The 52,405-nt window shown below is 64.2% G+C and carries 66 protein-coding genes (1 of these 66 cut by a window edge); 30 read left to right on the top strand and 36 right to left on the bottom strand.

The annotated features are described in order from the left end of the window. Window positions 1–188, bottom strand: the 5' end (the start) of a protein-coding gene (locus tag EO136_RS15545) for a LacI family DNA-binding transcriptional regulator (protein ID WP_127145308.1). Its footprint begins 826 nt before the window's first position; the window shows 188 of its 1,014 coding nt (coding positions 1–188); its start codon is at window positions 186–188; the stop codon falls past the left edge of the window. 179 nt (window positions 189–367) lie between these two features. On the opposite strand from EO136_RS15545, the gene EO136_RS15540 reads away from it, so the two are divergent. The 5 genes from EO136_RS15540 (at window position 368) to EO136_RS15520 (ending at window position 5,534) form a co-directional block, all read left to right on the top strand. Then, window positions 368–1,909, top strand: a complete 1,542-nt coding sequence (locus EO136_RS15540) for a sugar ABC transporter ATP-binding protein (protein ID WP_127145307.1) — start codon at window positions 368–370, stop codon at window positions 1,907–1,909. Continuing rightward, window positions 1,890–2,927, top strand: a complete 1,038-nt coding sequence (locus EO136_RS15535; protein WP_127145306.1) for an ABC transporter permease — start codon at window positions 1,890–1,892, stop codon at window positions 2,925–2,927. The genes EO136_RS15540 and EO136_RS15535 overlap by 20 nt, the downstream gene beginning before the upstream one ends. 84 nt (window positions 2,928–3,011) lie before the next feature. Then, a complete protein-coding gene (locus EO136_RS15530; protein ID WP_127145305.1) occupies window positions 3,012–3,956 on the top strand; it encodes a substrate-binding domain-containing protein in 945 nt (314 codons plus the stop codon). Window positions 3,957–4,177: 221 nt separating this feature from the next. After that, window positions 4,178–4,642, top strand: coding sequence for an Rrf2 family transcriptional regulator (locus EO136_RS15525; protein WP_127145304.1), 465 nt, complete (start codon window positions 4,178–4,180; stop codon window positions 4,640–4,642). Continuing rightward, window positions 4,632–5,534: an NAD(P)/FAD-dependent oxidoreductase gene (locus EO136_RS15520; protein WP_127145303.1), complete on the top strand. Its 903-nt coding sequence runs from the start codon at window positions 4,632–4,634 to the stop codon at window positions 5,532–5,534. Before EO136_RS15525 ends, EO136_RS15520 begins: the two co-directional genes overlap by 11 nt. A 140-nt stretch (window positions 5,535–5,674) precedes the next feature. Here EO136_RS15520 and EO136_RS15515 read toward each other — a convergent pair whose 3' ends face one another. The 5 genes from EO136_RS15515 to EO136_RS15500 all read right to left on the bottom strand — a co-directional run bounded on the left by EO136_RS15515 (window position 5,675) and on the right by EO136_RS15500 (window position 9,770). Next, window positions 5,675–6,274 carry a hypothetical protein gene (locus EO136_RS15515; protein WP_127145302.1) on the bottom strand — a complete coding sequence of 200 codons (600 nt, stop codon included), beginning with the start codon at window positions 6,272–6,274 and terminating at the stop codon, window positions 5,675–5,677. Further along, window positions 6,271–7,797, bottom strand: a complete 1,527-nt coding sequence (locus tag EO136_RS15510) for an alpha,alpha-trehalose-phosphate synthase (UDP-forming) (protein WP_127145301.1) — start codon at window positions 7,795–7,797, stop codon at window positions 6,271–6,273. Before EO136_RS15510 ends, EO136_RS15515 begins: the two co-directional genes overlap by 4 nt. Further along, entirely contained in the window at window positions 7,794–8,588 is a 795-nt protein-coding gene (otsB, locus tag EO136_RS15505; protein ID WP_164730637.1) for a trehalose-phosphatase, read from the bottom strand. The genes EO136_RS15510 and otsB overlap by 4 nt, the downstream gene beginning before the upstream one ends. 184 nt (window positions 8,589–8,772) lie before the next feature. After that, a complete protein-coding gene (locus tag EO136_RS18635; protein WP_164730636.1) occupies window positions 8,773–8,949 on the bottom strand; it encodes a hypothetical protein in 177 nt (58 codons plus the stop codon). Window positions 8,950–9,320: 371 nt separating this feature from the next. Then, window positions 9,321–9,770: a PleD family two-component system response regulator gene (locus EO136_RS15500; RefSeq protein WP_127145299.1), complete on the bottom strand. Its 450-nt coding sequence runs from the start codon at window positions 9,768–9,770 to the stop codon at window positions 9,321–9,323. A gap of 262 nt (window positions 9,771–10,032) precedes the next feature. On the opposite strand from EO136_RS15500, the gene EO136_RS15495 reads away from it, so the two are divergent. Next, window positions 10,033–11,868 carry a tetratricopeptide repeat protein gene (locus EO136_RS15495; RefSeq protein WP_127145298.1) on the top strand — a complete coding sequence of 612 codons (1,836 nt, stop codon included), beginning with the start codon at window positions 10,033–10,035 and terminating at the stop codon, window positions 11,866–11,868. A 67-nt stretch (window positions 11,869–11,935) separates the two neighbouring features. After that, entirely contained in the window at window positions 11,936–12,214 is a 279-nt protein-coding gene (locus EO136_RS15490) for a hypothetical protein (protein ID WP_127145297.1), read from the top strand. 6 nt (window positions 12,215–12,220) lie between these two features. On the opposite strand, the gene EO136_RS15485 is transcribed toward EO136_RS15490, so the two are convergent. The 4 genes from EO136_RS15485 to EO136_RS15470 are packed head-to-tail and all read right to left on the bottom strand — an operon-like array spanning window position 12,221 to window position 16,088. Then, a complete protein-coding gene (locus tag EO136_RS15485) occupies window positions 12,221–12,550 on the bottom strand; it encodes a DMT family transporter (RefSeq protein ID WP_281280385.1) in 330 nt (109 codons plus the stop codon). After that, window positions 12,547–13,842: a UDP-N-acetylmuramoyl-L-alanine--D-glutamate ligase gene (murD, locus tag EO136_RS15480; protein WP_164730635.1), complete on the bottom strand. Its 1,296-nt coding sequence runs from the start codon at window positions 13,840–13,842 to the stop codon at window positions 12,547–12,549. The genes EO136_RS15485 and murD overlap by 4 nt, the downstream gene beginning before the upstream one ends. Next, window positions 13,832–15,166 (bottom strand): MurL-like N-terminal domain-containing, encoded by a 1,335-nt coding sequence (locus EO136_RS15475; protein ID WP_127145295.1) that lies wholly within the window; start codon window positions 15,164–15,166, stop codon window positions 13,832–13,834. The genes murD and EO136_RS15475 overlap by 11 nt, the downstream gene beginning before the upstream one ends. Window positions 15,167–15,197: 31 nt before the next feature. Then, window positions 15,198–16,088, bottom strand: a complete 891-nt coding sequence (locus EO136_RS15470) for a metallophosphoesterase family protein (protein ID WP_127145294.1) — start codon at window positions 16,086–16,088, stop codon at window positions 15,198–15,200. 89 nt (window positions 16,089–16,177) lie between these two features. On the opposite strand from EO136_RS15470, the gene EO136_RS15465 reads away from it, so the two are divergent. Continuing rightward, complete coding sequence (locus tag EO136_RS15465; RefSeq protein WP_246018406.1) at window positions 16,178–16,639, top strand: NUDIX domain-containing protein; 462 nt, start codon at window positions 16,178–16,180, stop codon at window positions 16,637–16,639. Here EO136_RS15465 and EO136_RS15460 read toward each other — a convergent pair. Further along, window positions 16,628–17,593, bottom strand: a complete 966-nt coding sequence (locus tag EO136_RS15460) for a glutathione S-transferase family protein (RefSeq protein ID WP_127145293.1) — start codon at window positions 17,591–17,593, stop codon at window positions 16,628–16,630. The two genes, EO136_RS15465 and EO136_RS15460, sit on opposite strands and share 12 nt — an antisense overlap. 284 nt (window positions 17,594–17,877) lie before the next feature. On the opposite strand from EO136_RS15460, the gene EO136_RS15455 reads away from it, so the two are divergent. The 3 genes from EO136_RS15455 to EO136_RS15445 all read left to right on the top strand — a co-directional run bounded on the left by EO136_RS15455 (window position 17,878) and on the right by EO136_RS15445 (window position 20,344). Beyond that, window positions 17,878–18,420, top strand: coding sequence for a GNAT family N-acetyltransferase (locus tag EO136_RS15455; RefSeq protein ID WP_127145292.1), 543 nt, complete (start codon window positions 17,878–17,880; stop codon window positions 18,418–18,420). A gap of 71 nt (window positions 18,421–18,491) precedes the next feature. Continuing rightward, complete coding sequence (locus EO136_RS15450; RefSeq protein WP_127145291.1) at window positions 18,492–19,130, top strand: NUDIX hydrolase; 639 nt, start codon at window positions 18,492–18,494, stop codon at window positions 19,128–19,130. Continuing rightward, window positions 19,127–20,344: a CCA tRNA nucleotidyltransferase gene (locus EO136_RS15445; RefSeq protein ID WP_127145290.1), complete on the top strand. Its 1,218-nt coding sequence runs from the start codon at window positions 19,127–19,129 to the stop codon at window positions 20,342–20,344. Before EO136_RS15450 ends, EO136_RS15445 begins: the two co-directional genes overlap by 4 nt. 2 nt (window positions 20,345–20,346) lie before the next feature. Here the strand turns inward: EO136_RS15445 and EO136_RS15440 are convergent, their stop codons facing one another. The 3 genes from EO136_RS15440 to EO136_RS15430 form a co-directional block, all read right to left on the bottom strand. Then, window positions 20,347–20,538, bottom strand: a complete 192-nt coding sequence (locus EO136_RS15440; protein WP_127145289.1) for a DUF1059 domain-containing protein — start codon at window positions 20,536–20,538, stop codon at window positions 20,347–20,349. A 94-nt stretch (window positions 20,539–20,632) separates the two neighbouring features. Beyond that, a complete protein-coding gene (hemF, locus tag EO136_RS15435) occupies window positions 20,633–21,520 on the bottom strand; it encodes an oxygen-dependent coproporphyrinogen oxidase (RefSeq protein WP_127145288.1) in 888 nt (295 codons plus the stop codon). Continuing rightward, entirely contained in the window at window positions 21,517–21,993 is a 477-nt protein-coding gene (locus tag EO136_RS15430; RefSeq protein ID WP_281280384.1) for a tRNA (cytidine(34)-2'-O)-methyltransferase, read from the bottom strand. Before EO136_RS15430 ends, hemF begins: the two co-directional genes overlap by 4 nt. A 223-nt stretch (window positions 21,994–22,216) precedes the next feature. Here EO136_RS15430 and petA point away from each other — a divergent pair, with 223 nt between their 5' ends. The 5 genes from petA to EO136_RS15405 all read left to right on the top strand — a co-directional run bounded on the left by petA (window position 22,217) and on the right by EO136_RS15405 (window position 25,823). Then, window positions 22,217–22,741, top strand: a complete 525-nt coding sequence (petA, locus tag EO136_RS15425; protein ID WP_127145286.1) for a ubiquinol-cytochrome c reductase iron-sulfur subunit — start codon at window positions 22,217–22,219, stop codon at window positions 22,739–22,741. Window positions 22,742–22,755: 14 nt separating this feature from the next. Next, window positions 22,756–24,024, top strand: coding sequence for a cytochrome b (locus EO136_RS15420; protein ID WP_127145285.1), 1,269 nt, complete (start codon window positions 22,756–22,758; stop codon window positions 24,022–24,024). Window positions 24,025–24,044: 20 nt separating this feature from the next. Beyond that, window positions 24,045–24,869, top strand: a complete 825-nt coding sequence (locus EO136_RS15415; RefSeq protein ID WP_127145284.1) for a cytochrome c1 — start codon at window positions 24,045–24,047, stop codon at window positions 24,867–24,869. Between the two features lie 127 nt (window positions 24,870–24,996). Further along, a complete protein-coding gene (locus tag EO136_RS15410) occupies window positions 24,997–25,200 on the top strand; it encodes a hypothetical protein (RefSeq protein ID WP_127145283.1) in 204 nt (67 codons plus the stop codon). 83 nt (window positions 25,201–25,283) lie between these two features. After that, window positions 25,284–25,823: an adenine phosphoribosyltransferase gene (locus EO136_RS15405; protein ID WP_127145282.1), complete on the top strand. Its 540-nt coding sequence runs from the start codon at window positions 25,284–25,286 to the stop codon at window positions 25,821–25,823. Between the two features lie 114 nt (window positions 25,824–25,937). On the opposite strand, the gene EO136_RS15400 is transcribed toward EO136_RS15405, so the two are convergent. The 4 genes from EO136_RS15400 to EO136_RS15385 all read right to left on the bottom strand — a co-directional run bounded on the left by EO136_RS15400 (window position 25,938) and on the right by EO136_RS15385 (window position 28,124). Next, window positions 25,938–26,321 (bottom strand): DUF423 domain-containing protein, encoded by a 384-nt coding sequence (locus EO136_RS15400; RefSeq protein ID WP_127145281.1) that lies wholly within the window; start codon window positions 26,319–26,321, stop codon window positions 25,938–25,940. Then, window positions 26,300–26,854, bottom strand: coding sequence for a MaoC/PaaZ C-terminal domain-containing protein (locus EO136_RS15395; RefSeq protein ID WP_127145280.1), 555 nt, complete (start codon window positions 26,852–26,854; stop codon window positions 26,300–26,302). The genes EO136_RS15400 and EO136_RS15395 overlap by 22 nt, the downstream gene beginning before the upstream one ends. Then, window positions 26,851–27,348 carry a MaoC family dehydratase gene (locus tag EO136_RS15390; RefSeq protein ID WP_127145279.1) on the bottom strand — a complete coding sequence of 166 codons (498 nt, stop codon included), beginning with the start codon at window positions 27,346–27,348 and terminating at the stop codon, window positions 26,851–26,853. The genes EO136_RS15395 and EO136_RS15390 overlap by 4 nt, the downstream gene beginning before the upstream one ends. A 122-nt stretch (window positions 27,349–27,470) precedes the next feature. Continuing rightward, window positions 27,471–28,124, bottom strand: a complete 654-nt coding sequence (locus tag EO136_RS15385; protein ID WP_127145278.1) for a hypothetical protein — start codon at window positions 28,122–28,124, stop codon at window positions 27,471–27,473. 259 nt (window positions 28,125–28,383) lie between these two features. On the opposite strand from EO136_RS15385, the gene EO136_RS15380 reads away from it, so the two are divergent. Continuing rightward, window positions 28,384–29,874, top strand: coding sequence for an MDR family MFS transporter (locus EO136_RS15380; RefSeq protein ID WP_127145277.1), 1,491 nt, complete (start codon window positions 28,384–28,386; stop codon window positions 29,872–29,874). Window positions 29,875–29,989: 115 nt separating this feature from the next. Here the strand turns inward: EO136_RS15380 and ychF are convergent, their stop codons facing one another. From ychF to EO136_RS15350, 6 genes are all read right to left on the bottom strand, one after another. Next, window positions 29,990–31,087 carry a redox-regulated ATPase YchF gene (gene ychF / locus EO136_RS15375; RefSeq protein WP_127145391.1) on the bottom strand — a complete coding sequence of 366 codons (1,098 nt, stop codon included), beginning with the start codon at window positions 31,085–31,087 and terminating at the stop codon, window positions 29,990–29,992. Between the two features lie 92 nt (window positions 31,088–31,179). Beyond that, entirely contained in the window at window positions 31,180–31,911 is a 732-nt protein-coding gene (gene pth / locus EO136_RS15370) for an aminoacyl-tRNA hydrolase (protein ID WP_127145390.1), read from the bottom strand. Window positions 31,912–31,985: 74 nt separating this feature from the next. Further along, on the bottom strand, window positions 31,986–32,606 hold the full coding sequence (locus EO136_RS15365; RefSeq protein ID WP_127145276.1) for a 50S ribosomal protein L25/general stress protein Ctc: 621 nt from the start codon (window positions 32,604–32,606) through the stop codon (window positions 31,986–31,988). A gap of 151 nt (window positions 32,607–32,757) precedes the next feature. After that, complete coding sequence (locus tag EO136_RS15360) at window positions 32,758–33,006, bottom strand: hypothetical protein (protein ID WP_127145275.1); 249 nt, start codon at window positions 33,004–33,006, stop codon at window positions 32,758–32,760. Between the two features lie 137 nt (window positions 33,007–33,143). Further along, entirely contained in the window at window positions 33,144–33,431 is a 288-nt protein-coding gene (locus EO136_RS15355) for a hypothetical protein (protein ID WP_127145274.1), read from the bottom strand. Window positions 33,432–33,583: 152 nt separating this feature from the next. Next, a complete protein-coding gene (locus tag EO136_RS15350) occupies window positions 33,584–34,516 on the bottom strand; it encodes a ribose-phosphate pyrophosphokinase (RefSeq protein WP_127145273.1) in 933 nt (310 codons plus the stop codon). 234 nt (window positions 34,517–34,750) lie between these two features. Between EO136_RS15350 and EO136_RS15345 the strand changes: the two genes are divergently transcribed. Continuing rightward, complete coding sequence (locus EO136_RS15345; RefSeq protein ID WP_127145272.1) at window positions 34,751–35,239, top strand: SH3 domain-containing protein; 489 nt, start codon at window positions 34,751–34,753, stop codon at window positions 35,237–35,239. A 64-nt stretch (window positions 35,240–35,303) separates the two neighbouring features. On the opposite strand, the gene EO136_RS15340 is transcribed toward EO136_RS15345, so the two are convergent. Further along, entirely contained in the window at window positions 35,304–35,747 is a 444-nt protein-coding gene (locus EO136_RS15340; RefSeq protein ID WP_127145271.1) for a hypothetical protein, read from the bottom strand. A gap of 139 nt (window positions 35,748–35,886) precedes the next feature. On the opposite strand from EO136_RS15340, the gene EO136_RS15335 reads away from it, so the two are divergent. Next, entirely contained in the window at window positions 35,887–36,279 is a 393-nt protein-coding gene (locus tag EO136_RS15335; RefSeq protein WP_127145270.1) for a DUF2177 family protein, read from the top strand. A 19-nt stretch (window positions 36,280–36,298) separates the two neighbouring features. On the opposite strand, the gene EO136_RS15330 is transcribed toward EO136_RS15335, so the two are convergent. Next, the gene (locus tag EO136_RS15330; protein ID WP_127145269.1) at window positions 36,299–36,940 is read right to left on the bottom strand and encodes a hypothetical protein; all 642 of its coding nucleotides are present in this window, start codon (window positions 36,938–36,940) and stop codon (window positions 36,299–36,301) included. Window positions 36,941–37,118: 178 nt separating this feature from the next. Between EO136_RS15330 and EO136_RS15325 the strand changes: the two genes are divergently transcribed. The 6 genes from EO136_RS15325 to EO136_RS15300 all read left to right on the top strand — a co-directional run bounded on the left by EO136_RS15325 (window position 37,119) and on the right by EO136_RS15300 (window position 41,358). Continuing rightward, complete coding sequence (locus EO136_RS15325) at window positions 37,119–37,334, top strand: hypothetical protein (RefSeq protein ID WP_127145268.1); 216 nt, start codon at window positions 37,119–37,121, stop codon at window positions 37,332–37,334. 98 nt (window positions 37,335–37,432) lie between these two features. Further along, complete coding sequence (locus EO136_RS15320) at window positions 37,433–38,191, top strand: SDR family oxidoreductase (RefSeq protein WP_127145267.1); 759 nt, start codon at window positions 37,433–37,435, stop codon at window positions 38,189–38,191. Beyond that, on the top strand, window positions 38,152–40,065 hold the full coding sequence (gene uvrC / locus EO136_RS15315; protein WP_127145266.1) for an excinuclease ABC subunit UvrC: 1,914 nt from the start codon (window positions 38,152–38,154) through the stop codon (window positions 40,063–40,065). Before EO136_RS15320 ends, uvrC begins: the two co-directional genes overlap by 40 nt. Before the next feature lie 10 nt (window positions 40,066–40,075). Beyond that, the gene (gene pgsA, locus EO136_RS15310) at window positions 40,076–40,660 is read left to right on the top strand and encodes a CDP-diacylglycerol--glycerol-3-phosphate 3-phosphatidyltransferase (RefSeq protein ID WP_206513352.1); all 585 of its coding nucleotides are present in this window, start codon (window positions 40,076–40,078) and stop codon (window positions 40,658–40,660) included. Beyond that, window positions 40,657–40,908, top strand: a complete 252-nt coding sequence (gene moaD, locus EO136_RS15305) for a molybdopterin converting factor subunit 1 (RefSeq protein ID WP_127145265.1) — start codon at window positions 40,657–40,659, stop codon at window positions 40,906–40,908. The genes pgsA and moaD overlap by 4 nt, the downstream gene beginning before the upstream one ends. A 3-nt stretch (window positions 40,909–40,911) precedes the next feature. Next, the gene (locus EO136_RS15300) at window positions 40,912–41,358 is read left to right on the top strand and encodes a molybdenum cofactor biosynthesis protein MoaE (protein ID WP_127145264.1); all 447 of its coding nucleotides are present in this window, start codon (window positions 40,912–40,914) and stop codon (window positions 41,356–41,358) included. 57 nt (window positions 41,359–41,415) lie between these two features. Here EO136_RS15300 and EO136_RS15295 read toward each other — a convergent pair whose 3' ends face one another. Further along, complete coding sequence (locus tag EO136_RS15295; protein WP_127145263.1) at window positions 41,416–42,306, bottom strand: branched-chain amino acid aminotransferase; 891 nt, start codon at window positions 42,304–42,306, stop codon at window positions 41,416–41,418. 139 nt (window positions 42,307–42,445) lie between these two features. Here EO136_RS15295 and EO136_RS15290 point away from each other — a divergent pair, with 139 nt between their 5' ends. Further along, window positions 42,446–42,967, top strand: coding sequence for a MarR family winged helix-turn-helix transcriptional regulator (locus tag EO136_RS15290; RefSeq protein WP_164730633.1), 522 nt, complete (start codon window positions 42,446–42,448; stop codon window positions 42,965–42,967). 10 nt (window positions 42,968–42,977) lie between these two features. Beyond that, window positions 42,978–43,820: an undecaprenyl-diphosphate phosphatase gene (locus tag EO136_RS15285; protein ID WP_127145262.1), complete on the top strand. Its 843-nt coding sequence runs from the start codon at window positions 42,978–42,980 to the stop codon at window positions 43,818–43,820. Window positions 43,821–43,827: 7 nt separating this feature from the next. Here EO136_RS15285 and EO136_RS15280 read toward each other — a convergent pair whose 3' ends face one another. From EO136_RS15280 to EO136_RS15260, 5 genes are all read right to left on the bottom strand, one after another. After that, window positions 43,828–44,169: a tRNA-binding protein gene (locus tag EO136_RS15280; protein ID WP_127145261.1), complete on the bottom strand. Its 342-nt coding sequence runs from the start codon at window positions 44,167–44,169 to the stop codon at window positions 43,828–43,830. Further along, entirely contained in the window at window positions 44,166–44,981 is an 816-nt protein-coding gene (gene proC, locus EO136_RS15275) for a pyrroline-5-carboxylate reductase (RefSeq protein ID WP_127145260.1), read from the bottom strand. Before proC ends, EO136_RS15280 begins: the two co-directional genes overlap by 4 nt. After that, a complete protein-coding gene (locus tag EO136_RS15270) occupies window positions 44,978–45,478 on the bottom strand; it encodes a type III secretion system chaperone family protein (RefSeq protein WP_127145259.1) in 501 nt (166 codons plus the stop codon). Before EO136_RS15270 ends, proC begins: the two co-directional genes overlap by 4 nt. A 254-nt stretch (window positions 45,479–45,732) precedes the next feature. Continuing rightward, window positions 45,733–46,461 (bottom strand): metallophosphoesterase family protein, encoded by a 729-nt coding sequence (locus EO136_RS15265; protein WP_127145258.1) that lies wholly within the window; start codon window positions 46,459–46,461, stop codon window positions 45,733–45,735. Between the two features lie 8 nt (window positions 46,462–46,469). Beyond that, on the bottom strand, window positions 46,470–46,727 hold the full coding sequence (locus EO136_RS15260) for an accessory factor UbiK family protein (RefSeq protein ID WP_127145257.1): 258 nt from the start codon (window positions 46,725–46,727) through the stop codon (window positions 46,470–46,472). A 72-nt stretch (window positions 46,728–46,799) separates the two neighbouring features. Between EO136_RS15260 and lgt the strand changes: the two genes are divergently transcribed. The 3 genes from lgt to pgeF are packed head-to-tail and all read left to right on the top strand — an operon-like array spanning window position 46,800 to window position 49,518. Beyond that, window positions 46,800–47,663: a prolipoprotein diacylglyceryl transferase gene (gene lgt, locus EO136_RS15255; RefSeq protein ID WP_127145256.1), complete on the top strand. Its 864-nt coding sequence runs from the start codon at window positions 46,800–46,802 to the stop codon at window positions 47,661–47,663. Then, entirely contained in the window at window positions 47,656–48,732 is a 1,077-nt protein-coding gene (locus EO136_RS15250; RefSeq protein ID WP_206513351.1) for a class I SAM-dependent methyltransferase, read from the top strand. The genes lgt and EO136_RS15250 overlap by 8 nt, the downstream gene beginning before the upstream one ends. Before the next feature lie 15 nt (window positions 48,733–48,747). Then, a complete protein-coding gene (pgeF, locus tag EO136_RS15245) occupies window positions 48,748–49,518 on the top strand; it encodes a peptidoglycan editing factor PgeF (protein WP_127145255.1) in 771 nt (256 codons plus the stop codon). Window positions 49,519–49,832: 314 nt separating this feature from the next. Here pgeF and EO136_RS15240 read toward each other — a convergent pair whose 3' ends face one another. The 4 genes from EO136_RS15240 to EO136_RS15225 all read right to left on the bottom strand — a co-directional run bounded on the left by EO136_RS15240 (window position 49,833) and on the right by EO136_RS15225 (window position 52,327). Next, window positions 49,833–50,348 (bottom strand): pyridoxamine 5'-phosphate oxidase family protein, encoded by a 516-nt coding sequence (locus tag EO136_RS15240; protein ID WP_127145254.1) that lies wholly within the window; start codon window positions 50,346–50,348, stop codon window positions 49,833–49,835. A gap of 136 nt (window positions 50,349–50,484) precedes the next feature. Beyond that, complete coding sequence (locus EO136_RS15235; protein ID WP_127145253.1) at window positions 50,485–51,153, bottom strand: uracil-DNA glycosylase; 669 nt, start codon at window positions 51,151–51,153, stop codon at window positions 50,485–50,487. Continuing rightward, window positions 51,147–51,518, bottom strand: coding sequence for an Nmad2 family putative nucleotide modification protein (locus tag EO136_RS15230; protein WP_127145252.1), 372 nt, complete (start codon window positions 51,516–51,518; stop codon window positions 51,147–51,149). Before EO136_RS15230 ends, EO136_RS15235 begins: the two co-directional genes overlap by 7 nt. After that, window positions 51,515–52,327 (bottom strand): IS5 family transposase, encoded by an 813-nt coding sequence (locus EO136_RS15225; RefSeq protein WP_127142346.1) that lies wholly within the window; start codon window positions 52,325–52,327, stop codon window positions 51,515–51,517. Before EO136_RS15225 ends, EO136_RS15230 begins: the two co-directional genes overlap by 4 nt. Window positions 52,328–52,405 lie beyond the last annotated feature (78 nt).

Here is a 52,405-nt window from a genome sequence, read left to right as displayed (position 1 = left end):
TTGGATTTGCGGGTGCGCAGATTGCGCGCCATGGCATTGGTCGTATAGCCAGTCTGGGCCACGGCCGCGATGACCTTGCGCCTCGTGGTGTCGGCCACCTTGCCGGGCTCGTTCAAAGCACGGCTGACGGTCGCGATCGATACCCCCGCGAGGGACGCGACGTCTTCTATTGTCGCTGGCTTGGCCAAGCCCGGCGGTCCTCCCAGAATGCCGAATCCGGGTCGTGCTCGGCGCCGGAATGCGTAGCGAGATTTATACACATTGGCGCCGATGTAAACCTTTACATGATTTATGAAAAGGTTTACACCAGCATCAAATGGGGGATGCGCGAGGCGAAATTGCCGGCGCTCTAGAGGGAGGATGCGCGATGGCTTCGGCCGAGACGCGCGCGGATGCGCACATTCTTGCGGCCAGTCGCATCTCCAAGAGTTTCGGGGAGGTGCCGGTGCTGTTCAGCGTGGATTTCGATATCCGCGCCGGCGAAGCGCATGCACTGATCGGGGAGAACGGCGCGGGCAAGTCCACGCTGGTCAAGATTCTCTCAGGGCTCGAGCGTCCCAGCTCCGGGACGGTCATGCTCAATGGCCAGCCCACGTTTCTGCCGCCCAATGGCGAGGCCGAGAATATCGGCATCGTGGTCATCCATCAGGAGTTGAACCTCGCCGAGCACCTGACGGTGAGCGAGAGCATATTCCTGGGTCGCGAATGGACGCGGTTCGGGTTCCTGCGCCGCAATGACATGGAGGTCGAGGCGCAGCGCATTCTCGACAGCCTGCACGTCAAGATCGATCCTGCCGCGCGCATCAATACGCTTTCGGTGGCCGACAAGCAGATGGTGGAAATCGCCAAGGCCATCAGCCGCGAAGCGCGCGTTCTGATCATGGACGAGCCTACAGCCGTGCTGACCCCGGCGGAAACCGAGTATTTCTTCGAGCAGGTCGCAAGGCTCAAGGCCCAGGGCGTGGCCATCGTCTTCATCTCGCACAAGCTCGACGAGGTCATGGCGCTGTCGGACCGCATCACGGTGCTGCGCGACGGCCAGCACATCGCGACCGTGGACAAGGCCGATGTAAGCGCCGACGTGCTCGCCGAGATGATGGTGGGGCGCGAGCTTTCCAACCTTTATCCGCCCAAGCACGAGCCCGACGTGGACGCCGATCTGGTGCTCGAGGTCGAGGGCCTCGAGGGCCCCGGTATTCGCGATGTGAGCTTTTCGCTCAGGCGCGGCGAAATCGTGGGATTCGCCGGGCTGATCGGATCGGGACGGACGGCCGTCATGGAAGCGATCGTGGGGCTCGAGCAGCGCCGGTCCGGCACGGTGCGCCTTAAGGGCGAACCGGTCAGTTTCACCTCGATCGGGCAGGCGGTGAAATCGGGCATGGTCTACATGACCAAGGACCGCAAGGGGCGGGGGCTGCTTCTCAATGTGGGCTTGCAGCCAAACCTCACCCTTTTGACGCTCTACCGCCACATGCGGCATGGCTTTCTGGTGGAATCGAGCGAAGTGGAGGCCATGGATCGGGCCACGCGCCGCTTCGACATCCGGGCTCGCGACGCCTCGGTGAAGGTGGGGCAGCTATCGGGCGGCAACCAGCAGAAGCTGATGCTGGGCAAGGCGATGGAATCGGAACCCGAGATCATCATCATCGACGAGCCCACGCGCGGCATCGACGTGGGCACCAAGCAACAAATCTATCACATCATCGCCGCGCTCGCCAAAGAGGGCAAGTCGATCATCGTGGTCTCCTCGGAGATGCAGGAGGTGATCGGGCTTTCCCATCGGGTGGTCGTGATGCGCGAAGGGCGCAAGACGGGCACGCTCGAGGGCGCGGACATCAACGAGGCCGAGATCATGCGCTATGCCGCCGGTCTCAAGGGAGAGAGCAGACATGACCGAGCAAGCGCATGAGGGCGTGCGGCCAGCACGCCGCCGCTTTGCGATCGATTTTCACACCATGGGCCCGCTGCTGGCGCTGATCGCGCTGTGCATCTTCGGGTTCCTGCTCAATCCCGCCTTCGTCTCGGAAGGCAATGTAACCAATCTGCTGACGCGGTCCGCCTTCATCGGCATCATTGCCGTGGGCGCGACCTTCGTGATCACGGCGGGGGGCATCGATCTCTCGGTGGGCTCGATGGCGGCGGTGATCTCGGGGCTGATGATCATTGCGATGAATGCAAGCCTCGAGACCTTCGGGATCGGGGTGCAGACGGTGGTGATCGGGTGCGCGGCCTCGCTGCTGCTCGGGCTGCTCGCGGGCCTGCTCAACGGGGTGATGATCACCAAGGGGCGGATCGAGGCCTTCATCGTGACCTTGGGCACGATGGGCATCTATCGCTCGCTGGTGACCTATTTCGCCAATGGGGGCACGCTCTCGCTCGATTTCGAGGTGCGCGGCGTCTATCGGCCGATCTATTACGACTCCGTGCTGGGCGTGCCCGTGCCGGTGCTGGTCTTTGCGGTCATCTCGGTCATTGGCTGGGTGCTGCTCAACCGCACTGCATTCGGACGCTATTGCATGGCGATCGGATCCAACGAGGTCGTGGCGCGCTACTCGGCGATCAAGGTCGACCGGGTCCGGACGCTGACCTACGTGATCCAGGGGATCTGCGTTTCGGTGGCGACCATCATCTACGTGCCGCGGCTGGGGTCGGCTTCATCCTCGACGGGCGTGCTCTGGGAACTCGAGGCGATCGCCGCGGTGATCATCGGGGGCACCATGCTCAAGGGCGGCTACGGCCGGATCGGGGGCACCGTGGTGGGCGCGATCATGCTCACCACCATCGGAAACATCCTCAACCTCACCGACGTGATTTCCAACTATCTCAACGGTGCGGTTCAGGGCGTCATCATCATTGCGGCCGTGTGGCTGCAACGGGGAAATCTGGCCGGCCTGTCCCTGTTCAGGGGCCGGAAGACCGGAGCGTAACACCAGCGGGCGGAAGACCCGGACGCTGGAGGAGGAGCGGCCCGACCAAAGGGCTCGCACACAGACCAGGAGGACTTAACTCACATGCGATTTTCAACCAAACTGGCGGCCCTCGCAGCGGGTACGGCGCTTGCGCTGACCGGCGCTGCCCAGGCCCAGACGATCGGTGTTTCGATCCCGGCCGCGACCCATGGCTGGGCCGGTGGCCTGAACTGGCACGCCGAGCAGGCTCAGCAGCGCCTGCAGGAGCAGTATCCGGACCTCAACATCGTTCTCGTGACGGCAGACGGCCCGGCTCAGCAGGCCAACGATCTCGAGGATCTGGTTTCGATCCACGACATCGACGCTCTGGTCGTGCTGCCGTTCGAATCCGAGCCGCTGACCGATCCGGTCCGTCAGGTCAAGGATTCCGGCGTGTTCGTCACGGTCGTTGACCGCGGTCTCTCCCAGGAGGGCATCGAGGACGTCTATGTGGCGGGCAACAACCCCGAACTGGGCCGCGTCTCGGGCGAATACTTCCTGACCCGTCTGGGTGACGGCGATAACATCGTGATCCTGCGCGGCATTCCGACCGTGATCGACGACGAACGCTTCAATGCCTTCATCGACACCATCGAGGGATCGGGCATCAACGTGCTCGACGACGCGCACGCCAACTGGAACCGCGACGACGGGTTCGAGGTCATGCAGGACTTCCTGTCGCGCTTTCCCGATATCGACGGCGTGTGGGCCCAGGACGACGACATCGCCATCGGCGTGATGGAAGCCGTCCGGCAGGCTGGCCGCGAGGACGAGATGTTCATCGTGGGCGGCGCGGGCATGAAGGAAGTCATCGCCATGATCATGGAAGGCTCCGAGCTCATCCCGGTCAACGTGCTCTATCCGCCCGCGATGATCGCGACGGCCATGGACGTGACGGTTGCACACTTCATGTCCAACGGCCCGGTGACCGGCGAGTACATTCTGGGCGCGCCGCTCATCACACAGGACAACGCAGAGCAGTACTACTTCCCCGACTCTCCGTTCTGATCGGACTGGCCGCCGGTACTCCCTTCCGGCTGGCGGCCACTTTTGATCGGTACGCGTGAAGCGGGGCTGCCGCAGGACGGCCGCGAGGAACGGCCGCCCCGGCGCGGGATCAACTCCTCCCCGTGCTCTGTGAACTCGAGGCGACCCTGCGGGGTCGCCTTTTTTCGTGCCCACGCGATGAGATGTTGACAGCGGAGCCATCTTGTAACTAAACAAGTTACATGAAAATGGACAGCAGACTTTCAGGCGTGCTCCACGTGCTCCTGCACATGGCCGAGCACGAGGGCCCGGCGACCTCCGAGACGCTGGCGCGGGCGATGAGCACCAATCCGGCCGTGATCCGACGGCTGATGGCGGGGTTGCGCGAAGAGGGCTATGTGCGCTCGGCCAAGGGCCATGGCGGGGGCTGGGAGATGGCTCGGCCGCTCGAAGAGATCACGCTCGCCGATGTCTATCGCGCGCTGGGCAGCCCGACCCTGATCGCCATGGGCAACAGGAGCGAGCAGCCCCAATGCCTCGTCGAGCAGGCGGTCAATGCCGCGCTCGACGAGACGATGAGCGCGGCGGAAGCCCTGGTTCTCGATCGCTTTTCCGAGGTCACGCTGGCTTCGCTCAGCCGGGATTTCCACGCCCGGATGCTGGCGCGTGGCAGCCTCTCCATAAAGGATACGCACAATGGATCATGACGTCGTCATCATCGGGGGCAGCTTTGCCGGGCTGGCCGCTGCCACCTATCTCGCCCGGGCCCGCAAGCGGGTCTGCGTCATCGACGGGGGCGCGCCACGCAACCGCTTCGCCACCCATGCGCACGGGTTTCTGGGCAGCGACGGTGTGGCCCCCGACGCCATTCTCGAGCGCGGGCGGACCCAGCTCAGAGCCTATCCCGGGGTTGCCGAGATTACGGGACATGCGCAGGGTGCCGGGCCCATCAAGGGCGGCTTTTCGGTTTCGCTGGGGACGGGGGAGACGATCAGCGCGCGGGCGCTGGTCCTTGCCTTCGGGATCAGCGATCACCTTCCCGAAATTGACGGTCTGGCGGCGCGCTGGGGCCAATCGGTGATCCATTGCCCTTATTGTCACGGGTTCGAATTTGCCGATGGACGGCTGGGCGTGCTCGCGAGTTCGCCCATGTCTTTCCATCAGGCCAAGCTGATTCCCGAATGGGGACCGACGACCCTGTTTCTTAATGGGCAGCCCGCGCCGGAGGGGGAAGTCTTTTCCGATCTCGAGGCGCGTGGCGTGGTGATTGAGCCCGGACGTGTGGTCGGACTAGAAGGGGAGGGAACGGCGCTGGATGCGGTGCTGCTCGACGACGGGCGGCGGATCGGGCTCGATGCTCTCTATGTCGGGCCACGCTACAGTCTCAACAGCGATATCGCCAACCAGCTTGGCTGTGCGCTTGAGGACGGTCCGCTGGGACCGATCCTCGTCACCGACCAGTTCCGGCAGACGTCCGTGCCGGGTGTCTTTGCTGCCGGAGACATCACGCGTGGCGCCCACAGCGTGACCTGGGCCTGTGCGGACGGGGTCAACGCCGGCACTGCGGCGCACCGGATGATGGTGTTTGGCCCGTGGTAATCTGCTCCAAGCCTGGAGCATATCCTGATCTGAATGAATCAGATCACGATATCCAAGACTTGGATTGGTAGCGCTTCCGAACCGGAAAAGCGTTCCCGTCCCAGATCGCGGGCTGGGACAGGCATTTTCATAGATACGCTCTAGCGGGGGCCGACCAGTTCGCTGATCGCCTCGTCGACAAAGGGCGAATCCGAGCCGCAGGCAAAGGCCGCAGCGCGCTCATCGGCCAGTTCCCGTGCGCGGATGTTGGCATCGGGACCGGTGGCGCCATCGATATAGCCGATGGCACAGGCCCCGCCCTCGTCGGGTTGTCCGACGCGGGAGACCACGAGGATCTGATTGGCGCGCGGGTCGCCATCGACATCGGAGAGATACCAGCGGTGAATGACGGCGAAGGGCCGGACGACGTCCCCCCGGGTTTCGATTCGCCACTCGATGGTGTCATGCGCGTAGTTGAACGGACCGAACGTGGCCATGCCTGAATCGGTGGCAAAGCCGTAGGTCGCCGATTCCCGGCCATCGGTATAGCGCAGGACGACAGGATAGCCGCCAAAGCCCGGGCAGACGAGGTCCGCCCAGTCCCCCTCGCCTTCCTGGGACGCTGCGATCGTCATGCAGTCGGCCTGGAAATCCAGGGTCGTATACTGGCTGTCGACCTGCGCGGAGGCGGGAAGGGCGCCGGCCAGCACCATGGCGATGGCGCAGCCGATGGCTGTCAGAGGGTTTTGCATCCTGATCATGAGAACACCGATTTGAGCCATGGAAAGAGCGTACCGCGATGCTTTCGGGGCGTCACGGTGATGGCGCGATTGGCGGGGTCGCCCGCCGGTGGGGTGGACAGGGGCCGCGCATCGGCATCGGAGACGTCGGCATCGCCTGTATCGTCGCGATCGGGCGTGTCTCCAAGCCCCATGAGCCGATCCAGATAGGAGCTGGCCCAGTTGTCGACGCTGTGCAGGCGCGCCGAATCCATGAGTTTGCGCCAGCGCTCCTTGCGCTCTTCGATGGGCATGGCGAGGGCCTGACGCATGGCTTCGGCGGTCTCGTCGGTGTCGAAGGGATTGATCAGCAGCGCATCGTGGAAGATCTCGGCCGCGCCGGCAAAGCGGGACAGGACGAGCACGCCGGGGTCCTCGGGATTCTGGGAGGCGACGTATTCGTGGGCCACCAGATTCATGCCGTCGCGCAGGGGCGTGACCAGCCCCACCCGGGCCAGCCGGTAAAGGCCCGCCAGCGAGGCCTGGGCGTAAGCGCGTTTAACATAGGTCAGCGGCAGCCAGTCGGGCTCGGCGAACCGTCCGATCACACGACCGACCGCGGAATCCAGTTCATCGGAAATCTGCTGGTATTCCTTGATCGAATCGCGGGAGGGCGGTGCGATCTGGAGCATGTGCACGGTGCGCCTCAATCGGGCGTTGTTCTCGAGCAGCTTCTCATAGGCCGAAATGCGCTGGGGCAGCCCCTTTGAATAATCGAGCCGATCCACCCCCAGGATCAGCGCGTGCGCATTGAGCGCGGCAGAGACCCGCTTTGCGATCTTGCGACCGTTTGGGCTGACCGCGAGCCTGGCGAAGGCTTCGGGATCGGACCCGATCGGGAAGGCCTCGAGCACGGTATCGTCGATGTCGAGCACCATCGGCTCGCCACCGGTCTGCTTGTGAATCTGCTCATGGGCGATGAATTCATGGAAAGCGGCGACGTCGCGCTGGGCCTGAAACCCCACGAGATCATAGGCCACCAGATCGCGCAGCAGATCCTCGTGGTGCGGAATGGCATTGAGGGCATCGGGCGTGGGGAAGGGGATGTGCAGGTAGAACCCGATCCGGTTGCGCACATTGCGGCGGCGCAGCTCGGTGGCCAGCGGAATGAGGTGATAGTCGTGGACCCAGATCACGTCGTCGGGCTCGAGATGCTCGACCAGCGCATCGGCGAACTGGGCGTTGACCCGGCGATAGCCCTCATACCAGTGGGACTGGATGTTTGTGAGGTCCAGCCGCAGGTGGAAGGCCGGCCAGAGGATGGAATTGGCATACCCGGCGTAATAGGCGTTGTGGTCGGCGCGGGTGAGGTCGACCTGACCGATGCTGAGCCCATCGATGGTCTCGAAGCGCGCCTGCTTTTCCGGTGTCTCGGAGAACTGACCGGACCAGCCGAACCAGAACCCGTCCCTTTCCGAGAGGGTCTTTTTGAGGACGACGGCAAGACCGCCGGCTGCCGGAGCTTTCCCGGGGGTTCTGTTGGATACGATAACGAGCCTGCTCATCTGACCATGCTTTCCGTTGTGGTGTGGCCCGAGGACCGGGCATCGGGCGCGGACCGCGCCACAAGGAGATCGAAGAGGTCAAGGACCGCGCCGACCGAGTCCAGACGGTAGCGGGCCGCGGTCTCGCCCGTCCCCACCTTGATGCCGAACCCGCCCATGCGCTCGGCGGCGGCAAACCCGTCCTCATCGGTGACATCGTCTCCCACGAAAACCGGCCTGCGGCCTGCAAAGGGAGCGACGCGCATCAAATTGTCGATCGCCGCGCCCTTGTTGGCGCTGCGTGGGCGGGCCTCGAACACTTTCTTTCCCGAGATGACGTGGAAGTCGGGGTGCTCGGAGGTGGCTGCTTCGATGGCGCTTCGGGCCTCCTCGGCGCGCTCTGGAGCGCCCCGGTAATGCAAGGCCACGCCGAAGGGTTTGGGCTCGATGAGGAGGCCGTGCCCGGCAAGCCGGGACTGGAGCGCCCGTGCGATGGCCCCGGCGCTGTCGCGGTGGGCGCTGTCGGGCTCGCCTTCCTCTCCCGCATGGCGCCATTGAGCCCCGTGCGACCCGCTGATCGCGAAGGCGTTGGCGCCGATATGGGTATCGATGTCCGAGATGGTCCGCCCGCTGACAATAGCGAAGGCCCCGCCCAGAGAGGCCTCGAGCATGGTGAGCCGGGCGAAAAGGTCGGGGGGGATGACGATGGCGTCGGGAGTTGGTGCGATTTCAACGAGCGTGCCGTCGAAATCGGTCAGTATGGCCAGCCTGTCGGAAAGCTGGCCGGTGATCATTTGGGGGGTATCGAACATGACCTCGCTGCACGTTGTTGACGGGGCGCTCCCTGCCATGACAATGCGCGGCTGCGTCACCGGTTCCTCATTGACGGACCGCCAGAACGCTCATCACTGGAAGCCATGACATGCTGGCACGGCCCCGAGGATCGGCCAACAGGCGAGGGCGCATGGCGGCCATGCGGGCCGCCACAGCGCGAACTTATGGCTCCATACCGAAGCTGGCACTCAGCGTCGCACATGCCGCCAATTGGGTCGCGCATGCATCCGCCCGGTCCGAAAACGCGGGCTGAACTCCGATTGCCTGGGTCATGGTCATGATGACAAAGATCAGGCTGGCCACCAATGCGGTCAGACTGAATATGCGTGGCATGGTCATTGTCGGCCTCCCCGCAACAGTACGCGGCGCCGGCAAATATTGCCGAAACGTTAACCGCCGCACCCGCGCACATTGCGTCAAGAAAGCGACACTGGCAAGCAAATCCGTGCCAGGGATCGACGCCGTTGGGAAAAATCAGGGGAGAGGCAGCCTGTCACAGGGCCCGAAAAAGGGCCGGTTTCAGGCGCCTCTCCCCAACAGAAAGCGCGGCACGAGGGGGGACGCGTAAGCCGCACTTTCGCTCGCGATCCTGGAGGGATGGACCGCGATTTCTTTGCCGCAATGAGAGCGGGATGGGGCGGGGGAAAGGCGGATGGCGCGAGCGCCGATCCTGCCAATCCCCCTATCGAACGTAGCCGGGGACGCGGTGGCTACGCCCGAATGGGCCAGACCTCCGACTTGCGGACCCAGAAGTTCGCAAGGTCGGCGATCTCTGCGCGGTAGGAGGCGATGTCGGGATGACGTTGGAACACCGCCGCCGCGCCTGAACGCAGCAGCTTCTGACGCACGGGGGCGTCCAGGCTGGCTGCGATTGCTGCAACCGGAATGTGGTGCTGGTCGGTTTCGTTCCTGATCGATTCGATGAAGTCGGAAGAGGCATCGGAGTGCGACTTGAGGTCGACCACCAGCATGTCGGGCAGGCGCCCGGGCGCGCTTCTGGCGAGGTGCGTGAACAGGCGGTGGCCCCGCCGTGCGTCGCCCAGCCACACCAGTCGCGGGGCCATATCGGTCTCGGCCAGGGCGCGCGAGAGAAGTCTGGCGGAGTGCACCTGGTCGTCAACAAGCATGAACACCGGGCTTCCGGTGTGATAATCGGTCATCGTCCCATTCCCGAATTGATCAGAGGGCTGGCCCAGGGCCGAGCATGAAGCGGTGTTTTCGCAACTCTGATGGGTGCGCACGTTCGCGGTGCGCTGCGCGTTCATAAGGGGGCGCGCCGGATAGGCTCGGGCTCGCTCACAGGGCCCATATGGAGCAATGTCGCGCCGCTGTCATGTTAGCCCATGTTAACCGGGGTAACTTCAGCGCACCGATTTACATGTAATACGCATGCCGCTAGCGTATCTCGCTGGGGAGTACGCCATGTCCAACGGGGACGCATTGGATGGCGCGGAACAAGCCGCCGTTCGTCAGTCGCTGGAGGCGATCCTGGCGTGGCCGGCTTTGCGCCGTTCGCCGAACTTGTCCGCCTTTCTCCGCTACGTGGTCGAAGCCCGGTTGCGTGGGGAAACCGACGCGATCAAGGCCTACGCCATCGCGGTGGACGTTTTCGATCGTCCCGCTGCGTTCGATCCGCAGGCCGATCCCATCGTGCGGGTCCAGGCGCGGCGGCTGCGGGGCTTGCTGGAGACCTATTACGCTGCAACCCCGGACGCGCCGTCCCCGCGCATCGCCCTGCCGGTGGGCAGCTATGTGCCCGAGTTCGTCTGGTCCGGCGAGACCTTGCCCCAGCCCGACGCCTCGGCCGGTGGCGGCGTCGAGGAGGACGAGGTCGAGCCGATTGACGAAACGGTGGGGGAGGAAAAGGCGCTCGTTTCTTTGGTGCCTGCAGCGCGGGGGGAGCGATGGGCGTCACGCCTGATGGTGGCCGTGGGCGTGCTGGGGCTTGCCGTCGTCGTTCTGGCGCTGGTGGTGGGAACGGGATTTTGGGACGGAGATCAGCAGGGCGGTCAGGCACCGGCGTCGGCGCAGCCCCAAAGACCGCTGGTCATAGTTGCCGATTTCGACAATTTGACCGACGATGAACGCGGCGTGGCGCTGGCAGCGGGGCTCGGGCTCGAGATCGTCACCGATCTTGCCGGTTTCCCGGACGTGGATGCGCGCTATCGGGGGACTCTTGAAGGCGCGCAAGCCGGTGCAGAGGCAGGGCAGCCCGTGTTTGCACTGTCGGGCGTGGTGAGGCGCGGGGCCGGTGCGGTGCAGTACAGCGCGGTTCTCACCGACAGCCGGACCGATGCCATCGTGGGATCGTACGCGATCGACGCGCCGGTCGAGAGCGGGCGGCCCGAGCTCTCGGTCAGCGAGGTGTCCGAACGTCTCGTCATGCAGATCGCCTCGCCGAGGGGTGCGCTCCATGCCGAGGCCAGGGCGTGGCTCGACCAACGTCGCGATACGCGTGAGCCGCTGGAGGCCCATCCGTGCATCGTCCAGTACAAACTCTTTCTCGATCGTGCCTCGACGCGCGACCGTGCCTCGGCACGCGCCTGTGCGCGGTCGCACTCCGAAGGCGTCGATTCCCCGGGTCCGGCCCAAGCCCCGTTCCTAGCCATCCGATCGGCCATGATGGCCTCGGACGCTTGGCGGTCGGGCATGGACAGCGTGCTTGCGCGCGATCTGATGGCCCAGGCCAGCATGCTGGGCGCGGCCGCGGTGGAGGCCGCACCGCTCGAAGCGTTCGTCTGGGCCCAGAAGGCGCGCGCATCGCTGGCCGAAGGGCAACTGAGGCACGCCCGCGAAGAGATGGCTTCGGCGCTCCAGCTCAATCCGGCCTCGCTCGATGCGATCGTGCAACTTGCGGAGATCGAGGCGCGCATGGGCAATTGGCGTTCCGCGCTCGATCGCATGGCGATCGTTGAGCAGATCGAGCCCGATCCGCCGCCGCGCTATGCGCTGGTGCCGGCGCTCCATGCCTTGCGTGGCGGCGAGTATGGGCTCGCCCGGGCGCATGGTGAACGGCTCTATGAGGCCGAACCGGAACTGGCGACGGCGATCCTGGTCGCCGTTGGCGGACTGACGCGGGACACCGACCTGATCAACTCCTATCTGCCCCGTCTGCTGGCCACGTCCCAGCTGGCCGGGCCCGGCATCCTGCCGGCGCTGCGCCGCCAGATATCGGACCCCGAGATGCTGCGCATTCTGGCCAACGGATTGACCGCGTCGGGCCTGACGCTCGATCGGCTCCTGCGCCCATGGCAATAGGGCGGTTAACACTTCGTAAAGCGACGCCCCACATAATCGTGTAGCGTAGCGTTGGCGCGAAGGTGCAATGAGCGAAATCGGGTTCAAGAAAATGAACTGGATGCCCCGGGCCTCGGCCTGGGAGGAGCATCAGGTGCGCCTGGAAAAGCGCCGTGCCGCCATGGAGGCGTTCGCCCAGCAGCAGGCGACCCTGGTCAACGCCTTTGCCTCGGCCTTCTCGTTTCAGCTGACATCGAGCGTGGACAACGTGGCCAAGACGGCTTCGGACCGGATCATCGCCGAAGGCAGAAAGCAGGTCGAAGACCAGCAGGCCGCGCTCACTGCGGGCGTCAACAAGGTCGCCTGACGTCGGTCAGTGCGGGGCGGTGCGCGAGAAGACGTTGATGACGATGACGCCTGAAACGATCAGCCCCATGCCGAGAAGGGCCGGGGCATCGAGCGCCTGTCTGTAGACGGCGTATCCCACGATCGAGACCAGCACGATCCCAAGGCCCGACCAGATGGCGTAGGCGACGCCCACCGGCATGGTGCGCAGGGTCAGCGACAGGAAATAGAATGCGGTGCCGTACCCGATGGCGACCAGTGCGGTCGGCCAGAGCCGGGTGAAGCCCTCGGTCGCCTTGAGCGCTGAGGTGGCGATCACTTCGGCCACGATGGCGATCATCAGGAACACATAGGTCACGCGGTCGGGTCTCCGGAAAACAGGGCCAGCGCGAGGGATTTGAAAGCCTCTCCCCGCGCCTCGAAATTGGCGAACTGGTTATAGCTCGGCGCTCCTGGAGACAGTATGACGATGTCGAAGGAATCGCGCAGGGCCGCGAGCCGGACCATGGCCTGTTCGAGGGTGTCGCAGGTCTCGACACCGATGTGCGGGGATTGGCGCCGCGTCGCCTCGGCCAGTCGCTCGCCCGTCACCGGAAGACAGCACAGGACGGCGACGCCGGCCGGTCCCAGCAGGCCCGCGAGACCGGAATAATCCTGCTTGCGCTCATATCCTCCCGCGATCAGCGCAATCTGGCGGCCCTGATAGGCCTCGAGCGCGACCCGTGTGGCTTCGGGGGTCGTTGAAATCGAATCGTCGACGAACGCCATGCCTCCGGCCTCGAACTGCTCGAGCCGGTGGGGCAGGGGCTGGAATGCGGCGAGCGCGGCGATAATGCCCTGGGGGGTGCCTCCCGCTGCTATGGCTATCCGGGCGGCGAGGCGAGCGTTATCGAGATTGTGGGCGCCGCGCAGGCGGGAAGCCGGCTGGGCGGACGCCAGCGCGGCGTCGAAATCTGCATCGAGCGCGGAGACCATGGTTGCAAAGGCGGGCCGGATCGCCGCCTTGACCCGTGGGCTAGATGCCGCCTGGGCGCCCAGCGCGACGGCCATGGGCAGGTCGCGATCGACCAGATGCAGCTTGTCGGCATAATAGCGCTCGACCGAGCCGTGCCAATCGACATGCTCGGGATAGAGCGTCGTGATCCCGGCGATATCGGGGGCGAAATTCATGTCGGCGGTCTGGTAGGACGAGAGCTCTAGCACCACGGTCTGGTTGCCGCCGCGAAGGTCTAGCGGCGCCTTGCCCACATTGCCGCCCAAAAGCACATCGACGCCCGACAAGTGCAGCATTGCGGCGGCGAGCGAGGCCGTGGTCGACTTGCCCTTGGTGCCGGTGATCGCGATCACCGGGCGGCCATCGCGGAAGTGGTCGGCCCAGAGGTTGAGGTTGGAGGTGACCGCCACGCCCGCCTTTCGCGCCGCTGCAAAGATCGGCTTGTAAAGAGAAACGCCCGGGCTCTTGACGATCGTCCCGAAGCGGGCCGGATCGAGTTCTTCGGGGGAGATGAACTGCGTGTCGGGCAGGTCCGAGTCGCCCTTGTCGACGGTGACGAAGACCTCGAGGTCGGGATAGGTCTCGGCCAGAAAGGCGCGCGTGGACCGGGCCTCCTTGCCCGCCCCGTACAGGAGGACCGGGCCTTTAATGGGCATGGGGAGCGATCCTTGCTGCGATCTCATCGGGGATGAGGTGGGCGGGGCTGTCCTGCAACAGCTCGGCATAGGCGGCCTCGAGCCGTTCGGTGCCGTAAAAGGCGACGAGTTCGTCGCGGAGAGCACTCACCACGGCCGTGTCGCGCCAGTCGGGGTGCCCGGCGATCTGGTGGAGGCACGCGGCGGCTTCGAGAATTTCCCCCACGCACTCCCACGGCTTGTGGCCGGCAAGGCCGGTCAGCTCACGATAGGGCGCGATATTGGCGGGGTTATCGAGCACGTTCTGGCCGAAAATGGCGACAAGGCGGTCGCGGGGCATGACGGGCGCGAAGATCAGGAACACGAAATGGCATTTCGGGCAGGCGCCGCACCAGAGGACGCCGTCATGGCCCGAAAGGCGGAAATTGCGGTTGCAGCTCGAAAAGACGTCGTCAAAGCGGGTCGACCGGGCAAAGAGCGCGGCGATCCGGGCTTCCGAATAGGGGCGCAACAGCGAGAAATAGGCGAGCTTGCCCGCGCTGGCGCGGGAGAGGGCCGATTGCATTGCGCCTTCGAAATCGAGGGATTTGGAATGCTGGTGGTTGGCCTGGCGTCCGTCGAAATCGAGATTGCCCTCGCTGGCCGAGCGCTCGTTGGACAGCACGATCGCGCCATAGCCCAGAAGCTGGGCCGCAAGGGCGGCGATCACCGAATTGATCGCGGTGGAGGGGACGTGGCCGTTGAAATAGCCCGGCTCCTTGCCCAGCCGGATCATTTCGGGGTCGAGCGTCCGCGTCGCCGCGATCAGCTCCCGGCCCGACCGTTCGGCCGAGGAGAGGATCGGGCCCTTGGGATTGACGGCAAAGAGCGCGAAATCCAGCCCCGCGCGCTCGACGAGATCGAGGCTGACGAGCGAATCCTTGCCGCCGCCGATCAGGATCAAGGCGCGCTCGGGACCCTTAAGGGGTTCGAGCGGGGCGGCGTCGAACGTCCCCACGAGGGCGATCTGGCCGAAGCGTTTCAGATCGTTGCGGGCGAAGAACTCTCCCAGCCCGTTTTCATAAACGTCGAGCAGGAATGCACGATCCTCTGCGGCAAGCGTGAGCGCGGAAAGATCGATCGTGAACGGCGCGCGCAGCTTGTAATAGCTGACGCCGAGGACGGCGGCGGCGAGGTCGAGCAGGCGCGCGAATTCCGGCGCATGCGCCTGAGCGTGGCTGTCTGCACCCGTCGGCAAGGCGAGCGTTTCGGTGAAGCTGTGTGCGCCCAGATGATAGGTGAAGCTCGCAAGGCCCCGAGCGGGGTCAAACTGCGGGGCGGCGATGACGAAGGCGGGTTCGCTCAAGGCGGTTATCCCAGATGTGGATGTGTCGCGTTCAATATATGCGCATCTGCAGGCGCATGGTGATGTCGTCGCCGATCCGCTGATAGCCGTATTCGCGCATCAGGCAGTTCCAGGCGGTGCCGACCTTCTCGATATCGAAAAGATTGTAGCGCGCCGGGGCATCGTGTCCATCGGGAGCCGCCGAGGCCGAAGCGACGCCCACCACGGGAATATCGCCGGTCGGGCCGGGCACGGAACTGACCGAAGAGATGTGGGTGTGGCCGTGCAAAATCAACTCCGCGCCGGTGCCGGCGAGCACATCGCGCAGCTCGGGCGCGTCCCAGAGGCCCTTGGAGCGGGAGCGGGCGAATTCGTCCTGGGGCGGATGATGGATGAGGACCACGCGAAACAGGCCTTCGGCGCCCAGAACCTTGAGCAATCGGGCCGCCCGTGCGATCTGGGCCTTGCCCAGGCGTCCCGCGGCGATGAACGGGCCGGTGGCGATGGCGCTCGAAAGCCCGATCACCGCCACGTCCCCGTGGCGGCGCACGAAGGGAAAGGGGTGGGCGCCCAGCGTTGTTCCCGACATGTAGTCGCCATAGAGCGTGCGGGCCGCCTCGAGCGCGCCGGGCACGTAGGCGTCGTGATTGCCCGGGACGAGGCACACCGTTTCGGGGCCGCCGAGCTGGGTGAGCCAGTTGGCGGCGCGCTCGGCCTCGGCGTCGAGCCCGAGATTGACCATGTCGCCGGTGACCGCCACGAGATCGGCCTGTTGATTGCGCATATGGGCAACGAGGTCGGTCAGCGTGTCGCGGCGCATATGCCGGTTGCGCTGGAGCTTCCAGTTGATGAAGCCGGTGATGCGCTTTGACATGAGCGCGCGCAGACTTACGCTGGGCAAAGGCGCGAGATGAATGTCGGAAATGTGTGCAAGAGTAATCATGAAGGGGCAGTAATGGCACGGAGGCTGCGGCAAGAAAATGGCTTATGCGCGGTTGCTCACGCCAATCGCCCGCGGCCGATGAGCGCCCCATGAGAAGGATGCGCCGCATCGGGCTGGTTCTTATGCTACGGGCCAAGGGGCTTGCCAACCAGATGACGCTCGGGGCGCGTTGCGTGGTCCTGGACGAAGGTCAGGTGCTGCTGGTGCGCCACAGCTATGCGCCGGGGTGGCAGTTTCCCGGTGGTGGTGTCGATCCCGGAGAGACGGCGGAGGCGGCGGCGCGCCGGGAGTTGATCGAGGAGACGGGGGTCAGCGTGCCCGGGCCCGTGCGGCTAATCGGAATCTACCACAACATCACGCTCACCAACCGCGATCACGTGGCGCTATACCTCGCCCATGGCGCCATCCGCGATCCCGCCTTCCGGTGTGCGGGCGAGATCGCGGAGATCGGCTGGTTCGATCCGGACCGATTGCCCGACGCCGTCAATGGCAGCGTCAGGCGCAGGCTGGCCGAGATTGCGGGCAAGAGCGCGATCGCCTCAGTCTGGTGAAAGGAACTCGAGCACCGGACCCTCGGGAATGATCCTTGTGGGATTGATGGTGGTGTGGCTCCAGTAATAATGGGTCTTGATGTGATCGATCCGAACCGTTTCGGCCACGCCGGGCCAGGTGTAGAGCGTTTTGAGATAGGCCTGGATGGCGGGATAGTCGGCGATCCGGCGGATATTGCACTTGAAGTGCCCGACATAGACCGCGTCGAAACGCATGAGCGTCGTGACCAGGCGCCAGTCGGCTTCGGTCGGCTCGTCGCCCACCAGGAACCGGTTTTCGGCGAGGATCGATTCCACCCAGTCGAGCGCGTCAAACAGCGCGGTGACGGCCTCGGAATAGGCCTCCTGGGTGGTGGCGAAACCGGATTTGTAGACCCCATTGTTGATGTCGTCATAGATCCGGGCGTTGATCTCGTCGATCCGGTCGCGCTTGTCTTCTGGGTAGAAGTCGGCCGTGTTCCCAGTCACTTCATCGAAGGCCGAGTTGAACATGCGGATGATTTCCGCGCTTTCGTTGGAGACGATCTTGCCGGTCTTCTTGTCCCAGAGAACCGGCACGGTCACGCGGCCGGTGAAATCGGGCACCGCGGCGGTGTAGACCTGGTGCAGATAGTCGGCGTTGTTGATCGGATCGGTATCCGAGCCCATCTCGCCGGTGAACTGCCAGCCTGTTTCGTCGGGCATGCGGGGGGAGACCGCCGAGACCGTGATGTGCTCATCGAGACCCTTGAGCTGGCGGAAGATCAGGGTGCGGTGCGCCCAGGGGCAGGCGTAGGAGACATAAAGGTGATAGCGGCCGCTCTCTGCGGCAAAGCCGCCTTCTCCGGTCGGGCCGGCGCTGCCATCGGGCGTCACCCAGTTGCGGAACGTGGCATTGGAGCGCTCGAAGCGGCCTCCGGTCGACTTGGTGTCATACCATTTGCTGGACCATTTTCCGTCGATCAGCTGTCCCATGGGGAGCGTCCTTCCTCGTTGTTGATATCGGTGAGTCCCATCTAGGACGGGGCGGGCGCGGGTATTAGTCCGGTTGTGATGAACGGCGTGTTCGGACGCCGCGTTCCGGGACAGCGCATTTCGATGGACTGGAGGGGGCCCCGATGCTAATTGCTTTGGAGTGATAAAAGGCCGGAATCGAGCGATGTCCAGAACAGTGCGGCAGATTCGACGATCCTGAGCGCCCGCCCGCTGCAAACGGGCGCAGGCCAAGCCAGATCCCTTTTGCACGGACATTTCCAGCCATGACATCCTCTCTCTCCCATGCGGGAGCTTACGCCACCCTCCCCGAGACCCTGGCCATCCGGCTCGAGACACAGTTCGACGACGCCTGGATCGAAGGATTGCACGAAATCGCCTTCGGGCCGGGACGTTTCGCGCGCGCCGCCTACCGGGTGCGCGAGCGGCTCGCGGTCGATCCCAGCCTGTGCTTTGTCGCAGAATTGAGCGGGCAACGCGCCGCATCGGTGCGCATGACGCCGGTGAGCGTGGGCACACGCAACGGCTATCTGCTCGGCCCGCTGATGACCGTGCCCGAATTCCGCAAGCAGGGGGCCGGGCGGGCGCTGGTGCGCCATGTGAGCGATCTGGCATTGGCACGCGAGGGCGTGGAGTTCGTCATGCTGGTGGGCGATCTCAATTATTATGGCCCGCTCGGGTTCAAGCCGACGACGCCCCATGCAATCACCATGCCCGGGCCGGTTGATCCCGCCCGCGTGCTCGTCCATTCTCACGATGGAGATCTGGCACTCTCGCTCAAGGGGCGCATCGGCCGGTTCCGGTCCTGACGGGGCACGGGCGCCAGAGCAGGCGCGCGCCCGGGCTGCAGCGGCGCGAAGGCGATGGTAGGGACGTGAGCATGACAGTGGACTGCGCTCAGGACCATATCGCCATGCTGGGGCAGCATCTGCTCAGCCATCCCGAGCCGATGCCGACCGCCGAAGATCTCTACGCCAATGCCGAATTCGAGCTGGAGCCCGACGGGCCGCCGATCCCGGCAGCGGTATTGATCGCGCTCATCGAGCGCGAGGCGGGCTATTCGGTGCTCTACACCGCCCGTTCGAGCGCCTTGCGCCGGCACTCGGGCCAGGTGGCTTTCCCCGGCGGGAGGATCGATCCGGAAGATCCCGACGCGGCTCATGCGGCGCTGCGCGAGGCCAACGAGGAAGTCGCCCTGCGCACTGGGGACGCGAGGGTGCTCGGCTACATGCCCTATTATTTCACGGGCACGAACTATTTCATCACCCCGGTCGTGGCGATCGTCGAGCCCAGCGCGCCGTTCGTGCCCAATCCCGACGAGGTGGTGGACGTTTTCGAGGTGTCGCTGGCGCGGCTGTCGGACCGCGCCAACTGGGGGCAGTTCGAGGCAACGCACGGCGCCAAGCGCTGGCGAAGCTGGCATATCGACCATAACCGGCACCGGATCTGGGGCATCACGGCGGATCTGACCCTGCGCTTTTGCGATCTGCTGAGGCGCTCGGCGGAGCCCCGGCGGTGAGCCGGGTTGCGCTCGACCGGCTGACGGGCGCCCCATGGCTGGCCGCGGCTGCCCCGTTTTTCCATGTGCTCGACGGGGCCGAAGGGCGCACACGGGCCGTGGGCGGGATCGTGCGCGACACGCTGCTGGGCCTTGATCGCGTAACGACCGATATCGATCTCGCGACCGAGCTGGTGCCCGAGGAGGTGATGGCGCGGGCGCAGGCGGCTGGCATCTCGGCCTATCCGACAGGGCTCGCGCACGGCACGGTGACGCTCGTCGCCGGCGGCCAGACGGCGGAAGTGACCACGCTGCGCGAAGATGTGGAAACGTTCGGGCGCAAGGCGCGCGTGGTGTTCGGCACCGACTGGCTGCGTGACGCGAGCCGGCGGGATTTCACGATGAATGCGCTTTATGCGGCCCCCGGCGGGGTGCTGTTCGATCCGCTCGAGGGGCTGGGCGATTGCGTGGCGGGAAGGGTTCGGTTCATCGGCGATCCCGACCGGCGGATCGCCGAGGACGGGCTGCGCATCTACCGCTATTTCCGCTTTTCGGCGACCCATGGCGCCCAGCGGCTGGACCCCGAGGCCATCGAGGCGTGCAGGCGGGCCGTTGGGCAGCTCGAGGGTGTGTCGGCCGAGCGGATCGGGGCTGAGATGATCAAGATGTTTGCCGCGCCCCGCATCGGGACGGCGCTTTCGGCGATGGTCGAAACCGGCGTGGTGTCCGGTGGGTTGCTGTCGGGAGAGGGGATGGCTGCCCTGTCCCGTTACGAGGCTCAGAATGGAGACGTCGCGCCTGCGGCGCGGCTCGCCATCCTGATCGCGACGGGGACGGGAGCGGATGTGCTCAAGTCAGCCTGGCGGTTGTCGAACGCCGTGGTCAACGAGGCACGAGCCCTATGCGAGGCTGCGGGGGATCTGATGATTGGCAATGCGGCCGAGGTCGCCTACCGGATGGGGGCTGCCAGGACCTCGGTGGCGCGCGTGGCTGCTGCGCTGCGGGGGGGAGATGAGGCGTGGCTGGACGAGAGGCTCGCGCGGCTCGCGGCGCTCGATCCCCCTTCCTTTCCGGTGGCTGGCGGCGATCTCGTGGCGATCGGGTACCGCCCCGGGCCCGAGCTCGGCGCGGAGATCAGGCGCCTGGAGGCGCTCTGGATCGCGTCGGAGTATGCCCATGACAAGGCGGCGCTGCTATCGATGACCGCGCCGCCCCCAGATTCGGGAAAGTCCTGATATCAGTGCCGGGTGTCGCCCGGCACCTCGACGATGCGCGCCTTGATCCGCTCGACCATATCGGGCCGGATTTCGGTTTCGCCGTGCTCGGTCCGCAGCTTTTCCACGGCCTTGCGAACCACTTCTGCTTCGGTCTCTGCCGTTGCGTGCCAGCTTGCGCCGGGGATCAACGAGCCGCCATCAAAGCGTTTCATGCTGTTCCTCCGTTCTCCGGTTACGGTCCTTCAACCGTAGGGGAGAAAACGGGCGGAATGCGGGCGAGGTTCCAGTGCGAAACGCTGTTTTGGCTCAGGGCCAGCGGACCTCGGGGGGCATGGACGAGAGAATGGAATTGACGTTGCCGCCCGTCTTGAGCCCGAACATGGTGCCCCGGTCGTAGAGCAGGTTGAATTCGACGTATCGGCCGCGCCTGACCAGTTGTTCGTGCCGCTCGGCCTCGGTCCATGGGGTTTGGAAATTGCGCCGCACCAGTTCGGGATAGATTTCCACGAACCGGGTCCCCACGTCGCGGGTAAAGGCGAAATCGGCTTCCCAGTCGCCCGAATTGTGGCGGTCATAGAAGATCCCGCCGATCCCGCGGGGCTCGTTGCGGTGGGGCAGGAAGAAATACTCGTCGCACCAGATCTTGTAGCGATCGTAATCGGCGACCTCGTGGGCGGTGCAGGCCCTGCGCATGGCGGCGTGGAAATCGCGCGAATCGGGGTCGTCCTGGGTGCGCCGCCTGTCGAGCACCGGGGTGAGATCGCCACCGCCGCCGAACCACCAATTGCTGGTCACGACCATGCGGGTGTTCATGTGCACCGCCGGAACGTGGGGGTTCCAGGGGTGCCCGATGACCGAAATTCCGGACGCCCAGAAGGCCGCATTTTCCTCGGCGCCGGGAATCTGGCGGGCGAATTCCTGGGAGAATTCGCCATGGACCGTGGAGATGTGGACGCCCATCTTCTCGAAGACGCGTCCATAAAGCATCGACATCTCGCCCCCGCCACCTTCGGCGCCGGTATGGTCGGTCCGGCTCCAGGGCTCGCGCACGAACCGGCCGGGCGCGCGATCGGCGTGGGGGCCGGTGACCTCGTCCTCGAGCGCCTCGATCGCCGAGCACAGATCATCCCGAACCTGTCTGAACCAGGCACTGGCACGGGCCTTCTTGTCTTCGATGTCGTCCGGGAGCGTCATGAAAGTCCCTCAAATCCTTCGGTCTGGCGCAGCGCCTCCCCTAGCACGATGGCGGCGGCCATGGCGACGTTGAGCGAGCGGACCTCTTGCCGCATGGGAATGCGCAGCCTGAGTGCGGCCTCCTGCGCCACGTCATCGGGTACCCCGGCGCTCTCGCGGCCCACCATGATGACGTCCTGGGGTGTGTACCGGGCCGCATAGGCACTGGTCGCGCCATGGGTGGTGAGCAGAATCAGTCGGCGCCCATGGGCCTTCATCCACGTCCTGAAGGCCCCGAATCCGGAATGCTCGACCAGGTCCACATGCTCGAGATAGTCCATGCCGGACCGCCTGAGCGCCGCGCGCGAAAAGGGAAAGCCGGTAGGGTGGATGACGTGGACAGGTACGCCCAGACAGGCGCCCATGCGCAGGATGGCGCCCGTGTTGAGCGCAATGTCGGGCTGATAGAGGGCAATTGCGGGTGCCTGTGCCAAATCCATGGCTCCACTGATACCGGATTTGGGTGGGTATAGTGTCGCAGATGTGGCAAGTCACTGCCCTGATCTCTGGACAAGAGCCCGAGACAGTGCAAAAAGAACCCGAAAATCCGGGCCGTCTGCCGTCGGCACGGCCGGTCGTGCACCCGGCGCAATCCGGGCGGTACAGCAGACCGGCAATATTTGTCAGATTGTATATGCCTTACGGGGATCAAGAGCTTTGGCGACAGTGAGCGAGAATAAAGCGACACGGCGCGATTTCCTATACATCGCGGCGGGTGCGGTCGGGGTAGTCGGTGTAGCCGGTGCTGCGTGGCCCCTTATCCATCAGTTGAATCCGGATGCGTCGGTTCTCGCCCTCGCCTCCATCCAGTTCGACCTTGCCCCGATCCCCGAAGGATCGTCGGTCACTATCATGTGGCGCGGCATGCCGGTGTTCGTGCGGCACCGGACGGCAGCGGAAATCGAAGCGGCCCGGGCGGTTGACGTCTCCACGCTGCGCGATCCCGAAGCTGACGAGGATCGTGTCCAGGAAGGGCACGAGCAGTGGCTGATCATGCTCGCCAACTGCACTCATCTGGGCTGTGTGCCGGTGGGCGAATCGGGCGAGTTCGATGGGTGGTTCTGCCCCTGTCACGGGTCTCAGTTCGATACGGCAGGCCGGATCCGTCGCGGTCCCGCGCCGACCAATCTGGTCGTTCCGCCGTATGAATTTCTGACCGATACCACAATACAGATCGGCTAAGGGGCCCCGAGCTAATGGCTAATCACGCAGGCAATTATACGCCCGGAAACGGCTTGGAGCGCTGGCTGGACGAGCGTCTCCCCATTGTCAGGTTCTCCAAAGAGCACCTGATGGACTTCCCTACGCCGCGGAACCTCAACTACTGGTGGACCTTCGGCGGAATTCTGGCGTTCATGCTGGTGGTGCAGATCGCGACCGGCGTCATCCTCGTCATGCACTACACGCCGCATGTCGACATGGCCTTCGCCTCGGTCGAACATATCCGCCGCGACGTCAATTACGGACGCATCATCCAGGGCACGCACGCGGTCGGCGCGTCGATGTTCTTTGTGGCCCTTTACGTCCACATGTTCCGCGGCCTCTATTACGGATCCTACAAGGCCCCGCGCGAGATCATCTGGATGCTGGGCGTGATCCTGTTCATCCTCGTGATGGCGACGGCGTTCATGGGCTATGTTTTGCCCTGGGGCCAGATGAGCCTGTGGGGCGCAACGGTGATCACCGGGTTGTTCTCGGCCATCCCGATCCTCGGCGAGCCGATCCAGACCCTGCTTCTGGGCGGGTTCTCGGTGGCCAACCCGACGCTCAACCGCTTCTTCTCGCTGCACTACCTGCTGCCGTTCATCATCGCGGCGGTGGTCGTCTTGCACATCTGGGCACTGCATGTTCCGGGGAACAACAACCCTGCGGGCGTGGAGGTCAAGGACAGCCGGGATACGCTGCCATTCCATCCCTATTACACGATGAAGGACCTGTTCGCGATCATCGTGTTCCTGATCCCGTTCGCCTGGTTCGTGTTCTTTGCGCCCGATATCCTGGGCCACGCCGACAACTACATCCCCGGCGATCCGCTGATCACCCCGGCACACATCGTGCCCGAATGGTACCTGCTGCCCTTCTACGCGATGCTGCGCGCCATCGACTTCGACGTGCTGTTCATCGAAGCCCGGCTCGGGGGCGTGCTGATCATGTTCGGCTCGCTGGCCATCCTGTTCGTGCTGCCCTGGCTGGACCGCTCGCGGGTGCGCTCGGGCACGTTCCGTCCGCTGTTCAAGCCCTTCTACTGGCTGTTCGTGGTCAACTTCGTGGCGCTGGCCTATCTGGGCGCACAGCCCGCAGAGGGCATCTACACCGTGCTCTCCAAGATCACCACGGCGTACTATTTCGGCTACTTCCTGATCATCCTGCCGCTTCTCTCGCGGATCGAAACGCCCAAGCCTCTGCCGCCGAGCATCGCGGAGAGCGTTCTGGGTGAAAACAAGGCCAAGGCCGCGGCGGCGTGAGCGGACGAGGGAACATCACAATGACCAAGAAAAAGACACTCCTCGGCGCGGTGATCGCCGCAGTCGCCCTCGCCTTCGCCCCGATGCCGGCTCATTCGGCCGGGGACGGCACCCATGCCTACCAGCAGGACTGGTCGTTCTCAGGCGTCTTTGGAACCTACGACCGGAACCAGCTGCGCCGTGGGTTTCAGGTGTTCCGCGAGGCCTGCTCGAGCTGCCATGGGCTGGACTTCATTTCGTTCCGCAACCTCTCGGAGCCCGGTGGGCCGGAATATTCCGAGGACGCGGTGCGGGCCCTGGCGGCGGAATTCACCATTGCCGACGAAACAGCACAAGGTGGAGAGCGCGAGCGCATCCCGGCCGATCGCTGGCCCGAGCCTTTCGAATCCGAGCAGATCGCACGCGATGCGAATGGCGGGCAATTGCCGCCCGATCTTTCGCTGATGGCGAAGGCCCGCGGCATCCACCAGGACTTCCCCTATTGGGCGTTCAACTACTTCACCGCCTACCAGGAAGGCGGGGCCGACTACATCTACAACCTGCTGACTCGCTATTCCGAGCCCCCTGAAGGCGAGGAGGTTCCCGCTGGCCTCTATTACAACGACTTCTACGGCACGATCGCCATGCCGCCTCCGCTTTCGGACGGACTGATTGCCTATGAGGGCGAGGGCACGCCGCAGACGGTTTCCCAATATTCTGCCGACGTCGCTGCCTTCCTGCAGTGGACAGCAGACCCGCACATGGTCTCGCGCAAGCAGATGGGCTTCCGCGTCATGATCTTCCTCGTGCTGTTTGCGGGGCTCCTGTACCTGGTCAAACGCAAGATCTGGCGCGACGCCCATTAGGCGCAGGCGATGCCAGTTGATCATGAAGGGCCCTCCAAGGAGGGCCCTTTTTTCGTGAAGCACTTGCGATCATCCATCAGATCGCCCAAATTCATGTCATGATGGGTGCCTTGCAGGAGCCAAGATCATGTCTGCCATTCGGGTTGCCAGAACCGTGATGCTCATCGGGCTCGCCGCGAGCCGCAACCCCGTGGTGCGTCAGGCGTTCCGCAACGCACCCAGGGCCATACCCGAAGAGCACCGCCGCGCCGCGGCTGCGGTCGGTTTGCGGGCTGCGCGCAAGGCAGGCGAGATCACCGCCCGGATCATCCCGCCCAATCGCTATTTCTGAGTGCGCCTCTGGCCGATCCGGCGCTTTGCCCTGCCGGTGAATCATGATTGGATCGCCGCGGATTTTTCCCTGCCAGCATGCGGATGCCCATGACCATCGACCTCAAGAGCCTTGTGCGCTCCATCCCCGATTATCCCAAGCCGGGGATCATTTTTCGCGACATCACCTCGCTGATCGAGGATTCAGAGGGTTTTCGCCACAGCGTCCAGCGTCTGGCCGATGCGCACCGTGACCTGGGGATCACCAAAGTGGCAGGTATCGAGGCGCGGGGGTTCATCTTCGGGGCCGGCGTAGCCATCTCGCTTGGCGTGGGGTTCGTCCCTGTGCGCAAGGCCGGCAAGCTGCCGGGCGAGACCATCGGGCAGAACTACGCGCTCGAGTATGGCGTCGATACCATCGAGATCCATGCCGATGCGGTGGGGCCCGCAGATTGCGTGTTGCTGATCGACGATCTGATCGCCACGGGCGGGACAGCGGTCGCGGCGGTCAACCTGCTGCGGCGCACGGGTGCGAAGGTCCCGCACGCCGGATTCGTGATCGACCTGCCCGATATTGGCGGTATGGCAAAGCTGAAGGCGCTGGACGTTGCGGCAAGCGCGCTGATCGCGTTCGAGGGGCACTAAGCATATCCTGTTCTGATTAAATCAGAACAGGATATGCTCTAAGTCTTTGATTTGTCGCGTTTCCGAAACGGAAAAGTGTTTCCCCTTTTTCTGGAAACGCTCTAGCCTGGGCCGCTATGAGCGATTGCGCGTCCTGAGCGCTGTGAGCCCGCCCAGGGCCACCAAAGCCCAGCCAGCGATCAGCATGCCGCCGCCGAGAGGGGCGGCCATGGGAAAAAGGGGCGTGGCAAGGACATGGCGCGTCCCCAAGTCCGCGCAGAACACGATTGCGCCGAGCGCAAGCGCGAAGCCGGCGCCGCGGAGAAGGCGCGAGCCGCCCAACAGGCCCAGGGCGATCAGGGCAGGGGCGTGGGTGAGGGCGATCTGTGACAGAGGCGCAAGGAGCGCCCCTCCGGCGTGGTTCGCCGCGGCCGCTGCGCCGACTCCCGCCGCCCCCAGGAGGCCGGCTGCCACGAGCAGAAGGGGAGCGGGCTTGATCAGCTCTTTTTCCTGAGCCATTTCATTCCCGGTAGGTTGGAGAGGGCGAGTGCGAGCCGCATGCCCAAGGGCATGACATAGTCGCGCCGCTTGGAAAATCCAACCAGATCGGCGGTATAGACCTGCACACCCGATTGATTGTGGGCGTCGATGCGGTTGAAGAGCAGGCCCCAGCCCGGCAGCGAATGGGAGTGGCGTTTGCCGGTGACGGTCAGGGTATAGCGGATCGTATCGCCGGGATAGACCGGCGCGGTGAACCGCATGGAACTGACCCCGGGCGAAGGGCCCGAGACTCCGGGTTCGTCGCCGAGTTGCCGAATGGCATCGGCCTCCGCGTCCAGCCGGTCCACCATCTTGCGGTGCCCGATACTGATGGTGTGCCACCCTGAGGCGACAAGGCCCCCGAAGATCGAATGGCGGGCCGCTTCGGGGTCGAGATGGAAATACTGCGGATCGTAACGCGTGGCGAAGGCTACGATTTCCGAGGCAGTGAAGGTGTGGGCGCCCAGATCGATGGCTTCGTCCAGCGGGATGTCCTCGAACCACCGGGTCATTGCGCTGCATCCCCGATTTCCCGGGTCTCTGATTTCCGGGCCTCGACGAGGTTGGAGAGGTCGAGCACCATTGCCGTTTCGCCGCGCTGGTTCCTGACTTCCAGATGCATGGTCAGAACGCCGCAGTCGGGATTGGAGCGGGAACGGCGCAGGCCGGTTATCGTCGCGGTGCCCGAGAGCGTGTCGTTCTTCATGACGGGCCGCTTCCATTTGAGGTCGTCAAAGCCGAGCCCTCCCATCGTCGCGACATCGCCGAGAAACGCATCCACGAGCATGCGCAGCGCGAGGGCGCCGGTTTGCCAGCCGCTGGCCGAAAGTCCTCCGAGAAGGCTTTGCCTGGCGGCTTTCTCGTCGAGATGGAAGGGGAACGGGTCGAACTCGCGCGCAAAGCCGATGATGTCCTCGCGCGTGATGGTTTTGGGACCCAGCGGGAAGGTCTCCCCAATCACGAGATCCTCGAAGTGTCGACGGCCCCGTGTTATCGGATTGGTCATTTAGTTGTCCCTTACGTCAAACGACTTCTAGCACCGGGCAACGAGAGGAACAAGACCAGCCGGGCTCGGCCGCATCGGCTACCGGGGGCAGTATTGGCACCGGGGAGGCGGGCAAACGCTGCTCAAGCGGCAGCATCGCGGATGGCGTCGATATCCTTGGCGAGCGAGGCGCGGACCAGGGCAGTCATCACTCTGGCGATGTCATCGGGGCCGACATGGCGGGCGACGGCGGAGGCCGATTCCCCGAGGTCCAAGGCCCGGGCCGCTTCGAGGCTCTTGGCGTCGGCGAAGGGCTGGAGTTCGGTCCAGACGGTCTGGATCTCGCGAAAACAGATATCGACCCCGACATCGCCGAGGCCCTTGAAGGCCTTGAGGCGCCTGCGCATGGCGGCGGGATCGCACCCAGCGGCGCTGCGCAGCTTGCGCAGATCCCCGTCATAATCGGCCAAGAGCATGTCTGCGGTCTCGCCCATCATGGACGCGGTGCTTTCGTCGAAGCGGGCGTAGCCGTTCTCATTGAGGATTTCGACGCGCTTCTTCCAGCCGGCGTCGGCCATCTTGCGGGGCGTGGTCAGCCCGCGATCAAAGAGCGATCTCGCGGCACGGGACGCCTGATCGGCGCTGATCCGCGCGCTGAAGAGGATGCAGGCGCTCAGCCACTGGAAGAGGGGTGCGGGGGTGTCGGCGGCGAGATCGATTCCGATCTCTTCGCTATAGGTCGTGCCGTGCCTGTCGAGCAGCGCGGCGACGATGTCCTTTATGGTGGGCCTTGTCATCGGAGGCTCCCATGGTCGGTGTCTCGATGCGCAACGGGCTGGCAGCAGGCGTGTTCCGGGCCGGAGAGAATAGTTCATCGGAAGGTGTCGGCGAGCGATCGCGTCGTTCGTCCTTGTGTTGTCGCATAGCGGGGATAAGCCTTGGGGGCGGGCGCAAGGTCGGCAGGTTGACTCTCTGGCTTTGCGGATATATCAGCTTCGCCCCGCCTGCGGCTGGACGCGGGACGCACTTCTTTCCTCTCAGCCAACGGATCACATCATGACACCCACAGACCACGCCAGAATCTCGGCGCCCGATGCCCTGCGGCTCGATCCCGAAATTCAGAAGCGAAACACGATCGTCATCGCGACGCTCCTGGTGTCGACATTCGTGATGATCCTGAACGAGACGATCATGAGCGTGGCGCTGCCGCGCCTGATGGTGTCGCTGGACGTATCGGCGAGCGCCGCGCAATGGCTGACGACCGCGTTCCTGCTCACCATGGCCATCGTTATCCCCATCACCGGGTTCCTGATCCAGCGCTTCAACACCCGCCCGATCTTCCTGGCGGCCATGCTCCTGTTTTCGACCGGCACCCTGATCTGCGCGCTTTCGCCGGGCCTCGGCACGCTGGTCGTGGGCCGGGTCATACAGGCCGGCGGCACGGCGATCATGTTGCCGCTCCTGATGACGACGGTGATGAACCTTGTGCCGCCGGCAACGCGCGGGCGCACTATGGGCAATATCTCGATCGTGATCTCGGTGGCCCCGGCCATCGGGCCGACGATCTCGGGCTTCATCCTCAACATCCTCGACTGGCGCTGGATGTTCTGGCTGGTGCTGCCCATCGCGCTGATCGCGCTGGCGATCGGCTGGCAGAAGATGCGCAATGTCTCGACGCCGCGTCACGCGCCCCTCGACATCCTCTCGGTGGTGCTTTCGGCCATCGGCTTCGGGGGGCTGGTCTATGGCCTGAGCTCGCTCGGCGAGGGCCACGGGCAGCAGGGCATTCCCCTTTGGTTGCCGGTCGTGGTGGGTCTTGTGGGTCTCGTGATCTTCATCTTCCGGCAGCTCCAGCTCCAGAAGGACGACCGGGCGCTGCTCGACCTGCGCACCTTCACGTTCCCGGCCTATAGCGTTGCCCTGTTCATGATGGTGATCAACATGATGGCGCTCTTTGGTGTGATTATCCTGTTTCCCATCTACACCCAGAGCGTGATCGGCATCGATGCGCTGCAGACCGGGCTGCTGCTGCTGCCGGGCGGGTTGCTGATGGGCCTGATGGCGCCCTTCGTGGGGCGGCTGTTCGATCGCATCGGGCCCACCCCGCTGGTGGTGCCGGGCGCGGTGCTGGTCAGCATCGTGCTCTGGTCGATGACGACCCTGACCGCGACGACGCCGACAGCATGGGTTCTTTCCGGCCATATCGCGCTCAGCATCGGGCTGGCACTGCTCTTTACGCCGCTGTTTACCGTGGCGCTGGGCGCGGTTCCCGCGCGGCTCTACTCGCATGGCAGCGCCATGCTGGGCACCGTGCAGCAGGTGGCCGGTGCTGCCGGCATCGCGCTCTTTGTGTCGCTGATGACGCTGCGCAGCCAGACCGAGATGGCGGCAGGCGCCGACGAGCCGACCGCGCTGGCCGCAGGTATCCGCGCAGCGTTCTTTGTGGCGGCCCTGCTCTCGATACTGGCCGTGGTGGCGGCCTTCTTCGTGCGCCGCGTCGATGCGGAAGACGTGCCCGGTGAGGACGCGGTGCCGGCCGCCCATTAGAGCGCCCGGGCTCAAGCGCCACGCAAAGAAAAGACCCGGCCTCCTGAGCGGAAGGCCGGGTCTTTGCATATGGATATGAAGGGCGCGTCCGTCTCGGGAGCGCTACACGGTCGGGTCAGGTGTTGAACCGGAACAGCATCACGTCGCCGTCCTTGACGACGTATTCCTTGCCTTCATCGCGGGCCTTGCCGGCCTCCTTGGCCGGCACTTCGCCGCCCAGCGTGACGAAATCCTCATAGCCGATGGTCTGGGCGCGAATGAAGCCGCGCTCAAAATCGGTGTGGATGACGCCGGCGGCCTGGGGGGCCTTGGTGCCCACGGGGATGGTCCAGGCGCGGGCCTCCTTGGGGCCGACCGTGAAATAAGTCTGCAGGCTCAAGAGCCCGTAGCCTTCCCGGATCAGCCGATTGAGCCCCGGCTCCTCGAGGCCGAGCGAGGAGAGATAGTCTGCGCGGTCGGCGGGGTCGAGGCTGGCCAGTTCCGCCTCGATCTCGGCCGAGATCACCACCATTCGGGCGTCCTGGCTCTTTGCGTATTGGGCCACCTGCTCGGTCAGCGCGTTGCCGTTGGCCGCAGACGTCTCATCGACATTACAGACGTAGAGAACCGGCTTGGCCGTCAGAAGCTGCAGTTCGCGGAACGCTTTTTCCTCATCGGAGGAGCGCTCGGTGTGGCGGGCCGGGCGTCCTTCTTCGAGCACGGCCCTCGCGCGCCCCACCAGATCGAGGGTCAGCTTTGCGTCCTTGTCCTGACTGCGGATTTTCTTTTCGAGGCCGGGGACGCGCTTTTCGAGGCTTTCCAGGTCGGCGAGCATCAATTCGGTCTCGACGACTTCCGCGTCGGCGAGCGGGTCGACCTTGCCCGCGACATGGATGATGTCGTCGTTCTCAAAGCAGCGCAGCACATAGGCGATGGCGTCGCATTCCCGGATATTGGCGAGGAACTGGTTGCCGAGCCCCTCACCCTTGGAGGCGCCTTTGACGAGGCCCGCGATGTCCACGAACGAGAGCCGGGCGGGGATCTTGCTGGCCGACTTGCCGATCTCGGCGAGCCTGTCGAGCCGCGCATCGGGCACCGACACCTCGCCCACATTGGGCTCGATCGTGCAGAACGGAAAATTCGCGGCCTGAGCGGCGGCGGTCTGCGTCAGGGCATTGAAAAGTGTGGACTTGCCGACATTGGGCAGTCCGACGATGCCGCATTTGAATCCCATCAATCAACCTCGTGGATATGGCCGCAACCGGAAAAGTGGCTCCACCGTTCCTGGAAGCGCTTTAGGTCCGGCATGACACCGGCCAAGTCAAGTCACCGCTTGTCGCCAAGAAGCTTTCTGAGCATCGCCGCCATGGGCCCGGTCTGGGGCACCGGAGTTTGCGGAGTGCTCTGGCGGGCCTGCCGGATATGGCTCTTGCCCTTGTTCTCGCTTTTGGGCGCAGGCGCCGGGTCCGGATTGTCCCTCGCGCGGGCAGGAGCGGGGGACGATCCGGCGAGCTTGTTCATGAGCCCGGCGGCATCGCCGGCCACCAGCAGACCGGCATTGTCAGCCAGCGCGTCGAGCAGCGGCTCGAGCCATTCGGCATCGGCCTTGTGGAAGTCGGACAGCACGTGGCCGTGCACGCGGTCCTTGTGGCCCGGATGGCCGATGCCCAGCCGGACGCGAACGAATTCCTTGCCAATGTGGCTCTCGATGGATTTGAGACCGTTGTGCCCGCCATTGCCGCCGCCTGTCTTGATGCGGACCTTGCCGGGAGCGAGATCCAGCTCGTCGTGGATCACGGATATGTCGGCGGGCGAGAGCTTATAGAAATTGGCGATCTGGCCGACACAATCGCCCGACCGGTTCATGAAGGTCTGGGGCTTGGCCAGAAGGACCTTCCCGGTCCCGACCATGCCTTCGGAAATCTGGGCGGAGAACTTGTTTCTGAAGGGCGCGAACCCGTGCCGGCGGGCGATCTCATCGACGGCGAGAAAGCCGATATTGTGCCGATGGCCGGCGTATTGTGCGCCAGGATTGCCGAGACCCACGATCAGGTGCATCGCATCTCTCCGGGGCGTCATGCGGGGTGGCTCCGGGCCGGCGCGTCGGGGCGCCGGCCCGGAGGTCGAAGCGTTTAGTCTTCGGCCTCGTCTTCATCCTCGTCTGCGTCAGCCTCGTTATCGGAGGAGCGCAGCGCGGACGGCGCGGCGATGGTGGCGATGGTGAAGTCGCGGTCGGTGATGGTCGGAACCACGCCCTTGGGAAGGTCGACTGCTGAGATGTGCAGCGAGTCGCCCACTTCGGCGTCGCTCAGATCGACCTCGAGGTGATCGGGGATCGAGTCGGCAGGCACGGTGACTTCAACGGCGTGACGCACGATGTTGAGAACGCCGCCCCTCTTGAGCCCGGGGGACTTGTCCTCGTTGGTAAAGTGCACCGGCACTTCGACGGTGAGGGTGGAGTTCTTGCCCACACGCAGGAAGTCCACATGCACGAGAAAGTCGCGCACGGGTTCGAGCTGGTAGTCCTTGGGGATCACGCGGTGCTTCTCGCCGTCTACTTCGACGGTGATCACGTGCGAGAGGAAACCGCCATCATGGATGCGCCGGAACGTATCCTTGTAGGAGATGGCGATGGAGAGGGGCGACTTCTTGTCACCGTAGATAACGGCAGGAACCAGACCTTGACGGCGCAGTTCACGAGCGGCCCCCTTGCCCACCCGGTCCCGCACCGAAGCCTTAAGCTCGACGCTCATGGAAAAATCCATTCTTGGGTTGGTGCGTTTCGCCTAACGCGCAAACGCGCGCCCATCCTCCAGGGGTGATGGGCGCTTCATGGCCGGGGTCTATACTAGAGCGAAGGGGCAGGGGCAAGCGGATTGTCGGGGCCTTGAGGCGCGCAGACGGTCAGTCGTCGTCCTCGCGAACCACGATGACCTGAGGGCCGCGGTCACGCAGAGCGGCCATGCGCTCGCGCTGGGCGGTCTGGCGCTCGACATCGAGGGTCAAAAGGCAGTTGGCGAACGCGTCGGTGCCCTGCTGGAACCCATAGCCCGTGCATGCCTGCGCATCGATCGCGCGGCGCTCGGCGGCTGTCGTCGTGCAGCCGGCAAGGGCAAGCAGAGTCAGGCCGGCTAAAACTGGTTTGAACATCATCGCTCGTCCTTCCTAAGGTTGGCGTCGTGCGTTCATTACCGATAGCGCACGGGTCTGGCCTGCCGAAGTGGATAAATTGCGGCGCCGTTGGAGCGCTTGCTGGAAAAGCGGAAACACTTTCCCGGATTGCAAACCCTCTAGAGCTGTGCCGGCGCGTCCGCCGCCTGCGATTCCGCCAAGGGCTCGGGATGGCGTGTGAGAAGGCCGCGGACTTCCATTTCGAACCGCGCGGCATTGAGCAGCTTCTGGGCGCGGGGCGTCAACGGCCCCTCGGGATTGTGATGAACCCGGAACAGCCGGCTTTCGGTGAAGCGCCGGTGCATGTAGGTCAGGCGCTTGTTATCCCATTTGGGAATTTCGGCGAGCAGTTCCACGAGTTCGCGATCGGCGCGCGGATTGCCTGGTCTCGATATCTGCCCTGTCATTTCCCCACATACCCTGATCGGTGCCGAAGTGACCGCAAAGCGGATGTCGCTGCGATCCTCGTTTCGGAAACCGGAGCCACCCTGCCCATTGGGTCCGCTCCCCACCTGAGTTCAAATTTCGCAGACTTGCCCTGGAGCGTCAACTGCGCCGGTCAGTCAAAGAGGGTGGAAACCGACTGTTCGGAGGCGGTGCGGGCGATGGCTTCGCCGAGCAGATGGGCGATCGAGATATGGCGGATCTTGTCGACCTTGCGCACCGCTTCGGTCTTTTCGATGGAATTGGTGGTGACCAGTTCCTTGAGCCGCGAGGTGGCGATCTTTTCTGGGGCACCGCCCGAGAGAACGCCGTGGGTGATATAGGCCGAGACTTCGGACGCGCCGGCATTGAGCAGCGCTTCAGCCGCATTGACCAGCGTGCCGCCCGAATCGACGATGTCGTCGATCAGGATGCAGGACTGGCCTTCGACGTCGCCGATGATGTTCATCACCTCCGAGACGCCGGCGCGGGGGCGGCGCTTGTCGACGATCGCGAGCTGGGCGCCGATCCGGTTGGCGACGTTGCGCGCGCGCAGGACGCCCCCGACGTCAGGGGAGACGATCATGACCTTGGAGGTGTCGTAATTGGCCATGATGTCGCGCGTGAGCACCGGGGCGGCGTAGAGATTGTCGGTCGGTATATCGAAAAAGCCCTGAATCTGCGGTGCGTGCAAATCCAGGGTCAAAAGGCGGTTGGCGCCGGCCTGAGTGATGAGGTTGGCCACGAGCTTGGCCGAGATGGGCGTGCGCGGCGCCGATTTGCGATCCTGGCGCGCATAACCGTAGTAGGGCAGCACCGCCGTGATCCTGCGGGCCGAAGACCGGCGCAGCGCGTCGATCAGAATCAGCAGTTCCATGAGGTGGTCATTGGCCGGGTATGAGGTTGACTGGAGGACGAAAACGTCCTCGCCACGGACATTTTCGTGAATCTCCACGAACACTTCCTCGTCGGCAAACCGCTTAACCGAGCAATCCGTCAGGGGGATTTCGAGGTAATCCGATACGGCCCTGGCCACGGTGAGGTTCGAGTTGCCCGTCACCAGCTTCATTGTCAGCCCCTGTGCCCGTCTTGCCCGTGCGCGCGGCTGTATCCGCGCGTCTGTTTTTCGGGGCACGTTTACTCCCCACGATCCCGGGGTGCAACACAACTTTTGACCGAGGCCGAACGCAGCTAACGTAACGCTAAACGATCCATTCAGCGCCCGTTCAGGCTCGGTGGGCTTTATTGGGGCCCAGAGGAGGCGAAGGTCTCGCCTTTGCAAAGCATCAAGTGGAGAATCGAAATGGCTCTCGGCAGGAATGTCATAAAGGGTGGTGTTGCCGCCCTGATGGTGATGGTGATGACCGCCGGCGCGTTCGCCTGGACCGCAAGCGCGACCACCTCGGTCAACGTCCGCAACGGTCCGGGCACCCAGTTCCGGGTGGTGGACGTGTTGCAGCGCAACCAACTCGCGGAAGTCGATTATTGCAGGGGAAGCTGGTGCTTTCTCTCGCCGCGCGGATCGCGCGTGACCGGCTGGGTATCCTCGAACTATTTGCGCGAAGTGGGACACGTGCGCCAGCCTCAGTACCGGCCTGCGCCGCCGCGGTATCGGCCCGCACCGCCGCCGCCCCCGCGCTACCACCGCCCGGATCGTCCGCGCCATGACTACGACTACCGCCCCCCGCGCCATGACCGCGATCGCGGTCGCTGGGACGACCACCGCAACCCACGTGACGACAGCCAGGTCTGCTTTGACGGGCCGAACGGATATTTCTGCTTCGGCAACTGATCGACCCAACGCCATGATGAAGGCCCGCCCGTGCGCGGGCCTTTTTCGTGTGCGGGTACCGATCTCAGTCGATGCGCAGGCGCTCGATGTCGATGCCGCGGGCTTCCATCCGGGAGCGGAAGCTGCGCTGGAGGACGACGTTGATCCCATAGAGCGCCGCGGCGGCGATCACGAGAGTTATGACGAAATCGCGTGTGCCTTCGCCCTCGATGGCAAAGCCGAGGGCCACGAAGAAGGCGAGGATGCCGCCAATGGTCGAGATATAGAACCGGCGGTCGCTTTCGGCCTGCACCTGGCGTGCCGCGGCCAGAAGGGTCTGCTGGCGCTCCTGGTGCGTCAAGGCGCCCAGCGCCTCGGGCATGCCTTCATGGGCAAGCCCGGCCTCATAGGCCTCGACCCGAGCCTGGAGCTGCTTGTCCCGGCGCGCCGCATTCCATCTGTGCAACATGAGGTTGCCCAGAACGGCGATTGCCCCCAGGACAATCGCGCCGTAAAGCAGAAAGATCATTCTCGTCGCTCCATTCCGTGCCGTGCCGGTGCACAATGGAGTGCGGGCCCAAGCGATTCAAGCGTCTCATCTGATCGCGTCCGGGGCGTCGTGCGTATCGGGACATGACAACACCAACACCGCCGGAGGCCCGCCCGTCATGGATTACGTCATCGCCTATATCGCGTGTGCGATCATATTCTTTCCCATCGACTATGTCTGGCTCAGCCAGATGGGTGGGCGGTTCTACAAGCCGCAACTGGGCGATCTGATGCTCGACAAGCCGCGGCTCGGGATCGCGGGGCTCTTCTACCTGGCCTATCTGGGAGGCGTTGTGCTGTTTGCGGTGGTTCCGGCGGACTCGGTGGCTAACGCCTTCATTCTGGGCGGCGTGCTGGGCTTTATCGCCTATGGCACCTACGATCTCACAAATCTCTCGACGGTGAAGGGCTTTACCGCAGCCGTGGCGTTCGTCGACATGGCCTGGGGCGCGACGCTGACCGCAGTGGCCGCCGCCGGCGGCCACTGGGCATTGTCGGTGCTTGCGGGCTGACGGGCCGGCTCCGATGCCCTCAGAGCGTGGCGAGCGCCTCAAGGTCGATCGCTCCGGCATAGGCGATCTTGTCGTCTTCGTCGGCCGATCCGTCGACCGTGACCACGAAGCGGTTGGCGACGATCATGATGACCTGGCCTTCGCTCGAGACGATGGCGTCGACGCTGCCGATCTTCTGGGTGCGGCCCAGCGCGGCGGCCATCATGGGATTGGCGAGCATGGGCGCGTACATCATCAGGAGCGGGGAATCGCCCATCACCGATATATCGACCGAGCCCGCATCGCCGCTGTAGCTGCGCGAGGCGGTCATGCCGCCGCCGAGCATGGCCATGGCAGCGGCCTCGTTGCCCGAGGTCTCGGCTTCCTCGGCCGTCCAGCCGGGCAGGGCCTCGGGCAGAACCTCGGCGAGCGCAGCCGCCGCCAGTTGCGCCAGAGCAACCGAGGCCTGGTCGATGGCGTATTTCGTGGCCTTGATATCGCCGGCCTCGTAGGCAGCGCGGGCCTCGTCGAGGAAGTCCCCGATCTCGTCGGCAAGAACGGGCGTGAATGCGGGCAGCGTGAGCAACAGCCCCATGGCAATGGTACGAAGTGTTTTCATCGGAATGGCGTCCCCGGTCGGTGCAATGGGATCGATGCTCTCATAATCGCGGTGATCCGTCATGCGGGATGTGCAGGTGCCCGGCATTTGTCTCAAGTGCCCCTCTTGATGAAATCAAGAGGGGGTCTCAAGCCTTTGATGTGTCGCGCCACCGAACCGGAAAAGTGTATCCCTCCCGGATCGGGGTATGGGCCGGGCACTTTCCTGGAAACGCTCTGAACTGTGATCGGGAGGACAGGCGATGACGCTGCAGGGATGGGCGATCGGATTTCTCCAGCTCGGGGCTCTGCTCCTCGTGATCTCGCTGGTGCCGGCCTTGCTGCTCATGGTGCTGGCGCCCGAAGCCGCGGCTTTGCTCGGCACGTTCCTCGTGCTTGCGGTGGCGCCACTCGGGGCGCTGTCTCTGATCTGCGGGGCTATCCTGTGGGTCCTTGCCGCCATCCGTCGCAGGCGATGAGGGTGATTGCATCGGGCAGGGGAGCATCCTATCTGGATGGAGGAAGTATACCCGCGCGGTATTTCTGGTTCGCGACGGTCAGCTGAAGGACATTGGACATGAAGGGCACGGCACTCGTCACCGGTGCAGCCGACCGGATCGGCGCGGCGATCGCCACGCGGCTCGCGGCCGAAGACCATGCCGTGGTCATTCACTATCGCGGCTCGGGACAGAAGGCCGAAGCCCTGGCCGACGCGATCCGGGCCGATGGCGGGCAGGCCGATATCGTCAAGGCCGATCTCGCGCGGCGCGAGGAGCGCATGGGGCTGATTTCCGCCGCCGGCGAGTTGTTCGGGCCGCTGACGGTGCTGGTCAACAACGCCTCGGTGTTCGAGCCCGACAGCGCCGGGACGCTGCATGAGGACCTCTGGGACCTGCATATGGCACTGCACGCCGAGGCGCCGGTGTTCCTGGCGCGCGATTTTGCCGCGCAGCTTCCCGAGGACAGCCGGGGCAACGTGATCAACATCATCGACGAGCGCGTCCTGCATCTCTCGCCGGACCACTTTTCCTATACGCTCTCGAAATCCCTGCTCTGGACCGCGACCCGCACGCTCGCCCAGTCGCTGGCGCCGCGGGTTCGGGTCAACGCGATCGGCCCGGGGCCGACGCTGCGCAATGCGCGCCAGACCGAGGAGGAGTTCGAGGCCTCCGTCGCCAGCCTGCCGCTCGCCCGCGGGGCCTCGCCCGAGGAGATCGCCGAGGCGGTGACCGCGATCATCGGTTTGGGATCGATGACCGGCCAGATGTTGGCGCTCGACGGCGGTGAGCATCTGCAATGGCTCGACAAGAACAACCCCACGCCGCGCGGACGATGACAGACTTCACCGAAACCACCGGCCCGGACATCATCAAGCGCTTCGTCAAGACCCTGCCCTCAGGCCCCGGCGTCTATCGCATGATCGATGACAAGGCGCAGGTGATCTATGTGGGCAAGGCCCGGAACCTGAAGGCGCGGGTCACCAACTACACGCGCTACGAGGGCAATCCGGTGCGCATCTGCCGGATGATCGCGGCGACGCGGGCGATGGAATTCGTGCGCACCGAGACCGAGAGCGCGGCGCTCTTGCTTGAGGCCAATCTCATCAAGCGCCTGCGGCCGCGCTACAATGTGCTGCTGCGCGACGACAAGACGTTCCCCTATATCCTGCTCGCCACCGAGCACGAGGCGCCCGAGCTGACCAAGCATCGCGGGTCGCGGCGCCGCAAGGGCCATTATTTCGGGCCCTTTGCCTCGGCCTCGGCGGTCAACCGGACGGTCACCGCGCTCCAGAAGGCTTTCCTGTTGCGCAATTGCTCGGACAGTTTTTACGCCTCGCGCTCGCGGCCCTGCCTCCAGCACCAGATCAAGCGGTGCGCGGCGCCGTGCACGGGCGAGATTTCCATTCCCGACTATCAGCAGCTCGGCGAAGAGGCGCGGGCCTTCTTGTCGGGGCGCACCAAGGCGGTGCAGGAAAAGCTGCAGGGCGAGATGAACGCGGCGGCCGAGGCGCTGGACTTCGAGCGGGCAGCGATGCTGCGGGACCGGATCGGCGCGCTTTCGCACATTCAGGGCGGCAGCGGCAGCAATGCGCAAAGCGTGGCGGAAGCCGACATCTTCGCGATCCATCAGGACGCGGGCAATTTCTGCGTGCAGGTGTTCTTCTATCGCGCCCACCAGAACTGGGGCAATTACGCCTATTACCCGCGTGCCGACGAGCTTTTGACCCCGGCCGAAGTGCTCGAGGCGTTCATCGCCCAGTTCTACGAAAGCCGCACGCCACCACGGCTGGTGCTGGTCTCGGAGCCCCTGGCCGAGCCCGAGGTGCTCAAGGACGCCCTCGCCTCGCGTGCAAGCCATGCCGTGAAGGTGGAGATGCCCCAGCGCGGCGAGAAGCGCACGCTCGTCGAGATGGCGGTGACCAATGCACGCGAAGCGCTGGGCCGGCATCTCGCGGATTCGGCGAGCCAGCGCAAGCTGCTCGACGCCATGGCCGGCACCTTCGGGCTCACCGAGGTGCCGCGGCGGATCGAGGTCTATGACAACTCCCATATCCAGGGCACCAATGCAGTGGGCGGGATGGTCGTCGCCGGGGTCGAGGGGCTATCGAAAAAGCACTACCGCACGTTCAACATCAAATCGACCGAGCTCACGCCGGGGGACGATTTCGGCATGATGCGCGAGGTGCTGACCCGCAGGTTCAGCCGCCTTGCCAATGAGAGCGATCCGGACGAGGAGAGCGACGGCGAGATGCCGGACTGGCCCGATGTTGTGCTGATCGACGGCGGTGCGGGCCAGACCAATGCGGTTAAGGCCGTGCTGGCTGAGATGAACCTGCCGCGCGAGGTGACGGTCATCGGCATCGCCAAGGGCGAGGAACGCAATGCCGGGCGCGAGACTTTCTTTATGGAAGGCCGCGAGCCCTTCATGCTGCCGGCGCGCGATCCGGTGCTCTATTATGTGCAGCGGCTGCGGGACGAGGCACACAGGTTCGCCATCGGCACTCACAGGGCGCGGCGTAAAAAGGAGATGGTGAAGAACCCTCTCGACGAGATCGAAGGCATCGGGCCGACGCGAAAGCGCGCCCTGTTGCAGCATTTCGGGTCCGCCAAGGCGGTGGCCCGAGCGGCGCTGGCGGATTTGGCGGCCATACCGGGGATTTCCACCACCATGGCGCAGCAGATATACGATCACTTCAATCGAACAACCTAGGGCAGGGCTGATGGCAGAGAGCAAATTCGACATGGCACGGTTGCCCAACTGGCTGACCTATGGCCGGATCGCCGCGATCCCCGTGATCATGGTGCTGATCCTTGCCGATCATCCCGCGCTGCGCTGGCTGGCGTTGCTGCTCTATATCGCGGCGGCGGTCACCGATTATTTCGATGGGTATTTCGCGCGCAAATACGGCACGATCTCCGAGATCGGGCGGATGCTCGATCCCATCGCCGACAAGCTGCTGGTGGGCGCATTGCTGCTGGTGTTCTGCTTTGACCGCAGCTTCGGGGCGTGGGATCTGATCCCGGCCACGGTGATCCTCATGCGCGAGATCTTCGTTTCGGGGCTGCGCGAGTTCATGGGCACTTCCAAGATCACGGTGCACGTCTCCAAGCTGGCCAAATACAAGACCACCGCGCAGCTCGTCGCGCTGGGAGTTGTGACCGCCGAGCCCCTGATCCCCGGCATGAGGGAGCTGAGCGATATCATCCTCTGGGTGGCGGCGATCCTGACGGCGATCACCGGGATCCAGTACTGGCTGGGCGTGCAAAAGCACCTCGCGCCGACTGAGCAGGATGACTTCTCGTGAGAGTGCTCTATTTTGCATGGCTTCGCGAGCGGCTGAACCGCGATTTCGACGAGGTCGACCCGCCCGAGAGCGTGACCAGCGTCGCTCAGTTGATGGACTGGCTGGCCGGGCGCGACGAGGCCTTTGCGCTGGCGACGCAAAAACGCGAGCTGATCCGTGCCGCGGTGGATGACACGCTGGTCGGCCACGAGACCGCGATTGCGGGCGCGAGGACCGTGGCGCTGTTCCCGCCGATGACGGGGGGATAAGCGATGGTCGTGCGGTTGCAGGGCGATCCCTTCGGGCCGGGAGCGGAACTCGATGCGTTCACCGAAGCGGTGGGGGGCGGCGGCGCGGTGGCGACGTTTACCGGGCGTGTGCGCTCGACGCCTGACGATCCGCTCGAGGCGATGACGCTCGAGCATTATCCCGCGCTCGCCCAGGCGCAGCTCGAGGCGCTTCGCGCGGAGGCGATCGCGAGGTTCGGGCTGATCGATGCGTGGATCATCCACCGCTTCGGGCGCCTTTTGCCCGGCGAGCCGATCGTGCAGGTGATGACGGCGTCGCTACATCGGCAGGCGGCGTTCGATGGGGCGGGCTTCCTGATGGATACGCTCAAGACCAACGCCCCGTTCTGGAAGAAGGAGCACCGGCCCGGCAGGGACAGTTGGGTCGAGGCGCGCGCTTCGGACGATGCAGCGGTGGCGCGCTGGACATGAAAAAGGACCGCAGGGTTTCCCCTCCGGTCCTTTCGTATTCACTGCCAGCGACAGGGTTTATTCGGCAGCCTGACGCTTGGGCTGGACTTCCTGCATATAGGCCTCGACCAACGTGCGGCAGGCCTCGCCCGGGGTAAAGCTGAATTCGCCCACTTCGGAAACCGGCGTCACTTCTGCTGCAGTGCCGGTGAGGAAGCACTCGTCGAAATTGCCCAGTTCCTCGGGCTTGATGTGACGCTCGACGATCGAATAGCCCTTGGACCTGGCCAGACCGATCAGCGTGCGGCGCGTGATGCCGTCGAGGAAGCAATCGGGCGTCGGGGTGGTGATTTCCTTGCCCTTGACGAAGAACACGTTTGCCCCGGTCGCCTCGGCCACGTAGCCGCGGTAGTCGAGCATCAACGCATCGGCATAGCCCTTGTCCATCGCGCCGTGCTTGGAGAGGGTGCAGATCATGTAAAGACCGGCAGCCTTGGCCTTGCAGGGGATGGTTTCGGGCGAGGGGCGCTTCCAGGGCGCCCAGCACAGGCGAATGCCCTTGAGCCGGTCCTCGGTCGAGAAATAGCTCGGCCAGACCCAGGCCGCGATCGCCAGGTGCACCTTGTTGTCGCGCGCGGGCACCGAAAGCGTCTCCGAGCCACGCCAGGCGACCGGGCGCATATAGGCGTCGACCAGCTCGTTCTTTTGCAGAACGGCGCGGCAGGCATCGTCGATCTCGTCGGCGGAATAGGGGATTTCGAAGTCGAGCGTACGGCCCGAGGCAATCAGCCGGTCGGTGTGCTCGCGCAGCTTGAAGACTTCGCCGCCATAAGCGCGCTGGCCTTCAAACACCGAGCTTGCATAATGCAGCCCATGGGTGAGGACATGAACCTTGGCTTCCCCCCAGGGGACCATCTCCCCATTGTACCAGATCCACCCCTCTCGCTGATCCATTGGCACGAATGCCATCGTGTTCTCCCGTCGTTTTCCGTTGTCGTGCCGCTGGCCGGCGGCTCACTTGAAACCATCATGCCGCAATCCCACGCCACTTGGCAAACCAAAGTGGGTCTGTGATAAGTCGGTTACCGGCCAAGATGTTGGAAGCAGGATGCCAGCTCAGAAGATAAATGTCAACAAGGCTGACATAAATTCCGCCATCTACGATTTCCCCGAGATGCCGATCGACGTCATGGGGCTGTTTTTCTTCGCCTATCGCGACTTCGTGCGCGATGCGGACGCGCTTCTTGAGCGGCAGGGGTTCGGGCGCGCCCATCACAGGGTGATCTATTTCGTGAATTTGCGGCCTGGTATGACCGTGGCCGACCTGCTCGACATCCTGCGCATTACCAAACAGAGCCTGGCGCGGGTTCTAAGGCAGTTGATCGACAGCGGTTATGTGGCCCAGCGGCACGGGGAAACCGATCGTCGCCAGCGCCTGCTCTACCCCACGGAAAAGGGGCGGGAGTTCTTCGAGGTGCTGAGCTCTACGCAGGCCCGGCGGATTGATGCCGCGCTCAAGGCGCTGCCGCCCGAGGCCCGCGACTGCGTCACCCGGTTCTTCGTTGCCATGACAGAATCCGAGGATCAGGGGCTGCTCGATTCGCTCCGGCTAACCCATCAGATGAAATAGGGGATCAGTCTTGGAACTGATTTATGTCGCGCTCCTTGCTCTCGTGCAGGGCGTTACCGAATTCCTGCCCGTCAGCTCGTCAGCCCATCTGATCCTGGGGCGGGTGATCATGGGGGCGATGGGATTCGACATCGCGGCGATGTCGCCCAGCGAAGAGCTGGCGCTCGACATCGCCCTGCATGTGGGCTCGCTGGGCGCCGTGCTCGTCTATTTCCGGGATGACATCGGGCTGCTGGTTTCCGGTCTGCTCGATGGACTAAGGGGGCGGGGCGGAGAGAGGCTTCGGCTCGTCCTCGTGGTGATCGCCGCGTCGCTGCCCATCGTCGTCGTCGGGTTTGCGGCCAAGGATCTGGTGGTCGAATTCGGTCGCTCGCTCTGGATGCTGGCGCTGTCCACCATCGTCTTCGGCGTGCTGCTCTATTTTTCCGACCGTCGGCCCGAGGTTCATTCCCGGCTCGAGACGCTCTCGCTGCGCAACGCCATGATCGTGGGCTTTGCCCAATGCATCGCGATCATCCCTGGCGTGTCGCGCTCGGGCATCTGCATGACAGCCGGCCGCTATGCGGGCCTCGATCGCCCGCTCTCGGCGCGGCTGGCGCTGCTGCTTTCGATCCCCACGATCCTGGGGGCCGGCGTGCTCGGGGGGCTGGATCTCTATGAGGCAGGCAATGCCCGGCTGACCACGGACGCGCTGTTCGGTGGCGTGCTGGCCTTCTTTTCGGCCTGGGCCACGGTGGCCCTGATGATGACCTGGCTCAAGCGCCAGACCTACACTCCCTTCGTGATCTACAGGCTGGTGCTCGGGCTGTTTCTGATCGGGCTGATCACCTCAGGCGTCGTCGCCGCCGGCTGACACAGTTTCAGAGCAGCCGCTTGCCGTTGGGCACGGGTTTGTCGATTGCAGCGAGCACGATGGCGCCGTCTTGGTCCTCGAACCCCAGCGTCAGCACTTCGGAGCGCAGCGGTCCGATCTGGCGAGGCGGGAAATTGACGACCGCCATGACCTGGCGCCCAACGAGACTTTCGGGCGTGTAATGCACGGTGATCTGGGCCGAGGACTTCTTGATCCCGATCTCGGGCCCGAAATCGATGATCAGGATGATCGCGGGCTTGCGCGCTTCGGGGAAGGAGCGCGCCTCAACGATCGTCCCGGTGCGGATATCGACCTTGAGGAAGTCGTCGAAACTGATCTCGTCGCTCATTGGCCCAGTTCCTCGCTGCGCTTGCGGGCCGCGGTGACGGCACGGTCGAGAAGCGGCCCGAGGCCATCGTCGGCCATGAGCACGTCGAGGGCCGCCTGGGTGGTCCCGTTCGGTGAGGTGACGTTGCGGCGCAATTGCGCGGCATCGGCAGGGTCGGCTTCGAGCAGGGCGGCGGCGCCGATGATGGTCTGGCGCGCCAGTGCCATGGCCTGATCGGCCGCGAGCCCCTGCTGTTCGCCCGCTGCGGCCATGGCCTCGACGAGGTAAAAGACATAGGCGGGCCCCGACCCCGAGACGGAGGTTACCGCGTCGATCAGGGCCTCGTTCTCGAGCCAGACCACGCGCCCGGCCGCTTCGAGAAGGGCATGGGCCAGCGCACGATCATCGCTGGAAATGTCGGGCCCGGCGAAGGCGCCCGATATGCCCTTGCCCAGTTGCGCCGGGGTGTTGGGCATTGAGCGAACCACCTTGGCCGAGCCCAGCCCGGATTGCAGCCTGGCCAGAGGAATGCCTGCGGCGATCGAGAGCGCCATGGTGGCTTCGCCCATGAGAGGACGGACTGCGGGCAGCACGGTGTCCATCATCTGGGGTTTGACCGCAAGGACGACGGCGCGGGGTGGAGTATCGGGCAATTGGGTCTGCAGGCTGGCGCCCACGGACTCCGCAAGTGCGCGCACCGTTTCGTGCGGCTGCGGATCGACAAGAACGAGGCTCTTGCCCTCAAGGCCTGCAGCCAGCCAGCCCTGAGCCATGGCGATGCCCATCTTGCCGGCGCCTACCAGCAGGATCGTACCGGAATTGTGAAGACTCATGCTTCGCCCACGGTCTCGAACATCACTTCGGCCAACGCGTCGGTGGCCGATTTTCCGGCCCAGACCACGAACTGGAACGCCTGGTAATACAGATCGCAACTGTCGGTCGCCGTGCGCAGCAGGGCCTCGCACTGCTGGGGCGAGACGTCTGCGCCACCTGAAAGCAGGTGCGAGTGGCGGAAGAGGATAACGCCCTCCCGGCTCCAGATATCGAAATGGCCGATCCAGAGTTGCTCGTTGACGAGGCTGAGAAGCTGCTTGATTTCCGCGCGCCGTGCGTCGGGCACCTTGAGATCGAATGCGCATGCCAGGTGCAGCGATTCCATCTGCTCCATCCAGTTGAACGAGACGTGATAGTCACTCCATCCCCCGCGCACCGATATCGAGATCTCGTCCGCGTCCTGCCGCTCGAACGACCAGTCGCTGATTGCTGCGATGTGCTCGATGATGTCGACGGGGTGGATGTTTCTGTCCAGTTCCAGTTCCAGGAGAGACATGACGGGCTCCGTACGATTGAGCATGGTTTCACAAGGGGGAACGCAACCGGATGTTGCGGCCCGACGAGGCACTATCGAACTGATCGGACTGGTGGCGTGTACGAATCGTCCCTGTCACAAACCTACACCGGCCCGGTCCGTTGGACCCATAAACGCGGGGTCCAATACACAGATTCTTAACTATGATGGTGCGAGCGTCATGGTTAACGAGGTGTTAAGATTTTGATTTCTCAACACTCATTTTCACGCGACGCCTAGCGTGGCCAACCTTCGCGCAGGTGGCGGGCCCAGCCGGCCATGCCGTGCTGCTCGGCTCGTAAGGCTGCGGCCTCGTGATCGTAGGGGATCTGGAGAAGGGTTGCCGACCATCCCGAACGGGTTCGCGTCGCTATGGCGTAGCCGGCATCGGGGGAGAGCCGCTCGGCCGATGCGGGGTCGGCCATGGTATAGGCGGGGCGGCCGACGCTGCCGGGATTGACCACGATGCGGCCATCGCCCAGCTCGACAACCCGTGCCACGTGGGAATGGCCGCAGCACAGCAGGGCGTGGGTGTGTCCCGAAACCTGCTGGGCAATCTCTGCCGTCGAGCTTGGGCGGAAGCGCTTGTCCTGGGTCTTGGTCTGGAGCCAGTGCGTGTTGTCGCTGGATGGCGTGCCATGGCAGAGCAAGATGTCAGGCTCGGGAGAGGCGGTCTCGGCCAGCGTGCCCAGCCAGGACCGGGCGCTATCGTCGATGGCGGCTGCGGCGATCACGTCGACCTTGTCCATGTTCTCGCCAGCCATGACCACTCTGTCGTGATTTCCGCGCAGGGAAACGGCATCAAGGCCCAGCAGCATCTCGGCGGTCTCGGCCGGCGCGATGGGCCCGGAGACATGGTCGCCGAGATTGTAGGTGGCATCGACCTTACGCCGCGCGATGTCCTCGAGAACGGCCGCAAGCGCAAAGGCATTGCCGTGGATGTCCGAGATCAGCGCGACGCGCATCGTGCCGCTCAGGGCGTGGTTTTCTTGCGCCTTTTGAAGGCGTCGAGTTCGCGCCGGAGCGCCTCGATCTCTTCGCCCTGGATGGTGACGAGGTCCCTGAGCGCGTCGTAATCGTCGCGCTTGACCAGGTCGAGTTCGTTGACGATGCGCTCCATCTGGCCGCGCACGGCGGTTTCGGCTTCGCGCCGCACGCCATCGGCCACATCGGCCGCGTCGTTCATCAGACGACTGAGGTCATCGAATATTCTGCTGCCATGGGAAGTCATCTGTGGGCCACCTCAATGAATGCATGTCGAGATCTCCTATGTAGGGTGCGTGGCAGCGCTTGACCAGACCGGATGGGGGCGGCATGGTCCGCGCCGATCCCATTGTCCGACACGCCGGTGCCCGCCTTGCCCTTTCCTCAGATCGATCCTGTCGCCTTTGCCCTGGGCCCGCTGGTGATCCGCTGGTATGCGCTGGCTTATCTCGCCGGCATCTTCCTTGGCGTAGGCTACGGGATGCTGCTCGTGCGGCGCAAATCTCTGTGGGCCAACAATACGCCGCCCATGAACGCGAGCGAGTTGTTCGACTTCACCTTCTGGATCGTTCTCGGCATCGTGATCGGGGGGCGGCTGGGCTATGTGCTGTTTTACGATCCCACCTATTTCCTCGCCAACCCGGCCGCGATCATTGCGCTCTGGGACGGGGGCATGGCGTTTCACGGCGGCATGCTGGGCCTTGTCGTCGCGATGTCGGTCTATCTGCGCAGCAAGGGTGCCGACGTGCTCTCGGGCCTTGATCTTCTCGCCTGCTGCGGCACCATCGGGCTGTTCCTGGGGCGCGTGGCCAACTTCATCAATGCCGAGCTCTACGGCAGCCCGACGACCATGCCCTGGGGCGTGATCTTCCCCGGCGGGGGCGATGTGCCGCGCCACCCCAGCCAGCTCTATGAAGGGCTGCTCGAGGGGGTGCTGCTGTTTCTCGTCATCCGCTATTTCACCCATGTGCGCTTCGCCCTGCGCAGGCCGGGGCTGGTGGCTGGGGTGTTCGGGATCGGGTATGCGAGCGCCCGGATATTCGTGGAATTCTTCCGGCTGCCCGACGCCCATATCGGGTATCTGGCCTTTGGCTGGCTGACCATGGGGATGGTGCTGAGCCTGCCGATCCTGGTCGCGGGGATCGGGCTCGTGTGGTGGGCACAGACGCGCCGCCATGGCTGAAGCAGGGCCCTCGCTGGGCGATCTGATCGACATGGAAATCCGGGCCAGCGGGCCGATGTCGATGGCCACCTATATGGCGCTGTGCCTTTCGCACCCGAGCCGGGGCTATTACCGGAAGGCCGATCCGCTCGGCGCGGCGGGGGATTTCATCACCGCGCCCGAGATCAGCCAGACCTTCGGGGAGATGATCGGCGGCTGGATGGCCGATCTCTACGTCCAGATGGGCTCCCCGACCTCGCTGGTCGTCTTCGAGCCGGGGCCGGGGCGCGGGACGCTGATGGCCGATGCGCTGCGGGTGGCGACCCGTGTGCCCGGCTTTGGCGCCGCGCTGCAGCTTCGCCTGTTCGAGAGCAATGCCGACCTGGCGGCGATGCAGGCCGAGCGACTGGCCGAGTACAACCCTATCGCGGTTTCAGAGCCCGAGGATATCCCGGAGGGGCCGGTGATCGTGGTCGCCAACGAATTTTTCGATGCGCTGCCGATTCGGCAGTTCGTGCGGCGGGGGGCGAAATGGTTCGAGCGCTGCGTGGGGCTGGAGGACGGGCGGCGCTGTTTCGGGCTCTCGCCGACGCCCTATGACCCGGATTTGCTGGGCCCGGCCTTTGCCGATGCGGCGGAGGGCGCGGTGGCGGAAATCGGGCTGGCGGCGGAGAAATTCATGGCGCGGCTGGGGCGGGTCGTGGCGCCACGGGGCGGGGCGATCCTGGCCATTGACTATGGCTATGGGCGCACCCAGCCGGGCGAAACGCTGCAGGCGCTGGCCCGCCATGCCCATGCGGATCCGCTGGCCGAGCCGGGGGCGGCGGACCTGACCGCCCATGTGGATTTCGAAACGCTGGGCCGCGCTGCGCGCATGGCTGGGTTGACGGTCGCGCCTCTTGTGGAGCAGGGCCGTTTCCTTACATCCTTGGGGTTGGCCGAGCGCCACGCCGCGCTGGCCCGGGCCAATCCCGACAAGGCCGAGGCGCTGGCCGAGGCGTTCGCGCGGCTGACCCATCCGGCGCAAATGGGCAAGCTTTTCAAGGCTTTCTGCGCCGCCAGTCCGGGACTTCGCCCGGCCGGTTTTTAAGCAAAGGTAGCCTTCATGCATCCTCCCTTCGAGACCAGCCCGGCCCTTGCCGCGCTCCCCGATATCCGGCACGGATTTTTCGGGCGCCGGGGTGGGGTGTCTGAGGGCGAGTTCGCGGCGCTCAACGCCTCGCGGGCGGTGGGAGACGATGCGGCGAACGTGGCCGAGAACATCCACAAGGCCGTAATGGCCTTGAAATCCGGGCCTTTGCAGGTGGCGATGGCCAAACAGATCCACAGCGCGGACGTGCTCACGATCACCGAAACCTCGGACCTTTCGGCCCGCCCGGAAGCCGATGCGCTGGTGACGCGGCGGCATGGGGTGGCGCTGGGAATTCTGACCGCCGATTGCGCGCCGATCCTGCTGGCAGACCCGGAATCCGGGGTGATCGGGGCCGCCCATGCGGGGTGGCGCGGGGCGGTGAGCGGGGTGCTGGGCCAGACGGTGGCGGCCATGGAAGCGCTGGGCGCGCGGGCGGGGCACATCACCGCCGCCATCGGGCCCTCGATCTCTGCCGAGAACTACGAGGTGGGGGAGGATTTCGCGGCGATGATCGCCCGGGAATTCCCGGAATCCCTGGACTTTGTGCTCACCGAGGGCTTTGCCAAACCCCATTTCGACGTGGCCGGATTGCTCGAAATGCAGGGGCGGAATCTGGGGCTCAAATCCATCATGCGGGTGGGGGGATGCACCTATGGGATGGACGAGGCCTATTTCTCGCACCGGCACGCGACCCACACCGAAACCCGCGCCGGGCGGCAGATTTCATTGATCGCGCTGGGGTAATCCCCGGGGCGCGTCCCTCGTTTAAAGTGGAAAACGCTGGATTTTCAACGCTCTGGCCGAGATCAGGGGCGGTGATCTGCGCGCACCAAGGCCCGTGATCGGCGCGATATGGCGAACCGATCTTGGGCATTGCGAGCGCCTCACACGGCATCGTCTCACAGGTTGGATAGCCGGGGATTAGTCGGCGCGCGGGCGGGGCGATCAGGGTGCGTCTTGCGGGAGATGTTCACCCAAGAGAGGGAAAACGAGGGCCGATCGGGGGTGATCGGCCGTCGATGCATTTCGGGGCGAAAAGGGCCCGGCCTCGACCGGGATCAGAGCCGCGCCTTGCCGGTCTCGCCCATGTCGATATCGCCGCCCGTGGCCGCCGAGAAGGCGATTTTCGCCTTTGCGGCGAGCCCACCGGGGCCGTCCCAGACCTCGCCCCGGGTGGGGGTGACGGTGAGCAGACGGATGGAAGGATCGTTTTCGTCGTCCCACCAGGCCTTGGCGAAATTTGTCCAGATTGCGGCAATCTTTTCGCGGTCGTTGGAGAGCTTCGCGGTGCCGGCGATCACGACATAGTCATTGCTTCCCTTGTCCACGAAGGAACAGGAGACGGCGGGGTACTGCTCGATCTCGGTGTTCTTGTGCCCGCTCTCGTCGACGAGGAAATAGAGCGCATGCTCGTCCCGCGCCACATGGGCCGTCAGCGGCCGGGCGTGCTGCTCGGACCCGCTCCAGGTGGTGAGTATGCACACCCTGATGTCCTCGGCGAGGCTCCAGACACGCTCGCGCGTTTCCTCGGGGGACAGGTGATCGGCGTGGGCGTTGGGATCGTGGTCAGCCATGAGCTCTGCTCCGTTCTTGTGGTTCGGGAGAGAGAACGGAGAGGGGGGCGATGTGGTTGCTGGTGGGGGGGGCAGTTAAAAAGCACCATTCTCTGATATCTTCACTCCGCTCGGTACCCGAAGATCGTCTGAGAGCTCAGAGCAAAGCAAGCTGCGGCTCTGATGGAGCAATTCCGTAGTGACCTTCCACCTGCCTGTGAAAATCCCTTTGGCCACCATAGCTTGGGTGCCGGACAGAAAGCACGTCAAAGCCCCAATTATCTAGCGCATTTGCGGCATCGTTTCCGATGGCGATGAAACGCCGAACAGGCAAGAAAGCTACAAGCAGGTCAAATATTTCCCGACCGAGCTCTTTTTCCTGCCGGGTATGCATACGATTACTCAACGGCGACCCCTGCTCATGTGGATGATAGGGGAAGACGTTCCAAAAAAATACCTTGGCTCCCACGCTACGTCGAGCCAACTCAATCTCGGTGGCCGTGCGTTCTTTCATCGGGCGATCTACTGTCGCTTTCTGCAACGGACTTGCCCGCAGTGATCGCCCGTAAGATGAAAGCGTAAGCTCATCGACCAGCGGCACACCGGTGCGCCTACCGCCCCGCCAACCCAAATCTCGCCCCATCCATATGTCGACTTCACCATCGGTCAGACACGCCTCAAGAACGCGAGTAAGATTATTAAGTCGTATTGTGTGGCTGTCCGCGGAATCAGACTGCTCGCAAATCTCGCGCCAAGGATTGAATGAATCCAAAGGTGTGTAGGAAAGTAAGCACTCCAGAAAAATATCTAATTCTTTTGCTACCATCTCGCTGGCTCACCTGCTACGCCTGTAACTCCTAAATCTCTAATCCAGTCGCGAATGGACTCCTGTTGTTCCAAAGAAAAGAGCGATTTATGCCCTGGCCCTTTTTTAATAAACTTCTCTAAGTATGGGGGAATTAAAGGCGCACTTTTTCCAAAGTAACCAAATTTTCGTCCTAAAAGTACGCGATCTGTGGTGCCAGTGTCTCGGTTTAAATTGGCGGGGCTCAAAATTCCATCCTCCCCGCTATGAAAAGAATTTTCTTGGATAATTTCTCCTTTCGCATCTGTATAATATATGTTGTCCCCAAAATGCTGAGATTTGCTTCCGTTTAGTATGGGCTTCTTAGAGTCGGTTTCGAAACTCATGACTGGCGGGCCAGTCGCCTCACGAGGAGCATGACCGAGGCGGCGTAAAGGAAGGTGGCTGCTGAATTGATGGTGGCCTCGAAGTCCTTTGCCAGGCGCCGGTTGCGGCAGATCCACGCAAAGAAGCGCTCGACCACCCATCTGCGTGGCAAGACGGCAAAGCCGACCTGATCCGGGGGCTTCTTGACGATTTCGACGATGATGTTGGTGGCGGTGGTCACGCGCTCATGATTGTAGCCGCCATCGGCCCATACATGTTTGATGAAGGGGAGCAGAGGGCGCGAGATCTGTAGCAGTGGTCCGCCGCTGTCTCTGTCCTGGATGTCGGCCGGATGCGGCTCGACCAGTAGCGGCCGCCCATCGGTATCGACCAGTGCATGGCGCTTGCGCCCTTTGATCTTCTTTCCTGCATCGTAGCCACGCGGGCCGCCGGCTTCGGTGGTTTTGACGGATTGGCTGTCGATTATGGCTGCGGACGGACTGGCCTCGCGGCCGGCGCGCTCACGGTCCATCATGACCAGGGCATGGTTGATCTTCTCAAAGACCGAGCCGTCGCGCAATGCGGCGAACCACCGATAGACGGTCGGCCAAGGCGGAAAGTCCGAGGGTAGGAGACGCCAAGTGATGCCGCCGCGCAGGACGTAGAAAATTGCGTTGATGATCTCGCGCATCGGCCAGGCCCGGGGCCGCCCCGTTCTACAGGCCGCAGGCAGGTGCGGCTGGATCAGGCGCCACTCCACGTCCGTCAGATCGGTCTGGTATCGCGTGGCACGACGGTTATGCTGTTCACGGGTGGTCGGGGTCCACATGACATTCTCCATGCAGGTCAGCAAACCGCTTGGAATCATGCCAACCTCGACCGCTCAACCCCTTTCGAAACGGCCTCT

This window comes from Pelagibacterium montanilacus (genome assembly GCF_003992665.1).
Classification (GTDB): Bacteria; Pseudomonadota; Alphaproteobacteria; order Rhizobiales; family Devosiaceae; genus Pelagibacterium; species Pelagibacterium montanilacus.
The sequence above is the reverse complement of the archived record's forward strand: the minus strand, read 5'-3'. Positions and strand labels throughout refer to the sequence as shown.

What these genes read in the sequence shown, in the direction of transcription:
- EO136_RS15540 (WP_127145307.1), top strand. Translation starts at nt 368, where the DNA reads ATGGCTTCGGCCGAGACGCGCGCGGATGCGCACATTCTTGCGGCCAGT.
- EO136_RS15535 (WP_127145306.1), top strand. Translation starts at nt 1,890, where the DNA reads ATGACCGAGCAAGCGCATGAGGGCGTGCGGCCAGCACGCCGCCGCTTT.
- EO136_RS15530 (WP_127145305.1), top strand. Translation starts at nt 3,012, where the DNA reads ATGCGATTTTCAACCAAACTGGCGGCCCTCGCAGCGGGTACGGCGCTT.
- EO136_RS15525 (WP_127145304.1), top strand. Translation starts at nt 4,178, where the DNA reads ATGAAAATGGACAGCAGACTTTCAGGCGTGCTCCACGTGCTCCTGCAC.
- EO136_RS15520 (WP_127145303.1), top strand. Translation starts at nt 4,632, where the DNA reads ATGGATCATGACGTCGTCATCATCGGGGGCAGCTTTGCCGGGCTGGCC.
- EO136_RS15515 (WP_127145302.1), bottom strand. Translation starts at nt 6,274, where the DNA reads ATGATCAGGATGCAAAACCCTCTGACAGCCATCGGCTGCGCCATCGCC.
- EO136_RS15510 (WP_127145301.1), bottom strand. Translation starts at nt 7,797, where the DNA reads ATGAGCAGGCTCGTTATCGTATCCAACAGAACCCCCGGGAAAGCTCCG.
- otsB (WP_164730637.1), bottom strand. Translation starts at nt 8,588, where the DNA reads ATGTTCGATACCCCCCAAATGATCACCGGCCAGCTTTCCGACAGGCTG.
- EO136_RS18635 (WP_164730636.1), bottom strand. Translation starts at nt 8,949, where the DNA reads ATGACCATGCCACGCATATTCAGTCTGACCGCATTGGTGGCCAGCCTG.
- EO136_RS15500 (WP_127145299.1), bottom strand. Translation starts at nt 9,770, where the DNA reads ATGACCGATTATCACACCGGAAGCCCGGTGTTCATGCTTGTTGACGAC.
- EO136_RS15495 (WP_127145298.1), top strand. Translation starts at nt 10,033, where the DNA reads ATGTCCAACGGGGACGCATTGGATGGCGCGGAACAAGCCGCCGTTCGT.
- EO136_RS15490 (WP_127145297.1), top strand. Translation starts at nt 11,936, where the DNA reads ATGAGCGAAATCGGGTTCAAGAAAATGAACTGGATGCCCCGGGCCTCG.
- murD (WP_164730635.1), bottom strand. Translation starts at nt 13,842, where the DNA reads ATGCCCATTAAAGGCCCGGTCCTCCTGTACGGGGCGGGCAAGGAGGCC.
- EO136_RS15470 (WP_127145294.1), bottom strand. Translation starts at nt 16,088, where the DNA reads ATGATTACTCTTGCACACATTTCCGACATTCATCTCGCGCCTTTGCCC.
- EO136_RS15465 (WP_246018406.1), top strand. Translation starts at nt 16,178, where the DNA reads ATGAGAAGGATGCGCCGCATCGGGCTGGTTCTTATGCTACGGGCCAAG.
- EO136_RS15460 (WP_127145293.1), bottom strand. Translation starts at nt 17,593, where the DNA reads ATGGGACAGCTGATCGACGGAAAATGGTCCAGCAAATGGTATGACACC.
- EO136_RS15455 (WP_127145292.1), top strand. Translation starts at nt 17,878, where the DNA reads ATGACATCCTCTCTCTCCCATGCGGGAGCTTACGCCACCCTCCCCGAG.
- EO136_RS15450 (WP_127145291.1), top strand. Translation starts at nt 18,492, where the DNA reads ATGACAGTGGACTGCGCTCAGGACCATATCGCCATGCTGGGGCAGCAT.
- EO136_RS15440 (WP_127145289.1), bottom strand. Translation starts at nt 20,538, where the DNA reads ATGAAACGCTTTGATGGCGGCTCGTTGATCCCCGGCGCAAGCTGGCAC.
- hemF (WP_127145288.1), bottom strand. Translation starts at nt 21,520, where the DNA reads ATGACGCTCCCGGACGACATCGAAGACAAGAAGGCCCGTGCCAGTGCC.
- EO136_RS15420 (WP_127145285.1), top strand. Translation starts at nt 22,756, where the DNA reads ATGGCTAATCACGCAGGCAATTATACGCCCGGAAACGGCTTGGAGCGC.
- EO136_RS15415 (WP_127145284.1), top strand. Translation starts at nt 24,045, where the DNA reads ATGACCAAGAAAAAGACACTCCTCGGCGCGGTGATCGCCGCAGTCGCC.
- EO136_RS15410 (WP_127145283.1), top strand. Translation starts at nt 24,997, where the DNA reads ATGTCTGCCATTCGGGTTGCCAGAACCGTGATGCTCATCGGGCTCGCC.
- EO136_RS15405 (WP_127145282.1), top strand. Translation starts at nt 25,284, where the DNA reads ATGCCCATGACCATCGACCTCAAGAGCCTTGTGCGCTCCATCCCCGAT.
- EO136_RS15400 (WP_127145281.1), bottom strand. Translation starts at nt 26,321, where the DNA reads ATGGCTCAGGAAAAAGAGCTGATCAAGCCCGCTCCCCTTCTGCTCGTG.
- EO136_RS15395 (WP_127145280.1), bottom strand. Translation starts at nt 26,854, where the DNA reads ATGACCCGGTGGTTCGAGGACATCCCGCTGGACGAAGCCATCGATCTG.
- EO136_RS15390 (WP_127145279.1), bottom strand. Translation starts at nt 27,348, where the DNA reads ATGACCAATCCGATAACACGGGGCCGTCGACACTTCGAGGATCTCGTG.
- EO136_RS15385 (WP_127145278.1), bottom strand. Translation starts at nt 28,124, where the DNA reads ATGACAAGGCCCACCATAAAGGACATCGTCGCCGCGCTGCTCGACAGG.
- EO136_RS15380 (WP_127145277.1), top strand. Translation starts at nt 28,384, where the DNA reads ATGACACCCACAGACCACGCCAGAATCTCGGCGCCCGATGCCCTGCGG.
- ychF (WP_127145391.1), bottom strand. Translation starts at nt 31,087, where the DNA reads ATGGGATTCAAATGCGGCATCGTCGGACTGCCCAATGTCGGCAAGTCC.
- pth (WP_127145390.1), bottom strand. Translation starts at nt 31,911, where the DNA reads ATGCACCTGATCGTGGGTCTCGGCAATCCTGGCGCACAATACGCCGGC.
- EO136_RS15365 (WP_127145276.1), bottom strand. Translation starts at nt 32,606, where the DNA reads ATGAGCGTCGAGCTTAAGGCTTCGGTGCGGGACCGGGTGGGCAAGGGG.
- EO136_RS15360 (WP_127145275.1), bottom strand. Translation starts at nt 33,006, where the DNA reads ATGATGTTCAAACCAGTTTTAGCCGGCCTGACTCTGCTTGCCCTTGCC.
- EO136_RS15355 (WP_127145274.1), bottom strand. Translation starts at nt 33,431, where the DNA reads ATGACAGGGCAGATATCGAGACCAGGCAATCCGCGCGCCGATCGCGAA.
- EO136_RS15350 (WP_127145273.1), bottom strand. Translation starts at nt 34,516, where the DNA reads ATGAAGCTGGTGACGGGCAACTCGAACCTCACCGTGGCCAGGGCCGTA.
- EO136_RS15345 (WP_127145272.1), top strand. Translation starts at nt 34,751, where the DNA reads ATGGCTCTCGGCAGGAATGTCATAAAGGGTGGTGTTGCCGCCCTGATG.
- EO136_RS15340 (WP_127145271.1), bottom strand. Translation starts at nt 35,747, where the DNA reads ATGATCTTTCTGCTTTACGGCGCGATTGTCCTGGGGGCAATCGCCGTT.
- EO136_RS15335 (WP_127145270.1), top strand. Translation starts at nt 35,887, where the DNA reads ATGGATTACGTCATCGCCTATATCGCGTGTGCGATCATATTCTTTCCC.
- EO136_RS15330 (WP_127145269.1), bottom strand. Translation starts at nt 36,940, where the DNA reads ATGACGGATCACCGCGATTATGAGAGCATCGATCCCATTGCACCGACC.
- EO136_RS15325 (WP_127145268.1), top strand. Translation starts at nt 37,119, where the DNA reads ATGACGCTGCAGGGATGGGCGATCGGATTTCTCCAGCTCGGGGCTCTG.
- EO136_RS15320 (WP_127145267.1), top strand. Translation starts at nt 37,433, where the DNA reads ATGAAGGGCACGGCACTCGTCACCGGTGCAGCCGACCGGATCGGCGCG.
- uvrC (WP_127145266.1), top strand. Translation starts at nt 38,152, where the DNA reads ATGGCTCGACAAGAACAACCCCACGCCGCGCGGACGATGACAGACTTC.
- pgsA (WP_206513352.1), top strand. Translation starts at nt 40,076, where the DNA reads ATGGCAGAGAGCAAATTCGACATGGCACGGTTGCCCAACTGGCTGACC.
- EO136_RS15300 (WP_127145264.1), top strand. Translation starts at nt 40,912, where the DNA reads ATGGTCGTGCGGTTGCAGGGCGATCCCTTCGGGCCGGGAGCGGAACTC.
- EO136_RS15295 (WP_127145263.1), bottom strand. Translation starts at nt 42,306, where the DNA reads ATGGCATTCGTGCCAATGGATCAGCGAGAGGGGTGGATCTGGTACAAT.
- EO136_RS15290 (WP_164730633.1), top strand. Translation starts at nt 42,446, where the DNA reads ATGCCAGCTCAGAAGATAAATGTCAACAAGGCTGACATAAATTCCGCC.
- EO136_RS15280 (WP_127145261.1), bottom strand. Translation starts at nt 44,169, where the DNA reads ATGAGCGACGAGATCAGTTTCGACGACTTCCTCAAGGTCGATATCCGC.
- proC (WP_127145260.1), bottom strand. Translation starts at nt 44,981, where the DNA reads ATGAGTCTTCACAATTCCGGTACGATCCTGCTGGTAGGCGCCGGCAAG.
- EO136_RS15270 (WP_127145259.1), bottom strand. Translation starts at nt 45,478, where the DNA reads ATGTCTCTCCTGGAACTGGAACTGGACAGAAACATCCACCCCGTCGAC.
- EO136_RS15265 (WP_127145258.1), bottom strand. Translation starts at nt 46,461, where the DNA reads ATGCGCGTCGCGCTGATCTCGGACATCCACGGCAATGCCTTTGCGCTT.
- EO136_RS15260 (WP_127145257.1), bottom strand. Translation starts at nt 46,727, where the DNA reads ATGACTTCCCATGGCAGCAGAATATTCGATGACCTCAGTCGTCTGATG.
- lgt (WP_127145256.1), top strand. Translation starts at nt 46,800, where the DNA reads ATGGGGGCGGCATGGTCCGCGCCGATCCCATTGTCCGACACGCCGGTG.
- EO136_RS15250 (WP_206513351.1), top strand. Translation starts at nt 47,656, where the DNA reads ATGGCTGAAGCAGGGCCCTCGCTGGGCGATCTGATCGACATGGAAATC.
- pgeF (WP_127145255.1), top strand. Translation starts at nt 48,748, where the DNA reads ATGCATCCTCCCTTCGAGACCAGCCCGGCCCTTGCCGCGCTCCCCGAT.
- EO136_RS15240 (WP_127145254.1), bottom strand. Translation starts at nt 50,348, where the DNA reads ATGGCTGACCACGATCCCAACGCCCACGCCGATCACCTGTCCCCCGAG.
- EO136_RS15235 (WP_127145253.1), bottom strand. Translation starts at nt 51,153, where the DNA reads ATGGTAGCAAAAGAATTAGATATTTTTCTGGAGTGCTTACTTTCCTAC.
- EO136_RS15230 (WP_127145252.1), bottom strand. Translation starts at nt 51,518, where the DNA reads ATGAGTTTCGAAACCGACTCTAAGAAGCCCATACTAAACGGAAGCAAA.
- EO136_RS15225 (WP_127142346.1), bottom strand. Translation starts at nt 52,327, where the DNA reads ATGTGGACCCCGACCACCCGTGAACAGCATAACCGTCGTGCCACGCGA.